Source organism: Rhizobium sp. TH2 (assembly GCF_024707525.1).
Classification (GTDB): Bacteria; Pseudomonadota; Alphaproteobacteria; order Rhizobiales; family Rhizobiaceae; genus Rhizobium_E.
Map to the genome: position 1 here is coordinate 56498 of NZ_CP062234.1, position 41765 is coordinate 98262.

The 41765-nt window shown below is 56.8% G+C and carries 47 protein-coding genes and 2 pseudogenes (1 of these 49 cut by a window edge); 26 read left to right on the forward strand and 23 right to left on the reverse strand.

Features of this window, described 5'->3' with window-relative positions:
* The 5 genes in view from IHQ71_RS31620 to IHQ71_RS31640 are tightly spaced (at most 26 nt apart) and all read left to right on the forward strand, a layout consistent with a single transcriptional unit that may run on beyond the window.
* Positions 1-41 carry the 3' portion of a 3-ketoacyl-ACP reductase gene (locus tag IHQ71_RS31620; RefSeq protein WP_258163507.1) on the forward strand. 733 nt of this gene lie to the left of the window's left edge, so the window shows 41 of its 774 coding nt (coding positions 734-774); its start codon lies off the left edge, out of view; the stop codon is at positions 39-41.
* Between the two features lie 11 nt (positions 42-52).
* Positions 53-1201: a dihydrodipicolinate synthase family protein gene (locus IHQ71_RS31625; protein WP_258163508.1), complete on the forward strand. Its 1149-nt coding sequence runs from the start codon at positions 53-55 to the stop codon at positions 1199-1201.
* Position 1202: 1 nt separating this feature from the next.
* Entirely contained in the window at positions 1203-2063 is an 861-nt protein-coding gene (locus IHQ71_RS31630) for a sugar phosphate isomerase/epimerase (RefSeq protein WP_258163509.1), read from the forward strand.
* 24 nt (positions 2064-2087) lie between these two features.
* A complete protein-coding gene (locus tag IHQ71_RS31635; RefSeq protein WP_258163510.1) occupies positions 2088-2834 on the forward strand; it encodes an electron transfer flavoprotein subunit beta/FixA family protein in 747 nt (248 codons plus the stop codon).
* A 26-nt stretch (positions 2835-2860) separates the two neighbouring features.
* Positions 2861-3790: an electron transfer flavoprotein subunit alpha/FixB family protein gene (locus IHQ71_RS31640; RefSeq protein ID WP_258163511.1), complete on the forward strand. Its 930-nt coding sequence runs from the start codon at positions 2861-2863 to the stop codon at positions 3788-3790.
* 208 nt (positions 3791-3998) lie between these two features.
* On the opposite strand, the gene IHQ71_RS31645 is transcribed toward IHQ71_RS31640, so the two are convergent.
* A complete protein-coding gene (locus IHQ71_RS31645) occupies positions 3999-4832 on the reverse strand; it encodes a phytanoyl-CoA dioxygenase family protein (protein WP_258163512.1) in 834 nt (277 codons plus the stop codon).
* A 101-nt stretch (positions 4833-4933) separates the two neighbouring features.
* Between IHQ71_RS31645 and IHQ71_RS31650 the strand changes: the two genes are divergently transcribed.
* On the forward strand, positions 4934-6013 hold the full coding sequence (locus IHQ71_RS31650; protein ID WP_258163513.1) for a LacI family DNA-binding transcriptional regulator: 1080 nt from the start codon (positions 4934-4936) through the stop codon (positions 6011-6013).
* A gap of 57 nt (positions 6014-6070) precedes the next feature.
* Here the strand turns inward: IHQ71_RS31650 and IHQ71_RS31655 are convergent.
* Positions 6071-6375, reverse strand: a pseudogene (locus IHQ71_RS31655) (DUF1206 domain-containing protein); the annotation flags it as partial.
* A gap of 150 nt (positions 6376-6525) precedes the next feature.
* Between IHQ71_RS31655 and IHQ71_RS31660 the strand changes: the two are divergent.
* The gene (locus IHQ71_RS31660; protein WP_308737994.1) at positions 6526-6738 is read left to right on the forward strand and encodes a hypothetical protein; all 213 of its coding nucleotides are present in this window, start codon (positions 6526-6528) and stop codon (positions 6736-6738) included.
* A 56-nt stretch (positions 6739-6794) separates the two neighbouring features.
* On the opposite strand, the gene IHQ71_RS31665 is transcribed toward IHQ71_RS31660, so the two are convergent.
* Together IHQ71_RS31665 and IHQ71_RS31670 are read right to left on the reverse strand one after the other, a co-directional pair.
* Positions 6795-7445 carry a ChrR family anti-sigma-E factor gene (locus IHQ71_RS31665; protein ID WP_258163514.1) on the reverse strand — a complete coding sequence of 217 codons (651 nt, stop codon included), beginning with the start codon at positions 7443-7445 and terminating at the stop codon, positions 6795-6797.
* Positions 7442-8011 carry a sigma-70 family RNA polymerase sigma factor gene (locus IHQ71_RS31670; RefSeq protein WP_258163515.1) on the reverse strand — a complete coding sequence of 190 codons (570 nt, stop codon included), beginning with the start codon at positions 8009-8011 and terminating at the stop codon, positions 7442-7444. Before IHQ71_RS31670 ends, IHQ71_RS31665 begins: the two co-directional genes overlap by 4 nt.
* 205 nt (positions 8012-8216) lie before the next feature.
* On the opposite strand from IHQ71_RS31670, the gene folE reads away from it, so the two are divergent.
* Positions 8217-8825 carry a GTP cyclohydrolase I FolE gene (gene folE, locus IHQ71_RS31675; RefSeq protein ID WP_258163516.1) on the forward strand — a complete coding sequence of 203 codons (609 nt, stop codon included), beginning with the start codon at positions 8217-8219 and terminating at the stop codon, positions 8823-8825.
* 23 nt (positions 8826-8848) lie between these two features.
* On the opposite strand, the gene IHQ71_RS31680 is transcribed toward folE, so the two are convergent.
* The 3 genes from IHQ71_RS31680 to IHQ71_RS31690 all read right to left on the reverse strand — a co-directional run bounded on the left by IHQ71_RS31680 (position 8849) and on the right by IHQ71_RS31690 (position 10739).
* Entirely contained in the window at positions 8849-9550 is a 702-nt protein-coding gene (locus IHQ71_RS31680; protein ID WP_258163694.1) for an SDR family oxidoreductase, read from the reverse strand.
* 137 nt (positions 9551-9687) lie between these two features.
* A complete protein-coding gene (locus IHQ71_RS31685; protein ID WP_258163517.1) occupies positions 9688-10155 on the reverse strand; it encodes a TspO/MBR family protein in 468 nt (155 codons plus the stop codon).
* Between the two features lie 50 nt (positions 10156-10205).
* Entirely contained in the window at positions 10206-10739 is a 534-nt protein-coding gene (locus IHQ71_RS31690) for a lipocalin family protein (RefSeq protein WP_258163518.1), read from the reverse strand.
* A 162-nt stretch (positions 10740-10901) separates the two neighbouring features.
* Here IHQ71_RS31690 and trpB point away from each other — a divergent pair.
* Positions 10902-11768, forward strand: a pseudogene (gene trpB / locus IHQ71_RS31695) (tryptophan synthase subunit beta); the annotation flags it as partial.
* Between the two features lie 125 nt (positions 11769-11893).
* Here trpB and IHQ71_RS31700 read toward each other — a convergent pair.
* The 10 genes from IHQ71_RS31700 to IHQ71_RS31745 all read right to left on the reverse strand — a co-directional run bounded on the left by IHQ71_RS31700 (position 11894) and on the right by IHQ71_RS31745 (position 20210).
* The gene (locus IHQ71_RS31700; protein WP_258163519.1) at positions 11894-12325 is read right to left on the reverse strand and encodes a hypothetical protein; all 432 of its coding nucleotides are present in this window, start codon (positions 12323-12325) and stop codon (positions 11894-11896) included.
* The gene (locus tag IHQ71_RS31705) at positions 12325-13212 is read right to left on the reverse strand and encodes a general secretion pathway protein GspK (RefSeq protein ID WP_258163520.1); all 888 of its coding nucleotides are present in this window, start codon (positions 13210-13212) and stop codon (positions 12325-12327) included. Before IHQ71_RS31705 ends, IHQ71_RS31700 begins: the two co-directional genes overlap by 1 nt.
* Positions 13209-13934, reverse strand: a complete 726-nt coding sequence (locus tag IHQ71_RS31710; protein WP_258163521.1) for a type II secretion system protein J — start codon at positions 13932-13934, stop codon at positions 13209-13211. The genes IHQ71_RS31705 and IHQ71_RS31710 overlap by 4 nt, the downstream gene beginning before the upstream one ends.
* Positions 13935-13937: 3 nt before the next feature.
* Positions 13938-14354 carry a prepilin-type N-terminal cleavage/methylation domain-containing protein gene (locus IHQ71_RS31715; protein WP_258163522.1) on the reverse strand — a complete coding sequence of 139 codons (417 nt, stop codon included), beginning with the start codon at positions 14352-14354 and terminating at the stop codon, positions 13938-13940.
* The gene (locus IHQ71_RS31720) at positions 14351-14905 is read right to left on the reverse strand and encodes a prepilin-type N-terminal cleavage/methylation domain-containing protein (RefSeq protein ID WP_308737995.1); all 555 of its coding nucleotides are present in this window, start codon (positions 14903-14905) and stop codon (positions 14351-14353) included. Before IHQ71_RS31720 ends, IHQ71_RS31715 begins: the two co-directional genes overlap by 4 nt.
* Complete coding sequence (gene gspG, locus IHQ71_RS31725; RefSeq protein ID WP_258163523.1) at positions 14793-15254, reverse strand: type II secretion system major pseudopilin GspG; 462 nt, start codon at positions 15252-15254, stop codon at positions 14793-14795. Before gspG ends, IHQ71_RS31720 begins: the two co-directional genes overlap by 113 nt.
* 22 nt (positions 15255-15276) lie before the next feature.
* Entirely contained in the window at positions 15277-16488 is a 1212-nt protein-coding gene (locus tag IHQ71_RS31730; RefSeq protein WP_258163524.1) for a type II secretion system F family protein, read from the reverse strand.
* Positions 16485-17051, reverse strand: coding sequence for an A24 family peptidase (locus IHQ71_RS31735; protein ID WP_258163525.1), 567 nt, complete (start codon positions 17049-17051; stop codon positions 16485-16487). The genes IHQ71_RS31730 and IHQ71_RS31735 overlap by 4 nt, the downstream gene beginning before the upstream one ends.
* Complete coding sequence (gene gspD, locus IHQ71_RS31740; RefSeq protein ID WP_258163526.1) at positions 17045-19204, reverse strand: type II secretion system secretin GspD; 2160 nt, start codon at positions 19202-19204, stop codon at positions 17045-17047. Before gspD ends, IHQ71_RS31735 begins: the two co-directional genes overlap by 7 nt.
* 100 nt (positions 19205-19304) lie before the next feature.
* Positions 19305-20210 (reverse strand): ferritin-like domain-containing protein, encoded by a 906-nt coding sequence (locus tag IHQ71_RS31745; protein WP_258163527.1) that lies wholly within the window; start codon positions 20208-20210, stop codon positions 19305-19307.
* 441 nt (positions 20211-20651) lie between these two features.
* On the opposite strand from IHQ71_RS31745, the gene IHQ71_RS31750 reads away from it, so the two are divergent.
* The 8 genes from IHQ71_RS31750 (at position 20652) to IHQ71_RS31785 (ending at position 27095) form a co-directional block, all read left to right on the forward strand.
* Positions 20652-22340, forward strand: coding sequence for a GspE/PulE family protein (locus IHQ71_RS31750; RefSeq protein ID WP_258163528.1), 1689 nt, complete (start codon positions 20652-20654; stop codon positions 22338-22340).
* A gap of 4 nt (positions 22341-22344) precedes the next feature.
* Complete coding sequence (locus IHQ71_RS31755) at positions 22345-23478, forward strand: PilN domain-containing protein (RefSeq protein ID WP_258163529.1); 1134 nt, start codon at positions 22345-22347, stop codon at positions 23476-23478.
* The gene (gene gspM, locus IHQ71_RS31760) at positions 23475-24032 is read left to right on the forward strand and encodes a type II secretion system protein GspM (RefSeq protein ID WP_258163530.1); all 558 of its coding nucleotides are present in this window, start codon (positions 23475-23477) and stop codon (positions 24030-24032) included. The genes IHQ71_RS31755 and gspM overlap by 4 nt, the downstream gene beginning before the upstream one ends.
* Positions 24029-24589, forward strand: a complete 561-nt coding sequence (locus IHQ71_RS31765; protein ID WP_258163531.1) for a type II secretion system protein N — start codon at positions 24029-24031, stop codon at positions 24587-24589. The genes gspM and IHQ71_RS31765 overlap by 4 nt, the downstream gene beginning before the upstream one ends.
* Before the next feature lie 302 nt (positions 24590-24891).
* Entirely contained in the window at positions 24892-25284 is a 393-nt protein-coding gene (locus IHQ71_RS31770) for a YsnF/AvaK domain-containing protein (protein WP_258163532.1), read from the forward strand.
* Complete coding sequence (locus tag IHQ71_RS31775; RefSeq protein WP_258163533.1) at positions 25281-26141, forward strand: YsnF/AvaK domain-containing protein; 861 nt, start codon at positions 25281-25283, stop codon at positions 26139-26141. Before IHQ71_RS31770 ends, IHQ71_RS31775 begins: the two co-directional genes overlap by 4 nt.
* Positions 26142-26550: 409 nt before the next feature.
* A complete protein-coding gene (locus IHQ71_RS31780; protein ID WP_258163534.1) occupies positions 26551-26784 on the forward strand; it encodes a hypothetical protein in 234 nt (77 codons plus the stop codon).
* 71 nt (positions 26785-26855) lie between these two features.
* Positions 26856-27095, forward strand: a complete 240-nt coding sequence (locus IHQ71_RS31785; protein ID WP_258163535.1) for a DUF6894 family protein — start codon at positions 26856-26858, stop codon at positions 27093-27095.
* 1203 nt (positions 27096-28298) lie between these two features.
* Here the strand turns inward: IHQ71_RS31785 and IHQ71_RS31790 are convergent.
* Positions 28299-29357 carry a VWA domain-containing protein gene (locus IHQ71_RS31790; protein ID WP_258163539.1) on the reverse strand — a complete coding sequence of 353 codons (1059 nt, stop codon included), beginning with the start codon at positions 29355-29357 and terminating at the stop codon, positions 28299-28301.
* 480 nt (positions 29358-29837) lie between these two features.
* On the opposite strand from IHQ71_RS31790, the gene IHQ71_RS31795 reads away from it, so the two are divergent.
* From IHQ71_RS31795 to IHQ71_RS31810, 4 genes are all read left to right on the forward strand, one after another.
* Positions 29838-30227 (forward strand): response regulator, encoded by a 390-nt coding sequence (locus tag IHQ71_RS31795; protein ID WP_258163541.1) that lies wholly within the window; start codon positions 29838-29840, stop codon positions 30225-30227.
* A gap of 170 nt (positions 30228-30397) precedes the next feature.
* Positions 30398-30685 (forward strand): DUF1236 domain-containing protein, encoded by a 288-nt coding sequence (locus IHQ71_RS31800; protein WP_258163543.1) that lies wholly within the window; start codon positions 30398-30400, stop codon positions 30683-30685.
* Positions 30686-30758: 73 nt separating this feature from the next.
* Positions 30759-30980, forward strand: coding sequence for a hypothetical protein (locus IHQ71_RS31805; protein ID WP_258163545.1), 222 nt, complete (start codon positions 30759-30761; stop codon positions 30978-30980).
* Positions 30981-31769: 789 nt separating this feature from the next.
* The gene (locus tag IHQ71_RS31810; protein WP_258163547.1) at positions 31770-32060 is read left to right on the forward strand and encodes a hypothetical protein; all 291 of its coding nucleotides are present in this window, start codon (positions 31770-31772) and stop codon (positions 32058-32060) included.
* A gap of 433 nt (positions 32061-32493) precedes the next feature.
* Here IHQ71_RS31810 and IHQ71_RS31815 read toward each other — a convergent pair whose 3' ends face one another.
* Together IHQ71_RS31815 and IHQ71_RS31820 are read right to left on the reverse strand one after the other, a co-directional pair.
* Entirely contained in the window at positions 32494-32769 is a 276-nt protein-coding gene (locus IHQ71_RS31815; RefSeq protein WP_258163548.1) for a glycine zipper domain-containing protein, read from the reverse strand.
* A 320-nt stretch (positions 32770-33089) separates the two neighbouring features.
* Positions 33090-33452 (reverse strand): hypothetical protein, encoded by a 363-nt coding sequence (locus IHQ71_RS31820; protein ID WP_258163550.1) that lies wholly within the window; start codon positions 33450-33452, stop codon positions 33090-33092.
* Positions 33453-33552: 100 nt separating this feature from the next.
* Between IHQ71_RS31820 and IHQ71_RS31825 the strand changes: the two genes are divergently transcribed.
* On the forward strand, positions 33553-33789 hold the full coding sequence (locus IHQ71_RS31825) for a DUF6894 family protein (RefSeq protein ID WP_258163551.1): 237 nt from the start codon (positions 33553-33555) through the stop codon (positions 33787-33789).
* A gap of 368 nt (positions 33790-34157) precedes the next feature.
* On the opposite strand, the gene IHQ71_RS31830 is transcribed toward IHQ71_RS31825, so the two are convergent.
* Positions 34158-34775: a transglutaminase-like cysteine peptidase gene (locus tag IHQ71_RS31830; RefSeq protein ID WP_374990090.1), complete on the reverse strand. Its 618-nt coding sequence runs from the start codon at positions 34773-34775 to the stop codon at positions 34158-34160.
* Between the two features lie 443 nt (positions 34776-35218).
* On the opposite strand from IHQ71_RS31830, the gene IHQ71_RS31835 reads away from it, so the two are divergent.
* Positions 35219-36472: a sodium:proton antiporter gene (locus IHQ71_RS31835; RefSeq protein WP_258163555.1), complete on the forward strand. Its 1254-nt coding sequence runs from the start codon at positions 35219-35221 to the stop codon at positions 36470-36472.
* A 315-nt stretch (positions 36473-36787) separates the two neighbouring features.
* Here IHQ71_RS31835 and IHQ71_RS31840 read toward each other — a convergent pair whose 3' ends face one another.
* A complete protein-coding gene (locus IHQ71_RS31840) occupies positions 36788-37198 on the reverse strand; it encodes a cupin domain-containing protein (RefSeq protein WP_258163560.1) in 411 nt (136 codons plus the stop codon).
* Between the two features lie 100 nt (positions 37199-37298).
* Here IHQ71_RS31840 and IHQ71_RS31845 point away from each other — a divergent pair, with 100 nt between their 5' ends.
* The 3 genes from IHQ71_RS31845 to IHQ71_RS31855 all read left to right on the forward strand — a co-directional run bounded on the left by IHQ71_RS31845 (position 37299) and on the right by IHQ71_RS31855 (position 40955).
* On the forward strand, positions 37299-38192 hold the full coding sequence (locus IHQ71_RS31845) for a LysR family transcriptional regulator (RefSeq protein ID WP_258163563.1): 894 nt from the start codon (positions 37299-37301) through the stop codon (positions 38190-38192).
* A 203-nt stretch (positions 38193-38395) separates the two neighbouring features.
* Complete coding sequence (locus IHQ71_RS31850) at positions 38396-39751, forward strand: sensor histidine kinase (RefSeq protein WP_258163568.1); 1356 nt, start codon at positions 38396-38398, stop codon at positions 39749-39751.
* A complete protein-coding gene (locus tag IHQ71_RS31855) occupies positions 39744-40955 on the forward strand; it encodes a substrate-binding domain-containing protein (RefSeq protein ID WP_258163571.1) in 1212 nt (403 codons plus the stop codon). The genes IHQ71_RS31850 and IHQ71_RS31855 overlap by 8 nt, the downstream gene beginning before the upstream one ends.
* Positions 40956-41304: 349 nt before the next feature.
* Here IHQ71_RS31855 and IHQ71_RS32145 read toward each other — a convergent pair whose 3' ends face one another.
* On the reverse strand, positions 41305-41457 hold the full coding sequence (locus IHQ71_RS32145) for a WGR domain-containing protein (RefSeq protein ID WP_374990088.1): 153 nt from the start codon (positions 41455-41457) through the stop codon (positions 41305-41307).
* Positions 41458-41765 lie beyond the last annotated feature (308 nt).

The window sequence follows — 41765 nt, forward strand, 5'->3', positions numbered from 1 at the left end:
TCATATCCGCCGATGGCGGCATGCTCATTTCGCGGTTCTGAGGATCAGTAACATGGATATCCAGCTACCCGGCCACGACGGCCGCCTTGAAGCCTATCAGCTCTCCGGCACACCAATCGAGACACGGTCGTTCTCCCGCAATTTCAATCGCGTCGTCTTCTCGGCTGCCCATGTGACGGCCGATCCCTTCACGGCGAATGATCCCTCTGGCCGCGCTGCGATCGACTGGGATACGACGATGGCCTTCCGCCGCTACCTGCACGGGTTGGGTCTTGGCATCGCCGAAGCCATGGATACCGCCCAGAGGGGCATGGGGCTTGATTGGAACGGCGCGCTCGAACTTATCCGCGAAACGAAGTCAGAGATCCCAGATGCACTGGTATTCAATGGCGCCGGAACCGATCATCTGGCGGCGAGGGATGCCCGGTCGCTCGAAGATGTAGGTCGCGCCTACGCCGAACAGATCGAAGCGATTCAATCCGTCAACGGTCGGATCATTCTGATGGCGAGCCGTGCTCTCGTGCAGGTTGCTAAAAGCCCTAATGACTACATTTCTGTCTATCGCGATGCGCTGGCGCAGTGCGATGAGCCGGTGATCCTCCACTGGCTTGGCGACATGTTCGATCCGGCGCTCGCCGGCTATTGGGGCTCGAGTGATTTCGCTGCACAACTCGAGACCTGCCTTGCCGTGATCAACCAGAATGTTGCCAAGGTCGACGGCATCAAGATCTCCCTTCTGGACAAGGACAAGGAAATCGAGATGCGCCGCCGCCTGCCTGGTGACGTCAAGATGTATACGGGTGACGATTTCAATTACCCGGAACTGATCGAGGGTGACGCACGAGGCTATTCGCACGCGCTGCTCGGCATCTTCGATCCGCTGGCGCCTGCCGCCGCCTTTGCCATGTCGCAGCTTGCGGCGGGCGATACGGCCGGCTTCCGCGCGACGCTCGATCCGACCGTGCCGCTCGCCCGGCTGATTTTTCGCGCGCCGACACAGTATTATAAAACCGGCGTCGTGTTCCTCGCCTGGCTCAACGGCTTCCAGAACCATTTCATCATGCTCAACGGCGCCCAGGCGATGCGGTCGCTGAGCTACTTCACCGAGGTCTTCACGCTCGCCGACCAATGCGGATTGTTGCGCGATGGCGATCTTGCCATTCGCCGGATGCGCCAGTTGCTGGCACTCTACGGAGCCTGACATGCGCGACTTCTCCGCCGATCATTCCGCGCTGGCGCTCAACACGGCGACACTCGGCCACAATGTCGACGGGCAAGGCGCAGGCTGGTCGCCCGAACAGGTCATCGACGCCTGTGCAGACCGAGGCTATGGTGCCATCGCTTTCTGGCGGCGCGAGATAGGTAGCCGCGCGCATAAGGTCGGCGAACGCACGCGGGCCGCTGGGCTGGAGGTCTGCGGCCTCTGCCGTGCACCATTCCTGGTCGGCCCCTTGGCGCCGAAGCCACGAAGCGCCGTGGTCGATGACTTCCACGCGTCGATCGATATGGCGGCGGAACTTGGTGCCGCATGCCTGACCATTTGCGTTGGGGGTGTCGTCGCAGGCAGCCATTCGATGCGGGAGAGCTTGAAGTTGGTCGCCGAACTTGTAGCGGAGGCGGCGCCTCGCGCTGCGGCGGGCGGTTTGACGCTGGCGCTCGAACCGCTCAATCCCGTCTATGGCGGCAATCGGTCCTGCCTCGTCACGACCCGTGATGCGGTCGACATGGTCGAGGCGATCGGCCATCCCGCGGTAACGGTGGCGGTTGATGTCTACCACGTCTGGTGGGACCTTGGCCTTTCCGAGCAGCTACGGCGCCTGGGCGGCCATCGCATCGCGGGCTACCATCTCTGCGACTGGCTGGCCGACACAACCGACGTCCTGCTCGATCGCGGCATGATGGGAGACGGCGTCGCCGATCTCAAGCATATCCGTGAAGCCGTCGAGGGCGCCGGTTATCGCGGTTATTGCGAAGTCGAGATATTCTCCTCCAACAACTGGTGGAAGTGCGATCCCAACGAAGTGCTCGACGTCTGCATCGAACGGTTCAAGTCCGTTTGTTAGTCAAATCCTGAGGGAAGGACCTCCATGAAGATTCTCGTGACCGTGAAGCGGGTCGTTGACTACAACGTCAAGATCCGCGTGAAGCCCGATGGTTCGGGCGTCGAGCTTGCCAATGTGAAGATGTCGATGAATCCGTTCGACGAAATCTCCGTTGAGGAAGCGCTGCGCTTGAAGGAAGCGGGCAAGGCCGAGGAAGTGGTGGTCGTGTCCGTCGGTCCGGCGAAAGCCGAAGAGACGTTGCGTACCGCGCTTGCCATGGGCGCCGATCGCGCGATCCTGGTCGAGACCGACGAACTGGTCGAACCGCTAGCGGTGGCCAAGATCGTCAAGGGCGTTGCCGAAGCCGAACAGCCCGGCCTCGTCATCGTCGGCAAGCAGGCGATCGACGACGATTCCAACCAGACCGGCCAGATGCTGTCCGCACTGCTCGGCTGGGCCCAGGCGACATTCGCCTCCAAGGTCGAGATCAATGGCGACAATGCCAACATCACCCGTGAAGTCGATGGCGGTCTGCAGACGATCAACATCAAGCTGCCGGCAGTTGTCACCTCGGATCTCCGCCTCAACGAGCCGCGCTACGCCTCGCTGCCCAACATCATGAAGGCGAAGAAGAAGCCGCTCGACAAGAAGACGCCTGCCGACTACGGCGTCGATGTCACGCCGCGCCTCAAGGTCGTCAAGACAGAGGAGCCCTCGGGCCGCAAGTCCGGTGTCAAGGTCAAGTCGGTCGGCGAGCTGGTTGAAAAGCTCAAGTCCGCCGGCATCATCTGAGAAGCGATAGGAAAGGAACAATAACAATGACTATTCTTCTTGTTGCCGATCACGACAACGCTCATCTCTCGGACCAGACCAACAAGGCACTGACCGCCGCCAGCCAGATCGGTGGTGACGTTCACGTGCTGGTCGCAGGCAAGGGCGTCAAGGCTGTTGCCGATCAGGCCGCCAAGCTCACCGGCGTGTCCAAGGTCCTGCTCGCCGAAAGCGACGAATACGGCCATTTCCTGGCCGAGCCGCTGGCTGCCCTGATCGTTGCCATGGCTGCGGGCTATGACACGATCATCACGGCTGCGACCACATCAGGCAAGAACGTCTTCCCGCGCGTCGCAGCCCTGCTCGACGTGCCGCAGATCTCCGAGATCACCGACGTCGTGTCCGCCGACACCTTCAAGCGTCCGATCTATGCCGGCAACGCCATCCAGACCGTACAGTCGACCGAAGCCAAGAAGGTCATCACCGTTCGGACCGCAAGCTTCGCATCCGCCGGGGAAGGTGGTTCCGCCGCTGTCCAGACGATCGCCGCCGAGGCCAATCCGGGCGTTTCGTCCCATGTTGGCGATGCGCTGTCGTCGTCGGATCGTCCGGAACTGACGTCGGCCAAGATCATCATCTCGGGCGGCCGCGCACTCGGTTCGGCCGAGAAGTTCAAGGAATTCATCCTTCCCGTCGCCGACAAGCTCGGTGCCGCCGTCGGTGCTTCTCGCGCCGCGGTCGATGCCGGCTACGCGCCGAACGACTGGCAGGTCGGCCAGACCGGCAAGGTGGTTGCTCCGGATCTCTACATCGCAGCCGGCATCTCGGGCGCCATCCAGCACCTCGCCGGCATGAAGGACTCCAAGGTCATCGTCGCGATCAACAAGGACGAGGAAGCGCCGATCTTCCAGGTCGCCGATTACGGCCTGGTGGCCGACCTCTTCGAGGCCCTGCCGGAACTCGAAAAGGCGCTTTGAGCGGCAATGGAATGACGGGGACGGAGGTTCGATTCCCATCAAGACAATGGCAAGTTCTAAATCGAGTGTGCTGTCCCAACACTCGAGTGAAGACTTGAAACATCACAGGGGTGGGCAACTCCCTTTGCAAGGCCTCGAGAGGCGCCATGGAAGTCCCGGCCGGCTTCCAACCCGAAACTACGCTTAGGGAAGGTCCACCGCGAACTGATCACAAGGGGTCAGCACCCATGACAAGCCCCTCGATGTCATGCTTCTGAGTGACCGGCACGAGCTCGTCGACCACACGGCAAATCAAATGCTTCTTGACGCTTTGCGGTAGCGCTGCATGCCAGTCCTGGGTGACCATCATGTCATGCAGCGCAGCATGGCCGGCGCCAGGGGCATCGACGCCAAGCACCATGACGGGCCTCGCAATAGGGGACAGGTGTTCAGTACCGCGATGAACTGTCAGGGCCGAACGGCAAGAAACGTCACCGCGGCTCGGATATTTCCGCGTTGCCCGCTCCTGGAACTGGCCCCAAACGGACTTGTCTGGAAACATCTCATGCTTCCAATCGCGCCCGTCATCATATTGCGTGCCGGGCGCGACTTCGAACGGGCCCATGTCCTCTGTTACATCCACTCCTGTGAGATTGAATGCCAGCGACGTGATCTTTCGATCTCGATACGTATCGACCGGGGAGGGGAAGTCGCGATGCCAGGGTTGATATTTCGCTCCCTGAAACGGCACGTCAAAACCGATTTCAACGATCTGGTAGTCTGGGCCAAGGACATTGTCACAGACGTCCACGACCCAGGGATGGGTCACGAGATCGACAAACCCTCCGAAGTTCTCGGGATGGATTTCGACATACCAGCGGCGCGGGCCGCGGCCCACAGCGCCACCCGGTCGTTGAATGGCCGACCAAAAGGCGGACATCATATCTTCCCGCATGGAATCGGCCCATTGGGGTGTAAATGCCCCCTTCAGACCGATGATGCCGTCATCGGCGAGCTGTTTGACCTGGGTAGATATATTGTAATCAATCGTGCTCGCAGTCATGGGAAATACCTCCTCAGGTGCGAGCACAATACGGTAGCTAATAAATATTAGTCAATGGAAGAATTTTATCAGTTGGCGTATGGAGTGGGTAGGAGCCCAGCATGAGCACACGCAAGCCAAGCAAACGCGTAACGATGATGGACGTGGCCAAAGCAGCAGGCTGCTCGCAGGCAACCGTCTCGGTCGTTCTGAATGGAGTGTCTGACGTTAAGATTTCCCCGGAATTGCGGACACGGGTGATAAAGGTCGCACGAGGGCTCGGCTACGGCGTCGGTAGCGTCATCCGGCATGCGGCATTGGATGAGCTCAAGGGAGGCTGCATAGGCTTTATCGTCGACCAGCTCGCCACGACGCCAGAAGCCGTTAATGCCATCGAGGGCGCGCGGCACGAATCTTGGGAAAATGATATCACGATCCTTGTGGCGCAAACCCAAGCCAGGGAAGAGCATGAGGTACGAGCAGTGGAGCGGCTGTTGCGCGCCGGCGCTCAGGGTATCGTCTACATGTCGATATTCACCCGACGTGTGTCGCTTGCACGAGTGTTCGAAGACCTTCCCGTCCCTCTTGTTTTGCTCAATTGCTACACCCGAGAAAATCGCTATCCATCTGTCGTTCCCGACGAGGTCATCGGCGGTAGAACCGCAACAAGATCTCTTATCAAATTGGGGCACCGCCGCATCGCGACCATCACCGGCGAGCTCTTTATGGAAGCAGCACAGGATCGGCTTATAGGTTATCGGAAAGCCCTTGCCGAGGCTGGTATCGCCTACAAAGACAGTCTCGTCGTTGACGGGAACTGGTCTCCCACGTCCGGATTTCAAGCAGCGCAGAGACTCCTTTCGCTCAGCGAACGACCCACGGCAATATTTTGTCAAAACGATAAGATGGCAATGGGGTGCTTCATTGCTCTCGCAGAAGCAGGCCTCGTCATTCCGCGCGACATGTCGGTTGTCGGCTTTGACGACGACGAGCTCGCACGTCATCTTAGACCCCAACTGACCACTTTGGAGCTTCCTCATCGTGCCATGGGTGCCTGGGTTGTTCAGCAACTTGGAAAACATTCGGCGACGATCGGCTCCCGCCACACCCCTTACAAAATGGTCTGTTCGCTTGTCGAACGATCGTCGCTGACCGCTCCGAAGACTGGAAAGCTCAATGGGGCCTCGTCGAGTTCAGACTAAGCGGTTATCACGCCTCGCGCCGCTTAATCTTTCTGGTAGAACCTCATCCCATTCTCTCTATTCCTGGATCATTCGAGCGCCGCGAAGACTGTCATTAACTGTTTGATCCGTCGGCAGCTCGGGCTCACGGACGACGCGGTAGCGAGCCTGGATCAAGTTATACGCGCCGAAAGACGCCAGCCCGACAGCTGCTATCAAATAGAGGACTCCTCCAAAGGGTAGGCCGCGAATCCAATTGAGCGCGTCTGAAACGCTGCCAGCCTGGTCAGGATTGACAGTGAATGCGGCATAAACAAAAAAGCAGCCGACAATGGCAAAGAGGACGCCGCGGGCGCTAAGCCGTAAATGCAGACGGCTGTGATGGCACGATTGTGCCTCGCTTCTGCGCTTTGATACTGCTCATGCGTATGGACATGGCGCTGGCCCTCGAAGACGAGGGATTTCAGGTTTGAGAAGCGTCTGATGCGGATGAGGCGATCCATATCCTCAACACACATCCCGATATCCGGTTGATGTTTACCGATATTGACATGCATAGAAGCATGGACGGTTCGAAGCTTGCCGAAGCCGTGCGGGATAGATGGCCACCGATCAAAATTGTCATTACTTCCGGGCATCGACGATTGAGTGACGAATCGCTTCCTGTCGACGGTAAGTTTTTTTCTAAGCCATATGATACGTCGGTCGTTATAGACACGATGAGGAGCATGATGGCTCATAGTTGACGACTTCACATGCGTAGAACGGTTGCGTTCGTCGCTCCTTTTCCTTGAGCTTCCTCTCAAATCCCGAATATCGGCTGCAAAATACGAAGAATTCGGCTCTTGAACCTGAGCGGCGCGTCGGTCACCGCGAGACATATACAGTCTTTCCCAGGGTGAGCGGTCGGCGTATGCATGATGCTGCCGTCGGCAAGCTCCACATCACCCCGGCGAAATGTAGAGATTTCATCAGAAAAACTGCCGTCGAGGACTAGCGTGAACTCAGTTCCGCCATGGCTGTGCTCAGGCACGGGCTGGCCTGCGGGTACTTTTAGCATCCTTACCGTCGTTGTCCGATCACTTGTCGGGATGATCATCTGCGAGGGTCCACGTCCCAAACCCCGCCACCTTAACCCACCAGCTTTCTCGATATATGAAGAGAGGGGGTATGGGAGCAAGGGATCGGTAGATCCTCGACGGATCGGTACAACGTTCGCAATCTCTCCTGCCTGGATTCTATTCTTGATCGCAGTCCAGCCATCATCAGTCGTTGGATCGGCGGCCTCACTTTCGAGCAACTGGCCACCAACGCTGTCGTACCCCGCTAATCGATTGCGACAAGCCGAACACATCGAAAGGTGGGTGGCCACGCCAATGCTCCAGCCTTCCGAAAGTGTGCCTGCCGAATAGTTCAGCAACATCTCGTCATCGAGGTGATGGGTGATTGTCATATCATGCCTCCGAGGGACACTCGCAGCTTTTCGCATGCCATTCTTATCCTTGATTTGACTGTGCCGAGCGGAATGTTCAATGCCGTCGCGATCGCGGCATGCGTCATGTCCTCGAAGTAAGACATCTTCAGCACTTGCATCTGATCGGCGTTCAATCCGTCGATTGCGTTTCGGACTTGTTCTGCTTCCTGAGCGCGTTGGTATCCAACATCCGCAGGCTCGATACCCGCCGGAGCAAGCGTCGGATCGTCCTCGTCGAAATCTGGTCGCGGTCCGCGCCGCAATGCGTCGATCCGCAAGTTGCGCGCGATGGTGAAGATCCATGTCGATGCCTGGCCACGAACAGGGTCGAATTGGCCAGCCTTCCTCCAAACCATGGCCAGCGCCTCTTGGGCGAGTTCGTCGGCCCACGCCGCGTCCTTCGTCACCTTCCGCATGTACGAGCGCACTTTCGGGGTAAAATGCCGGTAGAGAGCCTCGAACGCATCAATATCGCGATGCACCGAAACGCGCGCCATCAAGGCATTGATTGCATCGTGGTCAAGTCCAGGCTGGCCTCCTGTCACGCTGCTAGTTCCTCCGTGCGAAACGCGTGGACGCCATCTCGGATCGCGGGGTTCCGATCGCTTATCTGAGCTGTTGGAAAGGGGCATAGCACATGTCATGCCACCCTTTACGCAAACTATCGCAGTTGGATCATCGGGTCAGGAATTCTCTGATCCGTTCCTCAATTCTCCCCGTACCAGCGCGTTGGAAAAGGAGTCGGTCGATATGGATGCATATGCTGTCAGCGAGAGTGATCTGAAGCACGCGGGCCGCCCCACTAAGCTTGAAGCGGAGGAAGCGGTCCGCACGCTGCTGAAATGGGTCGGCGAAGATCCCCAACGAGAAGGACTACGTGACACGCCTGCTCGCGTGGCCAAAGCGTATGGTGAGCTCTTCGCCGGCTACGAGCAGATGCCGGAGGACATTCTGTCGCGCACGTTCGAGGAGGCCGCCGGTTACAACGATCTCGTTCTAGTGAAGGACATTCCGTTCTTCTCACATTGCGAACACCACATGGTGCCATTTTTTGGCAAGGCTCATGTGGCGTACCTGCCTTCAGGCCCCGTACTCGGTTTGTCGAAGATTGCTCGCCTCGTCGATATCTACGCAAGCCGGCTACAGACACAGGAGGCTCTGACGGCGCAAATCGCCCGTTCGCTGGACGAGATAGTCCGCCCTCGCGGTGTCGCGATCATGATCGAGGCCGAACATATGTGCATGGTGATGCGCGGTGTTCGCAAGCAGGGTACTGTCACCATCACCATCAATTTCACAGGACTTTTCGAGAGTGATGCCCCTCAACAAGCCCGGTTCATGATGCTTGCCAGGGGGTGAAGAGAGGTGCTCGCGAGGGCACCTCACCATTCGATTCGCGATCCATCGTAGGCGAAAAATCCGCCTGACTCCGTGGGCGACAAGTTGTCCAAGGTGCGAAGCATCAACGAAGCCGATTGCTCCGGGGTCATTCTATCGTGCCCCTTGGCAAAAGGCTCCGACAGAGGAGTTTGCACACTTCCCGGGTGCAGCGCGACCACAACTGCCAGCGGATGGCTACGGCCGAGCTCTATCGCCGCAGTTTTCACGACCTGGTTTTGGGCCGCCTTTGACGCCCGGTAGGACACCCAGCCGCCAAGCCTGTTGTCTCCGATTGAGCCCACTCTTGCCGACAGTGAAGCGAATATACTGTGCCTGTCCTTGGGCAAAAGAGGCGAAAAGTGCTTGAGCAGCAGCGCGGGACCGATGGCGTTGACCGCAAACTGTCTGGCCATCGCGGAGGGGTCGATCGCCCTAATGGACTTTTCGGGACCAAACGTATCGATCGTCAGTGCGCCAGTGGCGTTGAAAATGAGATCGAAATGGCCGAATTGTCGCGCCAGTTGAACTGCCGCAACGGAAATCATCTCCTCGTCCGTGATGTCCACGCCGTGCTCACCTCGGCGAGAAACGGGTATAGCGGCCACGCAATACGGATCAGATTCTAGGCAGGCAAGAATTGCCCCACCAATGCCACCGGATGCGCCGAAAATGAGCGCGCGATAACCAGGGTTCAGTGATTTCATTACTGTCATGACCATATTACGCGACTCTCAATCATTCGGATCGCTGGCGTCGCATGCCTTATCCGGGAGTTCGGACTGCCGGGGTTATGGCGTGTTGCGTCGCAATCGCCCGGTTCTACCGCGAGCAAAGTATGGAATCAGACATTGAGCCACAGCAGCGAAGCATTCAGCAGCGAGGCAAAGCCCACCCAAAGCGCATAGGGTACGAAACACAGCCGAGCGACGGTATCGCGGGTCGTGACAATGAACAGCAAGATGGCAAGAAGCAGGACAACGATGACGACCAGGCCAGCCATCATCTGATGGGCGCCAAAGAAGAGCGGGGTCCAGATCCAGTTCAGCAACATCTGGATCGTCCAGAACCGCATTGACCGGCTGGAATGCCCTTCAAGGCGCCAGGTCCGCCATCCGGCAATAGCGATGAGGACGTAAAGCGCTGTCCAGGCGGGTCCGAAAATCCAATTGGGCGGATTGAAGGACGGTTTGCGCAGGGCGGCGTACCATGTGCCTGGCTGTATCGCCAAACCGATGCCAATGCCCACGCCAATGACCACAAGCAGGAACAACACCAGTATCCTCAACTGGGCAGGGCGCGTTTCAGCCATGATCTTCAAGACCTCCTTGTCGGGCATTCTCGACCGGTGGCCCACCAGCGCTATTGCGCTGGAAACTCGAGCTTTCTCACGTCATATCCCAGGGACTTTGCCTTCTTCACCATCACGGACAGCTTGTGTTTGGACGGAACGCGACGCGAATAGATCCAGAGGTTCGTCATCTCGGGGTCGGCGCTGATGAACCAATCACGGTCAGGCGCCTCATAAAGTACCCAGTAATCGAAGGTGACGAGCAAGGGATAGCGCACCCTCAGCTTGGCGCGAGTCGTCCCGACATCCAGAAGCTCGCCCTTGCCTTTGACGGTCTTCAATTTTCCGGTCGGGGTACCCTCGCGACAGCCGTCTTCGACCATGATCTGTCCGGCGCGCGGACCGGGCCGATACGTTGTATAGCCGGCGACGCATCCATCTGTCAGCCACATCGGCCGCCTACCGATTTCCAGCCACGTCCCGCGATAATGGCTGTTGTCGACGCGAGCCACGGCTGGCTCTGCCCGCGCGAAAGCCGGGGGCACTGCAAGCGCAGCAAAAGCCAGCGCAATTGCATATCTCGAAATCTTCAAATGTATAGTCATTCTTTTCTCCCGTCATGAACCCTTGTTACGAGGGCAGGGAGACGCTGGATCAAACGATGATCGGTCGAGGTCACCCAGGCGCTAACAGACCTTGCGACAGTTTCGCCTTCCGCTCATCCAAATGATGGCCGCGACCGTAACGCTCCAAAAGGAAACCGTCACATGCTTGATCGTTCAATCCAGCCGCTTCCCGATGCTCAAGGGTTCTTTGGGAAATTCGGGGGTCGATTCGTTGCAGAAACCTTGATGCCGCTGCTTCTTGACCTGAATGACGAGTGGGGCCGCGCCAAGATGGATGAGGAATTCTGGCAAGGTTATGACGACCTGTCGCGAACCTATGTCGGTCGACCGAGCCCGCTTTATTTCGCCGAACGCATCACAAAGCGCTTGGGCGGCGCCAAGATTTACCTCAAGCGCGACGAGCTCAACCATACCGGCTCGCACAAGATCAACAATTGCATCGGACAGATTCTCATTGCCCAAAGAATGGGAAAACGCAGGATCATCGCCGAGACCGGCGCTGGCCAGCACGGTGTCGCCACAGCGACTGTCGCGGCGCGCTTTGGCCTGCAATGCGTCATCTACATGGGCGCGAAGGACATCGAACGTCAGGCTCCCAATGTTTTCCGGATGCGTCTGCTCGGGGCCGAAGTCAGACCTGTTACCTCCGGCAACGGCACACTCAAGGATGCCATGAACGAGGCCCTTCGCGATTGGGTGACCAATATCGACGATACCTATTACCTCATCGGAACGGTCGCCGGTCCGCATCCCTATCCCGAAATGGTCAGGACGCTTCAATCGGTTATCGGCAAGGAGGCCCGCGCGCAGATTCTGGAACAAGAGGGTCGCTTGCCAAACCTGCTGGTCGCAGCGGTTGGCGGAGGCTCGAATGCGATGGGCTTGTTCTACCCTTTCCTCGAAGACAAGGACGTCATGATGCTTGGTGTGGAGCCGGCGGGCAAGGGGCTCGACACGTCGGAGCATTGCGCCTCCCTCAGCAAGGGCGTAGCCCATAACAGCCATACACGAGGAGCCTGCCGACAACCTGCTAAAGGTTCCTCTTCCCAGAGGGTCGTCGATGCGTCCTCAACGCACTCGCCCATTGAGCGCCACGCACCTTCGAACATCGCCGCTCTATTCGCATCTTATGCTCACTTACCCCTATATCTCGGATGCGATCGATTGAAAAAATGGTTCGATTGCAACTCATAGCGAGCCGCGAGCACGTCACGTCGCGACCCTTTGCAAAACCGACCGGCATCGCGAGCCATCACCGCGCTCAGGTAGCGCGCCGCTTCAATGTTCTCTGGAATTTGCTCCGACCTGAGATCTATGAGAGCGACCCGCTGGAAGGCGCGTCCGCTTTTTGATTTCGAGACGACAAACAATGTCGGCTTATCTCGAAAATAGCCAATCTCGTACATTTTACGATTGCCGAGCACATTCTCTTCGATCTTCACTGTCGTCCCAGTCGCTCCATCGCGGCAGATGAAGGATACCGGCCGAAAGACCTCGTAATCCGATTGCGCCATCACTTGCTGTGAAGACAAAGCGATGAGCCAGGCAGCGGCGAACAATCTCATTATTCGACTCCAGAGCGGTACAAGACAAGAAATGGAATCTCTGGAGAGGTTCCGGCTGCGATAACCGCTTCCGTCCGCCGCGGATTGACCTCACCGTTCGACAGAAGCTCCATTCCAATCCGATAAGTGGATGCCGGCGCTGCATCGATCAGTGCAGCTTGCACGAGGAGAAGATCATCGAGCGTATCGGTCGCCGTGGCGCTCCGCGTGGATCTTGCCTGGAGAACTTCATCGACAGTCTCTGGCGCGACCTTTGGTAGCGCGGCAATCATTGACGCAGGAGCCGCGAAGACATTGAGCCGCCCACGGGGATTGTAGACCGTCACGAAACGCCGCAGGGCTTTGATATCCTCGGGAAACAAACCTATCACCCATCGAAGATCGTCAACGCTGCGAAAGCGGCCGTTACGCGGAAGGTAATCGAGCTTTACATAGTCCTGTCCCTCCGCTCCGCCAGCGCTGATGTCGTCATTCTCATCCCGCCAGTCGATCACGCGCGCGGCGAATTCTTGCGGAGACAATGTGGTGAGGCCTGCGGCCATATAGGCTGCAGCGAGCAGATCTTTGCCGGACGCGTTGAGGTCGGCTTTTGCAGTATCCGTGGAGACCGTAAATGCGATCATGCCGTCGTTGAGCCGGAACTGGCCCCCGCTCACACGTTCAGGAGGAAGCCCGAGTTGAAATAGCTCATAGGCCGCCAGCGAAAGCCCCGACTGGACCATGGCCTGCCGCTTGGTCTCGATCCCCGAGAGAGCCGCGATGTCGATCGAGTCACGTGACATGCCGAGCATGACCACGACCATGGCAGATAACAGTGTCAGAACGGTCAGGACCGCGATCAACACAAAGCCGTTCGTGTCAGCGCCGTGCTTCGACAGACGTATCATCCGCCTTCTCCCGATTTATCCGGGCGGACTACATCGGCTCTGTCACTTGGCTTTGCGCCTGGACGCAGGCTGCAACTGCCCTTTTCGGGGAAACCGCAACCCGGCTCAGCGTCCGTGTCCAGCTTCACCCTCAGCGTCGATCTGGTTTTGTCGGCGCGCCATAGAGTCAGCCTTACGGCCACCGGCAGTTGACTTGCGTTTTCCCAGGCGGTCGTCAGGACCTCTCGACCATCCGGGAGCCTGCCATAATAGGCGAATGTAACTACATATCCATCGCTCCAGATCGCCGCCGGCTGTTCAAAGGCGAGGTCGCTGAACGATATCGCCTGTGGCGGAATATCTGGCGCCCGTCGGATGAAGCCGCGATCGCCATCGATCTGAATCGCATTCAAGTTTGTCCCGCCGTCTGCGAACTTTGTCTCGCGGGCGAAGACCATGCTTCGCTCGGCGCCATTGAACACAAGTCCGGCATCCTTGCCCGCCCAGCGAATTGGTGCGGCCCGCTCGATATCGCGCGAAAGCGCGGCCAGTATCAATGTGCCGTTCTCGATGCTTTCGCTCTGCCGCTGGATGCGGCCGGACATACGCGTGGTCAGTGACGCAATCGAGAACAGCGCCGCCAGAAGCAGCGCGCTGATCGTCATTGTTGCCAACAACTCAACAAGCAGGAAGCCGCTTCGGGCCTTGCCACGGATGATGTTGCCATGGAGCCAGAGCATCATGAGCTATCCCCCGACCAGTCTGATCGTCTCAATCGTCAGATCCAAGCCACGCGGCCCCGAAACCCTGACCACCATCCGGAAGGGGGCCCAGCGTGGAGGTTTGCCATCCTGTATATTTAAATTGGCGAAGGGGAGTTCGACATTGCTGAACTTAAGCTGCCAGCGATAGCCGTTCATGGTCCCGCTGCGTGGTTGAAGGGCGACTGGTCCAGTTCCAAGTGGGGCGCCTAACAGGCTGCGTGCGACAAGTTCGGCCCCCACCCTTTCCTCGGCCTTTGCCGTTCCAGACGCCGATGAGACTATCCCCTGTTGGACAGCAAACGTTCCGATCGCGAGCACCATAAAAGCGACGAGTACCTCGATCATTGTGAAGCCGTTGCGGTCGTTGTATCGCCCGGCGCTTGACGGTTTTGCATTCATCGGTCGATCCCCACAATCCGGATCGCTGCCGTTACTCGATTAACGTCGATCGCGATTGTCGAGCTTCGCGATGCGAGGATGATGCGGGCACCGGATGAGCCTCCGTCGGCCAAAAAGCTTACGCTCCTCAATCCCTCCGGCAGAATTCGAAGTGAAACGCCATCGGGAACGCGCACGCTTTGACGCAGCCGCTCGGATCCGATCACGCCCTCCTTGGTATTGACGGATATGCTGCTGGCACCTCCAAGAAGCGCGGTAATATTGCGATCTCTTCGCAAAAGACTAGCGATCTCGAATGCCTTGGCTTTCACGACGGCGACGCTGGCGCCGGGCCGGAAATACGGCAGTGCAAGTGTCGCCAGCATGCTCATGATCAACATGGCCAATACGACTTCGAGGAGAGTGAAGCCTGACTGGCTGTCGCGCTTTGGCGCCCGGTCAGTCGGTGCTGATATCGGCATCATTTCCCGAACCTCCTGCAGTGCCATCGGCACCGAATGAGGAAATCCGATACGGGCCTTTCGCGCCTGGAACCGCGTATTGGTAGGCATTGCCCCATGGGTCGGTTGGGACTGCAGCTTGCTGCAAATACGGGCCGTTCCAGTTGTCGGCCGATCCGGGCTTCTCGACGAGCGCCTTCAGTCCTTCGGTCTTGGACGGATATCGCCCGACATCGAGGAAGAAGAGATCGAGCGATGACTTGAATGACGTGACCTGAAGAGCGGCAGCGCGCGTCCGAGAACTTGTGAGATAGTTGAGTACGCGTGGACCGACCAGACCCATGACCAGGCCGAGAATGACGAGCACGACGAGCAGTTCCACGAGCGTGAAACCACCGCTCTTGTCCCGCTTTGACTGAATAGGAGTGTAAGGATTTTGAATCTTCAGCACAGTCTTCATGACATTGGGTCCATACATTGGATCAAACCAGGAGATCGTTGATGCTCATCAGTGCGCTCATGATGGAAAGGATCAGCCAGCCGATCAAAAGGCTCACGCCCATCATCAGCGCCGGTCCCAGAATGGCGGTTAGCCGTCCAAGCTGGCTGTCGAGCTTGGTCTCGTAGAAGCCTGCGACGCGGCCCGCGCTGGCGCCGAGATCCCCCGCCTCTTCCCCGATGCGCAGCATCTGCACGACATGGGCGGGCAGGAGTGTTTCCCGGGCAAGCGCCTGTGAAAGGCGTTTGCCGCCCCGGACCTCCGCGATCACGTTGTCGATCTTGTGCATGGTGTCCGGCAGCGGGCTGATGCCGCGGATGAGGCGAAGGGAGGTTGAGATATCGACGCCGTTCTCCAGCAGAATTTGAAGCGTCCTGCAGAAGGTAAGCGTTATATGGTAGGTTACTGCTTGCCGTGTGAATGGAAGCCGTGACAACAGGCTGAGCCAAAGAGCGCGCTTTTTTCCGAATTGTTTGATGATGAGTAAGGCGACGAGAAGCCCGAGCACAATGCCGCCAATGACGTCGATGTTGGCGCGGAACGTTTCCGAGAGGCGAAAGACGAACAGGGCCGACGGACTGATCTTGTCGCGAAAGCCGGCTATCGCGCCTTCGAATTGCGGGATGATGTAAAGAAGCACGAATATGAGGACGCCGACTGCGGCAACCGCGAGAAAGCCGGGATAGGCCATCGCCGAAATGAGACGTTTGCGAAGCCTCTCGCTTCTCCGCCGTTCTTGCGCAATGCTGTTAAGCGCAGGCTCAAGCCGGCCGGACGCTTCGGCCACTTCCACCATCTTTACATATAGCGGAGGGAAGAGTTTCGGGTGCTGCAGGAGGGCCTTTGACAGGCTGTTACCGCCGGCAAGTCCGGTGTGCAGCTGTCGTATCAGGCGCACCAGCCAACGCCGGGTCTCCATTTGCGTCAGGATGACAAGTGCCTCATTCAGCGTAACACCGCCCTTGAGAAGCATCGCGAGATCAACAGTGAAACCCGTTATGTCCTCTGCGCCCGGTTCCGGTGCCAGCCATTCCCGCCAACTCCTGCCGCCACTGGCGCTCGTCTCGCGCATGGACAGTGGCGTGATACCGGCATTGTCCAGCTGGGAGAGCACGTCCGCAGGTGTCGCGGCCTCGATCGTCCCTTCAAGGACCTTTCCGCTTGCATTGAGCGCCTTATATTCGAAAATGGTCATATGACACCCGACATTTTCAGGACCCATATCGACCAGCAGGCAGGTGCAAGCAGTGCACCGAAGGGCAAGCGGTCCATGCGTTGGTCAGGTCTGATGGTCGTCAGGCCGATGGCGAAGATCAGACCCAAAGCGCTCGCTGAGAAGACGGACCAGGCAAATCCCTCGTAGCCAAGCAGGATGCCCGAGGCTGCAGCCAGCTTAACGTCGCCAAACCCCATGCCATCATGGCCACGCAGGTGGAAAAAGACCTCGCGGATGACGAGGAAGACACCCCCGCATGCAACCGCGTCCAAAAGCAGGAATGCGAGTTCAATAGGCCATGGGTCTGGCGTGCCAGCCAGACGCATCAGCGCACCTGTCATTGCTAGTGCGATTAGCGGACCATCGGGAATTATGAAGTCCCGGAAATCCCGCACGGCAATCCATATGGCCATGGCGGTGACGAACATAACCGCGACCGAAAACCACGAGTCGGAAATCCCACCGTCGACCAACATAAGCGACCCCAACAGGCCTGCCGCCATGATCGCGAGGAGTTCGACGGCATTGAGCGACCTTACCATTTGGTAGTGCTCCGGTCGTTGATGACGGACATCTGCGATCGCAGGCTCTCGGCCACATCAGCCGCATCTTGCGCATCGCGGATGATGACGGGCCGTATGAGCACGATCAACTCGTTGCGTCCCTTAGTCTTGGCAGTGTTGGCAAACATGTCGCCGACTAGCGGGAGCTTCATCAGCAAAGGCACACCGCTTTTCGACTTTTGAGAATTGGCGCTGATCAGGCCACCGAGCACCACAGTCTGCTGATCGTTCACCGAAATCTGGGTGCGAATGCTTCGCTTGGAGATTGTTGGTGTGAGAGTGTTTGCCCCGCTCGCCACGCTGGATATTTCCTGAACGATATCCATGGTCACCGCATCCGTCTGGCTGATGCGCGGCGTGACATTCAGGATGATGCCGGTTTCCCGGAACTGCACTTGGTTGACCACGGGCGCCAAGCTGTTTTCCACGCTTTGGGACTGTTGCGTGGTGATCGGCACTTCGTCGCCGACCTGTAGCGTCGCTGTCTGGTTCTCGATGACGACCAGAGATGGTGACGACAGAATTTCGACATCCGTCAGCACGTTGAGCGCTGAGATGATAACATCGGGGTTGGCGTCAGCTCCGCCGACGAAATTGAGCCCGGGCGTCTGTTTCCGAATCGAATTGCCGGCACGGTCTATCAGGCTGAGCGAGCCATTGTCCTTGCCCAGTCCCAACTGTTTGCTCTTGAGAAAATACTGAACGCCATATTTCAGATCTTCGGTCAGGCGAACCTCGGCAATCGTCACGTTGATGGCGACCTGCACCGGAGTGGAGTCCAGTTTCTTCAGGGTTGCGACGACCTGCTCTGTGTGGTCTCCGTCACCATAGATGACCACAGAGTTATTGGACGCGTCGGCGCTGATCCGCAGAGTGGAAGCCTCGCGGGCGTTCGAAGTGAGATCCACCACATTGGGCAGCCCACTATCCGTTTGCGCGTCATCGCCGAACGCCGATGCAATGCGGTCTACGGGGGCAGGCGCATTTGCTTTGTCTGCGGCATCGTCCTGACCGGCATTCTGGTCTTCGCCAGGCTGATCGAGTTGCGGCACTGGCGCTGGCTTGGCAGGCGTGTTGGTATTGGCTCCTACGCCGAAAAGTCCGGCGACGACTTTCGCCAGCTCCTCCGCCTTGCGATATTTGACTTTGTAGATCACGACGTTCTGGCCCGTTGCGGAATCCTGCTGATCCAGCCGGCGAACCCACGTGTCGGCGCGTCGTATCAGGGCCGGATTTTTCGAGATGGCCATAATGCCGCGAATGCGGCTGACCACCCTGAACTGGATGAGGCTATTGTCGCCCTTCACATTGAAAATGCGCTCAAGCTCGGGAACAACGTCCTCGGGCCGCGCCTGGACCAGCCGAAATATGGACACCCGCTGGTTCTGCATGAAGTCCGCGTCGAAGGACATGATTGCCTCGACCACCTCGGTGCGCTGGGGCCCGCTACCGCGAACTATTATGCTGTTGCCAGACGCATTAATACGCAGCCCGTCTGCTTGTCCGACAAACCCGTTGAGAAGGTCCATAACCGACGATGCCGGCAGATATCTGAGCGGGACGATTGACACGCCAAAGCCCGCACGGACCTTGCGGCCATTGTCGATGGTGCCAGCCGATGTGTCGGTGGCAGTAACCCGGTAGCCGTTGCCGGATTTTACCAGCGAGAAGCCGAAGGCGGCGAGCGAAGACTCAAGCGATTTGAGAAGCGCCTCGCGGCTGACAGGTCGCGCCGAAGATATCGTAACGGGACCAGAGACATCGCCGTTGATGGTGTAATTCACCTTGAGCGCATCGTTGAGGACGGCTCTGACGACGTCCTTCACGTCAACATTGTCGAAATTGAGCGTGTACTCGCCGGCAGTTGCCGTATCGTCAGAATCAACGGGGGTGATCCCGCTGGCATCCGGCAAATAGTTTTCACTTCTGCTCCGAGAATCGGAGCGTCGATCGGCCGTCGAAAAGACACCGGCGTCTCTCGCCTTGCGAGCTTCGCGCGCTTTGACGTCGCCAAACACGCCGTCGATGAAGGTCGAATCTTCCTTGCCGTCGATACCACTGCCTTGGCAGCCAGACATCAACAAATTCACGACCAAGAGCGTAGCAATCAGAACCCATGATTGTTTCAGCACTTTGGAGCTTGCACCTCCCATAACTACCCAATGACGTCACGAGCTTCGAACGGCCCATCGCAATGGGCCGTCCGTGATCGGGCTGAGGCCCGGATCTGAGTTAGGCGCTACCGATCGTGCCGTTGACGCCGCTCGGGAAGAAGCTGGCATTGCTCGGCTCCGCGCCGAGATAGACAACATTCAGGACCTGGTCGGGAGTGCGGCTGAAAGCGAGGCCGTTGGCGTCGGTCGGGACGATATTGACCTTGTTCTTGTTGCCGATGCCCTGATCGACTTGCGTGTCGCCGTCGAGCGAATCGCGTGCGTCGGAAATCGCCCGTGCCTGATCGAAGAAGCCCTTGGAAGCGAGCAGCGTGCGAATTTCACCGGCATGATAGGCCTCGACGGCGAGCAGACCGGCAGCGGCTTCGAGGATGTCCGGGTTGCTGATCAATCTTGCCGCACCCTTGTAAGCCGTCACGCCGACGTCTTCGAAAATGAAGGCAGCAAGCAGGAAGTTGTCTTCATTCGCAAAGGCGTTGAACTTCTGATTGTTCTTGATCAAGCCCGCGGCACGTGCGGCAGCGGTGAAGCTCGTATTGAGATTGATATCCGGTCGTGCGACGGCGGAGGACGAGAGTGCCGAACGCAGGAACTTGACGTGTGCTTCCTCGTCGTTGGCGATTTCCTGTGCGTACTCCTTGATGAGCTTGGAGTTGAAATCGACCTTCTTGCCGCCCGTCACCGCGCCGAGCGTCCCGGTGCCGGTGGTGTCACCCGCTGCAAGCCGGCGACCAAACGCAGCGATCAGATAGAATTCAGCCTCGAGGTATTCGAGGTTGAGAGCAAAGTTGAGAATGTCGGGATCGGTCACCGCGGCTTGCGCAACATTCGGCGTGCCGCCCACGAGGCCGATCGTGGCGGCGCCGGCCGCCAGAAGACCGGCAGACTTCAAGAAGGCGCGACGGCCCGCCTGCATATCGATTTTTTTCAGATCAACGGAGTTCTCAGAGAAGATGGTCGACATTGGGCTACTCCCATATTGGATGGATTGAGTGTCTTTGCATGCTAGCTCGCCTCCTCAGCCGTAAGTCGACATTCAAAAAGCATTGTCCGAATAAAAGACAATGAACCCGCTTCCTTGCTGTAGAACAACAAAGAACATCGACGCTTCAGGCAGTCCTGAGCGATATGTGAAAAGATTGCTTCTCCCTCACGCCAACAGGTACGGCGGCGTCATCGGAAAAGTTTCAACAAATCCTTAAAAACGTATCGAAATGGTCCAAGGTTTAGAACAAAGTTTCGTAACGCATTGATGTTAATAGATATTATTTTTTCGATTGCCGTTCCTGCTTCCCTCGTCTTCTCGCCCGGATTGACAGAGCCTTGCTGTTGGTGACATGAATGGCGCGATCTGCACGGTCGCGCACACGATCCAGAACCAGAAAAATATAGCTCTGACGGAAGCATGATGTTCAATCAATATGGACACATAAGCGAAGGAATTACTTTCTTAGACTATCTAAGAAGTCGCCCGTCTGCGAATAAAACTTTTGATTTTCTTGAGGGAGACGAATATTCGATCGAGCAGATCTGGCGCTCCGGAACGGCAAGTGCAGGCGAAATAGCCGATGCCATTGCCGAGTTTCATGCGATTCCTCGCACAAGTTTCGATGAGCTATCTCGCCTTGCTCCTCTCACTGACGACCTGTCCCATCGATATTTGAGAGAAGCGTTCGCTTATCCATACAATGATGCCGGTACCGTTTCGTTGGCCTTGGCCGACCCCACCCGTCTCGACGCTATCAAGGCCGTATCGTTGGCACTTGGCGTTCCGCCGGCACTGAGAGTTATTTCCTTCGAGGAAGTGGAATTGCTCTTCGAGCGCGTTGTCGATCGCGCGAACGCCACGACCGGCGTGATTATCGAAGAGCAAACCGGCACGTCGGACCCATTCTCCGAGACCGAGCAGGCTATGCAGGATCTCGCGCGTGGCGCACCGGTCGTGCGTATCATCGACGAAATCTTGGAGCGAGCCGTGAGCATCGGCGCCACCGATGTTCATTTGGAGACGGAACGCGATCAGCTCCAGGTTCGCATGCGCGTGGACGGCTATCTTCGCCGCGATCAAAGGTTGCCGCTTACTATGGCGGCCCCGGTGATATCCCGGCTCAAGATTCTCGCCGGCCTTGATATTGCCGACCGGCGGCTCCCGCAAGACGGCAGATCAAACCTCAAGATCGGAAATACCGAGGCCGATCTGCGCGTCGCCGTCATGCCTAACATGTATGGCGAGACCGCCGTGTTACGCATCCTCCTCCGTGACACCCGCCTCTTGGATCTCGATCGGATCGGCATGGATGCAAAGGATCAGCAGTCATTTCGGGCCGTATTGGCCGAACCCAACGGGATCGTCGTCGTGACGGGGCCGACCGGAAGCGGAAAGACCACCACGCTCGCGACCGCGATCTCAATGCTCAACGATCCGTCGCGCAAGATCGTGACCGTGGAAGATCCAATCGAATATCAGATCGCCGGTATTCACCAGACCCAGATCAAGCCTTCGATCGGACTGACCTTCGCCACCGCCTTGCGGTCGTTCCTACGGCATGATCCAGACGTCATCATGGTCGGTGAGATGCGCGATCGGGAGACCGCAAGCATCGGCGTACAAGCGGCCCTAACAGGTCATCTGGTGCTGACCACTCTTCATACGAACTCCGCCAGCGATGCTGTCATCCGCCTCATCGATATGGGTGTCGAGCCCTATTTGCTTGCTTCAAGCCTGCGTGGCGTGCTGGGCCAACGCCTCGTGCGCAAGCTGTGCGAGCGTTGCAGGTTGCGTGATGAAAAGGCGGCCAATACGGCAGCAGCTCTCGCAAGAAGTCGCGGCCTGCACATCGCATCAGAACTGAAATTCTCTCGGGCCGTCGGCTGTGACGCTTGCGGGCAAACCGGGTATCGCGGACGCATCGGCATATTTGAGGTCCTGCGAACGGATGAAGAAATCCAAGAAGTCCTCCGAAAGGATCCTGATCCGAAAGTCATATCGGATATGGCCCGCAAGGGTGGCATGACGTCGATGTTTGAGGATGGCTTCGAAAAGTGTGGACAAGGTCTCACGACGCTCGACGAGTTGTTGAGAGCGACGGGGTAATGCGATGGAAATGACGGTAAAGCCTGTATTGCCCGGGCCTACAAAGAAGGCCAACCTTGTTGCCGGCATAGCGAAGACGGCGCCGGCGAAAACTTCCTCTTCCTCAAACTGGCTGAAGTCTGCTCTATCGGCGTTTATTGACGTTGTGGAACCAGCCGTGGTGTGGATGTCTCCACGCCGTCGCTTGGTTGTCGTGGAATCCGAAGACAACAATCTTGCCTTCTATAAAGTCTCTGGCCGGAAAATTGCCTTGCTCGGCCGGGGGCCTGCACCTGACGAAGCGCTGATCAAGAAACTGAAAGCGGCCAAGTGCACTGATGTGGAACTGCGTCTCCAATCCGCGCATGTGACTTTCGCCAATTTCAAGATTCCCGCTGCGGGTGCCGAGCTTGCGGCTCAGATCGTGGAAAGCCGTCTTGATCGGCTCACACCTTGGCGCATGGACGCTATCGTGTATGGTTACGCCATATCGACAAAGCCTGGGCCCGATGGTCAGCTGGATATCAATGTTACAGCGACATCCAAGACGATCGCCTCCGCAAGCCTTGATCGCCTTGCCCCGTTCGGCCTCGCCCCTTCAAGGCTGGGCGCAGGCGACGACCCCCTTAATCAACGGCTTAGCATTGATCTTTATGGTGGCAAAAGTGACATCGCACGACGTGGGAGACGGCGCTCGATTGGTTCGGTCGCGACCATTGTCCTGACCGCGTCTGCCTTTGCATGTGGTGCGTCCTTCTATGCGTTATCCCAAAGCGAGCAGCGAATTTCCGAGCTGGATGCCACCTTGGCCAAAGCCCGCAATCGGCTCGTTCAGGCATCGGGCTCGAGCGTGGAACGCGAGAGAGATTTCGCTTTCATCGCCATGAAGAGTCCTGAGGAGGCTCGGTTTTTTCTGATCGATCGTCTCGCGGCAATCCTGCCTGACAATACGTTTCTTGATGGACTGGCGATCGAACCGGGGGAAATGCGCATCGCAGGGAGCTCGATCGAAGCATCCAACCTCATTAAACTGTTGGAGGATGATCCTCAATTTTTCCAAGCGAAGTTCGTGGCGCCCGTTACACGTCAGGACGACGGCAGGGATAGATTTGAGATAACCGCGTCTTACGTGACAAAAACAAAGGCGGCGGCCCCATGACCACCGCCGCACGAAGCTCTCGTTCACGATTACTTGCCTTGCTGCTATTCTTCGGAGTTCCGGCAGTGCTGCTGACGCTCAGCATTGTCAACATGTTTCAGTTGGGTGACAATGCATTGGTTGCAAGCGAGAAGGAATTCCAACTATCCGCATTGATGCGGCGCCTCACGATGCCCGCGAAAGACGGCAAACCGCTCGACCTGTCTCACGTATACGTTGCAGGAGAATCTGCAACGCTCGCAAGCGCCAACCTGCAGACCTATCTGGTGAAGTCGATCGCCGACGTGTCCGGCAAACTTATCGAGACCGTGGCGTCGGAGCCTGAAGACAATTCGGACCCGACTGTGGGGGACAACATTGGGATTAAAGCGAGCTTCAGCGTCGATAACCCTGGCCTTCTCGAGCTGCTGCACAGGCTCGAGAGCGGGCTGCCGTTGGTTTTTATCAATCATCTCTCTGTCCGGCGGCTGACGAGCGACGACAGCGTCATTGGCAAGGAGGCCCTTCGCGTCGATATGGAAGCCACTGGCCGCTGGAAGGTCGCCGGACCATGAGACCAAATCTGCGTTTCTCCATGGTCGCGTCATTTCTTTTGTCGTCTGCTGCTGTTCTGGCACAGGAGAAACTGAACGAGAGCAATGACCAGGCGCTAAACCCATTGTCGGCGACAACGGCGTCTGATCTGAAAGCCTTCGCGGAACGGCCATTATTCTCGTCTGCTCGACGGCCGACGTCAGAAAAGCGATTGACGACGGCGGTCGAGCCTGCTGAGAGCCTTGAACCTACCCTCGAGTTCAAACTGCTAGGCGTGACCTTTGGACCGGATGGCGCCGTGGCGAGTATATCAAGCGGAACAACGCGTTACTCGGTTCGAGAAGGGGAGAATGTTGAAGGCTGGACACTCAAGAAAATAGATGTGTCCCACGTCATTATCGAAAGAAATGAGGAGATCAATACGCTTCGCATCTTCGCCAAGAATGAAGTCAATCCTCCAGTTACTCAAGACGGCCAGGACGAAGTCGGCGCCGGCCCTGGAATTGTCTTTGAATCGGCTGAACCGTCCGAAGAGCGACGAGATGCCCCTCCCGTGCGTGTCATCCAATCGAATTAAAAAATAACCAATACTTCTAGCGTACGGCAGGTCTCGCTCAGCGCGCCCATTGCACGCCGTCGGCGAAATACCGGGAATTCACTCCTGCACTTGCTAATCCGTTCGCGCTCGGAGGAAGGAAAAGCCACGGGACGATAAAGAAGAGACATGCGTCTGCGTACCAAAGATATACGTCTTGTTCATTTGGGAGGCGCCGGTCCTATCAACGTCATCGAAATGAGGCCGCGTTGACCAGCGTCATGCTGCGACAACGGGAACCATAGTTCAGTCCTCTCGTTCCTTTGCGCCACGTTAGGAACCCCATGACGGACATCGACAAAATTCCTGTGATTTCTGAGACCGCGTCGATCAGCACCCGCTTGGTGTCCGACGGCAAAGTCCGAGTGACCACTCAAACCGAACTTACCCAGGAAACCGTCTATGCGGGGCTGGAAAGCGAAAAAGTCGATGTCGTGCGCGTTCCCTTTGACCGGGAAGTTACTGAAATGCCGGGCCCTCGAGTAGAGGGCGTTACGACGATTATCCCGGTTTATGAAGAACGGCTCGTTGTCGAAAAACGTGTTTTCCTTGTCGAAGAAATCCATCTTACCAAGATCCGATCCTCGCAAAAAGTCGAAATTCCCGTCCAGCTGCGTCACCAGAAAGCCGCGGTTGAGCGGACCCCCACCCCTACCGAAACGGAGAAAACCCCATGACCGCCTATAACGAACCCGTCACTTCATCCACCCTTACTTCCAATGCACCTTCGACACTGAGCGCCTTTTTTGAAGACCGCGACGACGCAGCCTCCGCTGTCCAACGCCTGGTTGAGGCTGGGGTCGATTCCGCCAACGTTCGTCTCGTCGAAGGGGGCGACGGCAATGCGCAGGTACCCCAGTCCACCAATGACAAAGGCTTCTGGGCTTCGCTCGAGGATTTCTTTTTTCCCGACGATGACCGGGCCATGTACAGTGAGGGTCTCCGCCGCGGCGGTTATCTGGTCACTGTGAGCGGCCTTGACGCCTCCCTCTACGACACCGCCCTCGATATCCTTGATGACGAAGGTACCGTTGATCTCGACGAACGGGTCGAGAGCTGGAAGGCTGAGGGCTGGAGCCCCGAGACCTATTCGGGAGCGTCTTCCACGAAGGACGCATTCAATAGCACGGGCTCGCTGACCACCGGCCGTGGCGATGAAGAAGTCATCCCCGTCGTGGAAGAAGAGCTTCGGGTCGGCAAGCGTGACGTCACCGCCGGCCGGGTCAAGGTTCGCGCCTATACCGTGGAAACACCTGTTTCGGAAAGCGTGTCGCTGCGTGACGAGAACGTCACGATCGAGCGCCGTCCGGTTGATCGCGCACTGGATGGCACTGAGACAGCGTTCCAGGACCGCACTATCGAAGCCGAAGAGCGCCACGAGGAGGCGGTTATTTCCAAGGAAGCTCGCGTGGTCGAGGAGATCGCCCTGCGCAAAACCGCAGAACAGCGCGAGCAAACGGTTTCAGACAGCGTCCGCAAGACCGAGGTCGAAATCGAAGACGAACGCGATTTGACCGACAAGCGGCCGCTGTAAGTCACCCATAAATAAGGGGTCCGCTGGTTTGGCGGGCCCTTTTTCGTAACGAGAGGCCAGTCTACAGAAAAAAAACAATATTGCAGAGGAACGGCTCGCACATGTTCTTGATCGCGTCGGCCACTCCCTTCAGATTATCCGCATTGTGATTACGACGACGTGACCATCCAGAGCAATCTCCTCGTGCGGTATTCGATGGTTCACGACCGGGTGCATGCGCGCAGGGTGAGGAAGGCTGCCCCGCTCCCATTGCTGTTACCCCCTGTCGCCGAGCCAGACCGGGCTAATGGTCGGACAAAGATTTTCTAAGTGCGATAACGTACCGAACAACCGCAATATCGGAATTTAATTTGATAACCTCGCCATAGAGTGAATATTCGAGGGATCGCAGTGATTTGGGGCTGGGGGTATGGCAAAATACACGGGAGCGTTTGTGCCTGCGGAGTTCGAAGTCGTGCAGTCCGTCTTTAAGCGGGTTGCGAAGGACGCCTGGTTTAAAGATGATATTCCGACGCTCAAGCAATTCGGGCTGATTGTGATCCACGCCTATCAGGGTGGGATTGTGGACACTGATGGGCTCTATGCGCACTGCGTTCGTGCGGCAAAAGAGCGGTTCAGCCAAGCCTCGCAAACAGAGCATTGAGGATCCGTCAGATAGCGCCCGGAACTATCTTCGCGTCTGGGTAATTCCCTCCACTCAGAGAGAGGGCAAGCATGCCGCGATTCTATTTCAATGTTCGTGATGGAATTCCAATTATCAACGATCGTACAGGAATCGAGTTGCCGGGTCTTCCGGCCGCGGTTGAGGAAGCTCACAGGGAAGCGGCGCTCGTTTCCTCGGCGATGCGGAATCAGCCAGATCTCGTGAAAGAAATGTCAGTGCAGGTTTGTGATAAAGAGGGTAAGATTTTGGCAAGAATAGATCTGCCCGACACACGGGAGTTTCGGACCTAAGACGTAGTGCCACGTGGGTGGCTATGTTCGCCGGGCTGGCGGCAGATCTTGCCCGAGAATGTCACCCGAGCAAGAAGCCAAGCAACTACTTTGGCAGTCTTAGCGAAGGCCGAAAAAGCCCAAGATCGCCACAACAATCACGATCGCACCAATAATCCAGATAATCCTGTTCATTGCACTACTCCTTGTTGGACTCGAATAGGCGGCGCCGATTGCTCGGCTCCGCTCGGGAGGTCGTCGAGAGCGGACACCGGAATGAAGTCGGGTTGTGAGGTCGATCGGGAAAAGGGCGTAGGCAGCACTCGCCCCTGCGACAATTTTAGGAGCAAGCGGCGACCGAGCGCTGCAAGGAGTCCCCCGTAATCATGAAGGCGCTCTCGGGCCAAGTCCGTCAGAAGGCTTCGGGCCTCACACATTGCAAATTCCAAGCCTAGTCGAACTGCACCTGTTCCTTTGCAACAGTCGTGTCAGCTATCACGGTGAAGTGACGTAGCGTCGTGGGGGTCTCCTGGGTTACCAACTGCGACTGCCAGAACAAATTCCATACATCGGTAACGACGAGTCATCGCAAACTGTCCGTTTCCGTACCGAAACCTTAGGAACTGGAGCGTGTTACTTTTTCGGCCATGTGGTCGAAAACCAACGGAGTATACGAATATGGCAAATCAAGGCGGTACACACGAACAGCATGTTAAAGCGGGCGAGCAAAGCCACAAGAATGCTGACGGCAAGTCAGGCTCGAGCAGTTCCGGCAGCAAGAGCTCAAGCAGCAAAAGCTCTGGGGGCGAGTCCAAGGGCGGCTCGAAGTCTTCCAGTAAAGGCCGGTAGTACAGGTAAAGCACCAGCTGGACGGTGACAACGTTCAGCTGAGTGCACGTTTCTTATGCCGAGTAAAAAACTGCATTGCTGGCCGTCACTCACCGATCCGCCGTGTCGCGCAACCCTTGAAAGACGCGTGGTAGGAATGTTCGTGATGCCCAAGGCGGCTCCGACATCCAAACCTGGAAAGCGCACCCATAAGCTGTTGAGGTATTGGCTGATGTCCTGAAGAGTCGAATCCTTCAAAATGAAGATATCTACACCTTGATGATCAACGTTACCAACGAACAAAATCTGTCTCTTCTAGCCGCCGTGCGCACTGTCGCTGAGTTCTCAATGCCGCCGTTACATGAACAGGCGGCAACCGTTAAGATGTGCTGGGCGTCAATTCGTCAGTCTCACGAGCGTTTTCGCCGCCGTAGCGCCAATCAGTTTGAACGCAGCGACGAGTTCCTTGGTGTTGTCGGCAGAGAAATAGTGTGCGGGGGATGTGGCGCAGTATTTTAGCAGTGCCTCTCCAGCAGGTGGCGCCATGAAGGCGATGGAATATACCGTCATTTTTTGTGTCTTCGCCTTATCGCAATATTTTTTCGTCTTTGCGTCTGCCCCGCTTACGTTGTTCTCACCATCAGTCATGAGAACGATGTATTTGTCAGGCTTTTTTGTGCCGTTCTTGTCTTTGTGCGCCTTGTCCTCGTCAGAGTCCTTCAGGCTCTCGTAGGCCTCTTCCATCGCCTCGCCAGAGTTCGTGGTGCCCGTCGCCGTCAGAGCCTTCACATATTGCAGGATTGCGGAGGTCCCCCAATCAAGGTTGGACGGCGTCTGCATGGCGTTGTTGTAGGAGACGCCGCCTGTTCGAACATATTTGAGGTCCGGGTCGACATCGACGAACTGAGTGAGGAGGTCGGAGGTAGCCAGTTTTAGGGCTTCGATCTTTTTATAGACCTTGGTGCAAAGATAAGGCTTGTTGCTCGCGTTCATGCATGTCGTCGTATAGGCGGTGGTCGTCGGGGAATCCATAGAACCGGATCGGTCAAGCACCAGGTACAAGGAAAAAGCAGTCTTAGTGACGATGTCCGCACCGCCAAGCACGCTCGCCTGTACTGAGACGGGCACGGTGTCCACACCGAGAATTTTAAGGAAACTCGTTGGTACGGTTGCCTGCGCCGTGGCGGTGATGTCCTGACCGCCGAAGTCAATAACGATAGTCTTGGTATCGAGTTGGTACTTGCTGCCTGACTGGGCCTCAGCCGCCAACCAGTTTTCCATATGAGTTCGAATGGACTTTTCGTCTTTGTTCTTGGCTTCGATCTGTTTGATTGCAGCCACGAGCGCGGCGTCCAGGCTACTCTGCATTTCACGGTGGGTATTCAAAGCCATGGTGTAGTCAAACGCGACGCCCATCCCCCCCAGCAAGGGTACGCTGATAATGGCGAATGCCATTGCAAAATTGCCAGCCCGGTCTTTCGTGAATCTTCCGAAAGTATTCGAGCATTTCTGCCCCAGTGACCAAAGTCGCATGCCACTCTCCTATCAAACCTCCGATCAATCGTAGGGCTCAGTTGCTAACCGAAATTGAATTTTCGCAGATGCGTGTAGTAGCAACTTAAGTGAGGGTTAACGGACTATATCCAGTAGCAGGCAACAAAGTTTTAACTGCCGAACAGTATTAAGAGGGAGGCGCTGATCCCGAAAATCGCGTTTCAAAAGAAGCGGCCGCACGCTTGATCCCGAGCGGCCGCTTCCTTGTTGTAGTCGGAGGCCAGGCTGCGTTTCTCCCAAGTTGAACACCGGAATTGATCGTTCAACCAATTAAGTACCAGGCTTTTTGAGCGATTGACGTAAATGATACGGAACATACCTTAATGAATCCGCGTTGCCTGCCCAGGTCGAATAATACGACTTTTCACGAGCGGGTGATCCATGAACGAAGCAGCCAAGCCACGAATACTCGTGGTCGAAGACGATGCATTATTGTTGATGGAAACTGAGACTATCTTAAGAGAGGCTGGCTTTGACATCTTCACGGCGAATGATGGACGATCAGCAGTTGCGGAAATCAACAACGGCGAGATGGTGGCATTGGTCACAGACATCAATTTGGGGACCGGTCCTAACGGATGGGACGTAGCACGGCTCGCTCGCGAAACCCGTCCGGAGTTGCCGGTTGTCTATGTCAGCGGTGAGCATAGTCCAGAATGGACTGCACGAGGGGTGCCGAACAGTATTATGGTCGCGAAACCGTATGCCCCTGCGCAACTGGTCACCGCGATTGCAACCTTACTCAACGCCGCAGGGCCGGCAACGAGTTGACTCATTCGATCACCATCACTGCATTCAATTTCTGACTGACGTCCCATATCTGTTCCGCAAGCCAAACGGGAAAATCATTACAAATTCAGAGCGTTGGCTTATAGTTTGGAACTTTCGTGATTGGTCACCGTTGGAGCGCCACACCACGCCACCCAACTGGAGAACCACAAATGAAAAACGTTCTTATCGCTTTCGCTGGCCTGTCACTGGCTCTATCCGCTCCGCTTGCTTTTGCCGATGATATGGTTGTCGTGCCGGACACGGTAACGACCTACGTGACCCAGCAGCAGATCGAAGACACGACGATTGATGGTGATATCACCATCGGCGCGGCTCTGCCAGACAAGGTCGTGATCAAGAATGTTCCAGACAACGATGGCTTTGGATACGCCTTCGTCAACAAGAAGCGTGTCATCGTGGAGCCCAAGACCCGCAAGGTCGTGAAAATCGTCGAGTGACGCATTAGCCGCTGGACGGTCCTGGCGTCGGCTCCGGTCGACGCCGGTATCAAAGACAGCTTGTGGAGCACCAATGTGGAAGTTTGCGGTATTCTTGACCGCGCTGATTTTGATCGTATCGCTGAAACTGGTGTTGGAGGCGCCTTTGATGGAGCCCAAGGCGACAATCGCCGAGCGGCAGTGCCTAAGTGCGATCAAGAAAGCACCCAAGGTTTGGTTTGATCGCCTGCGAGCCGGACGATGCGGAGCGTGGCGCAACCGCTCGGCAGAATCGAATTCTGGACAAACCCTTTAGGTCGTCCTGCATCGGCCCGGGGTTGGCAATAACTCGATGATCGTAAGCGCGGACGCTTTCAAAAAAAGCCCGGCCAGCATCCGCGCGACCGCGTTGCGGCATCTCCAGTCTATTCATGTGCCAGAGATGCGTAGCTGCGAAACCGGTTCATCCTGTGGCGCCGCGCCAGTTCGACAACTGCATCTGTCAACTCTTGTTCAGTCCATCCGGCTTTGGTTGCCTCCGCGGCGAGTGCTTCCAGAACGTGATCAAGGTCGACAAAGGGTGCGTGGAGATCAATGACTTGCCGAAAGAAGTCTGACTCGATTGCGAGTTCACATTCCTTCGCTCGCTGTGGGTATTGTCCAGGAAGACTTGGCGAGTTGATAGACACGGCCACGGCCTCTCATTTCCCTAAATGGTGCCATAAATCCCGTCGAGGTCAATATATTCGAAGTTGTGCTCGGTGCGCGCACTTGATCCCGACTATTAGCTCGCTGGTCATAGCCGGAATTGCGAGTCAACGAGTCGAACAAGGATTCACCAAAGCAGGATTGCTGCCGCTGGTGTTCCGTGGCTGGGGCACTTGCATCTAACGGAAGATGTTTGCGACATACTACCACAGTTACTCGGAAAATTGACTCTGTACATTGATAGCCGTCGCAAATCAGGTCATGCTAATATTGACCAGCTGGCATATTACCCCGCCGTTTCACGGCTGCCGGCTTGGTCACTTTCCTCCAATTCTTACAGATGGAACCCCCTTGATTTTTGGGGTTGTTGTGCGTTAAATCGCATTGCGGAGGCTCATTGCCTATTTTGGTCGATCTCCATTCACCGATCTTCGATGCCTCAAATCCTCAACGAACTGCACAATGCAGGCGAGAAGCGGAAGCCGTAGCACGACGGGTCGTTGTCGATATGGTTGCTGCCGGGTGGCGCGAGAGTGAAGTCGCTCTCGCACTCGCTGATGCGTTCGATGACTACTGCGTCTATCTCGCCAAGCGCCCGGTGACTACACTTTTCGCCGCGAACTCAAATCAGTTTGTCGTCGACAGCCAAGGCTTCGGTGACGAGAGACGACAGGTTGGACATGCTTGACCGAGACTCGATGGTGACCGTCAAGTTCGGGCGCGCCGAAGTGAAGATTGATATTTTCCAAACGACAAATTCAACGTGGACTGCTGTGGAACGTACATCGGCGTTGCGATAAGAACGACTGGGCGTTCAGCGGCAGCCGCCAGGGCGGGTTGGCTCCAGGCTGCACGCTACAAAAGCAAATTCAGAACCGAACAGGCCGATTAGACGCTTAGTCGATCTGATGAAAAAAGCCCGGTCTCCTAAGCGACCGGGCAAATGGAAAGTTGATGAACTGGTATAACGCGCGCCGAGCTGCTTTGTTCCTCAGAGCGAATAGACCGAGCCCATGTCGGCAATGTCTCTCAACCATTGAATGACGAGTGACAAAGCTTTCCGTCACTGTCCAGCCGAGATACTCGATCTCGGCAACGAGATTCAATCCTCGATCTGAGGGTCACTCGTCGACGATAACGGTCGAAGGCTCTTGCGGCTGCTTCTTGATGATCACGGTTTCCTTCTTCGGCTTGCTGGCATCATCGATAATCGCGCCAGTGGTCAGCCCCATGGCGCCACCAACCACGGCACCCACAGGGCCGGCGACAACTGCGCCGGTGGCAGCGCCGGCGACGACGCCGGTGGTCTTGGCGGAATCATCGTCGGCGTGCGCAAGAGTCGCAAAACCGGTAGCAGCAAGGGCGATAGCGGCAGTAACAAACAATGTCTTTTTCATCGGCCTTCTCCTTATTTCGATCATTCGATGCCGTCTAAATGTTAGTCGGCAGGGATGGTTCCGACCAAAATTCACTGTGTATTTGCCGGCCGGTTCGTCGCGGGGCCGGATATGAAGTGTTGATACCGCCTTTTGATCCGCAGAAATATTCTCAACGCTGACACAGTTTGCCAAGCGTTACCGCAAGACGCGCTTTGTAGTACTGCTGGGCGGCTCGTCCGTGGTTCCGCGCTGCTTTATGTCAACCGTATGAGTAAATCGATCCGGTTCACAGGTTTTATCATCGCTGTTGGGCTGATCTCGCTTGCCCCCTGGGCTACTTATTGTTCGGCAAAAACTGGCATAAGGCGAGCTGTTCGACTGACTTTGATATCACTATCATTCAAGCCGATGTCGCGGCCATGCTCAATCGCCGTGGTGTGCTTGTCGCGGCCGATCAAGTCATGCTCGAAGTACGCGGCATAAATCCGAAGGGTAGTTTTTTCCATTATGCGGCGGGCGGCCCTACTCGCGATGGAGTCGGCAATGGCTGCGGCGTGATAGAGTTTACGATCGAACCGTCGACGATGCTCCCGTAAATTCGGCGGCCAACCTACGCTGCCGAGATAAGTCAGCCTTTTGGTTTCAACTGCGCTCTCCGCCTTCGCTTTGAAAAAAGCCCGACCGCTCAGGCGACCGGACAATGGGAGTAACCAATCTTAGAGCGCCGGCGCGGCGGCTGCGAACCGTCTCGGCCTTGAAACGTTGAAACCGTTCGATCTTACGAGAGCGAAGGGAGGCTGCATGCCAAGGTTTTACTTTCACATAAGGGACGGCGAAAAAATCATAGCGGACATGGAGGGTATCGAAATGAAGAGCGCTAGGGCGGCCTTGGAAGAAGCGAAAGCAGCAGCTCGTGAGATATTGGCCTCGAAGGGGCTCCGCAATGAGGTCATAGATGGGCAGGAATTCGAGGTCCAGGACGTTTTGGGCACCACGCTTTTCACAGTGCCTTATAAATCCGTGTTGAAGCTTGAGTGAGCCCTTGACCGGGCCGGCAACGGCTACCGCATGCCCACCTTCAGGATGCCCGTTGCGTAAATTTTAGAATTACCGCATGGTACGTGAGACCGGGCCCGCACATGGTAGCTTTTTATATCCCCATATCGACAGTCGCCCGCAGGCTCGGTCGCCGACGGTTTCAGGGTGGATTGGGGAATGGACCCCAACCATGTTCTACGTCAGCTTGATGGTCGCAGCGAGCGCGGCGCCGTCATGGCGGCATTTCTATGGAAGGCGATGGTTTGACCTCGGGGCAAAGAGGCTCCGCATATGAGCGTCTATTGGATAATCCGCTTTGCGCTTCCGCGGATCTCCGCTGTTTGGTTAAGCCATCAGAATACGGACAATCAATTCAAGACCGCAGCGACAGGAACATCTTTTTCGACTTGCTCAATGAGGACCCACTGAGCCGAGTCTAGCGAGGACTGCCGCTTCTCAAAGCGGTAAGGAGTCTGCCACCAACGCTTCACTCGGTCATCGAGATTGTCCAGAACGAAGTCGCCTTCCGAGGTACGGACCGTCAGAATTGCGTGGCCCGCGCCGTCCGGCTTCTTGACGACCGTGACAAGAAGATCGGCTTCCTGGAAGCCGCGCGCCTCCAGTTCTTTTTTCTTCATAAGCGCGAAGTCCTCGCAGTCACCCGCTGACTTAGGATAAGTCCACAGTTCAGGCTCGCCGTAATATTCCAGGTCAGTGACCTGAGTTATCTTCCCGTTCACGTTGGCATTCACTTCTTTAATGACATGCCATGCCACTTCCGTGAGACTCGCCGTCTTGCCAACGGAAGCCGTCTGTCCACATTCGGACGGATAAGCCTTGCAGAAGTAGTAGTGACCGACAGGCTGGGGGACCCTGGCGCCTGTCGTCATCGACGCTTGGTGTTCGGTCAATGGGTCGGCACAAAATGCGGCGGTTGCGGTCGCCCAACCTACCGAGGCCGCGATGAGAATGGATTTGAGGTTCAACATTCACCCCGAGTGCTAATCAAGAGGTACTTGTTAGCTGTTGGGGTGTGACGCCGCAATCGCAAGAACTTGGGGTATGGTTTGGTCAGACATTCGCAGGGGTGGGGCTCACCCTTGGGAGCCCGCCCCTGTTATCGTCCGATTGATGGAACGCGGCATTTTCGTCTTGGTTCGTAGACGCCTCGGGATTCCGGCAATGCTGGATATGGAGGGCCTAGCTTCTATCGTCGAAGAGACCGCGGACCATGGACTACGATACGACAAGGGCGACGACTAGACACCGCAGTATCATCGCCCCAACTCGCGAATGATGGCGACAGGACTCTTGGTTGCGAGCCCACCGGCTCAGATGACTGAGGGCGGAACGCCGGAATCCTCAAAGCGTTGTTCCTAATTCGATCACCGGAGACCCCGACGCTGACAGACGATATCGCTGTGCTTAGATGCCCACTTACCTAACCCTCCTAACGCTCCTCGGCGCGACCATCCTTCTTACGGCGTGGCTGCCGATGGTGTTGCGACGGCTGCCGCTGTCTCTTCCGATAATCTGCATTGTCGTGGGCGCTGGACTGTCCGCGACCCCTCTGTCCCCGCTTTCCGCAAATCCGCTCGAAAACCAGGAATTGACACTACGCTTCTGTGAGTTCGTCGTTATCGTCGCCTTGATGGGGGCGGGGCTGAAACTAGATCGTCCCCTGGGCTGGCGGCGATGGATGGTCACTTGGCGCCTCCTCGGCATCGCAATGCCACTGACGATCGCAGGGATAGCGCTCATCGCCTATCTGCTTCTAGGGGTGCCTCTACCTTCGGCCCTTTTGCTAGGGGCGGCCTTAGCGCCGACCGATCCCGTGCTCGCGAGCGACGTGCAGGTGGGTCCGCCGCGTTCTGGCAAGGAAGACGATGTCAGGTTCTCCCTGACCTCGGAGGCAGGACTGAACGATGGCCTCAGCTTCCCCTTTATCTACCTGGCAATCGCACTCACATCCACACCTGCTTTCGGTGGAAGCGATCTCCTTGCCTGGGTGTCTTACGACGTCGGCTGGCGGCTGGCGGTGGGTATCTTGCTGGGTTGGCTGACGGGAAAAGTCTTAGGATTCCTCACCTTTCGACTGCCCAAAAACATTGAATTGGCACGGACCGGCGATGGTCTCGTTGCAATCGGGATCACATGCCTAGCCTACGGAATCACCGAGATCGTTCATGGCTACGGGTTCGTGGCGGTGTTCGTCGCCGCTTTGACATTGAGGTCTGCGGAGCGACATGATGTCTATCATGAGCACCTTCACGATTTCACCGAGCAGGTAGAACGGCTGCTCATGGCCGTCCTGATGGTGTTCTTCGGTTTGATGCTGGGCGACGGCACGCTGCTTCTGGGGATGACCTGGCCCATCGTCGCGACTGCTCTTCTGGCTTTGTTCGCGGTCCGGCCCCTCGCCGCCTGGGTCAGTCTTGTTGGGTCCCCGCAGCCCGGCGACGAAAAAGCGATCATCGGTTTCTTCGGAATTCGTGGGCTAGGGTCCTTGTATTATATGGCTTTCGCCACCACGGTAGCCCGGTTCCCGGGCGAGGAGAGGCTTTGGTCGACCGTCTTCCTTGTAATCCTCATTTCCGTCGTCATCCACGGTACGACTGTAACGCCTATAATGGGATATCTGGACCGCCGCAGGTCGAGGGACGCGACTGCCATACCGCCGTGAAGCGGCCAGGTGTCAAAGGTGCACTAATCGCGCAAAGGACACGACCCCAGTCAACGCCATAAATTGAGTCCGCCGCCCGTTCACATACGTAGCCAAAAGAGGTGCTTAACGTAGAAGATAGTGCGCACTTGCCACCCCCTACTGGCCGATCCCCGTTTTAATGGTTTTGCCACCGCAATGCTATGATGCGGTGCAATAGGGAGTCGTGCCGTCTGTCGGTCTCTCGCAAAACAAATAGTGCCCGATCGCCGCTTTGTCTTCAGACTGGCCATTTGCATTGGTTGGCATGGGCGCCGGGCGAGATCCCGTGGTCCGTCAGGCGACGGGATCGGCAAATGGCGTATCGGGGTCGCTGACATAAAACAGGACCATGGTCGCGGCTACGTCCAGGCGGCGGTTACTGCCGGTCATCCGCACGTCGGCCGGCTCGATGAACACGTCGCCGGCCGCGAGCGTGACGGGTGGATGATCGTCGAGTTCCAGGGTGAATTCGCCGCCGAGCATATATACGGTCACCGGAAATCGGTGGGAGTGATAGGGCGTACGGTCGCCCGGCTCGAGCGTTGCCTTGATGACGCGGATTTCCTGCGGCCGACCGATGGGCAGCGCGTCCGTCGATTGCCGGTGGATGACGTTGAGTTTTGCAATCCCCTGGTCGGCGGCCGAGGTGGTGATTCCGACGGTCAGGCCGGCGATCGACTGTGCGACGTCCAATGTCTGGTGCATGTGACTGCTCCTTTTTTCGATAAAGCAAGGATAAGTCGGTTCATCGCATTGCGGCAGCCGCAAGCTTGCAAAGTCGCCGCGCAAATGTGCATAATGGCCAATGTTTGATTGGAGCGACCTGAGATACTTCCTTGCCGTCGCTCGACATGGCAGCACCGTTGCCGCTGCAAAGGCGCTGGGCGTCAACCAATCGACCGTTCATCGCCGCATTGTCGAACTTGAGCGCGCCACCGGCTATTCGCTGGTGAGACGCCAACCCTCGGGCTATCAGTTGACCGAGTTCGGGCAGGCGCTGCTTCCAGCGGCCCAGGAGCTGGAGATGGCGGCGATCGCCGTTGAGCGGCAGGTACAAGCCTATGCCAGCCAACTCGAAGGCGTCATCCGCTTGACCTGTCCAGAACCACTGGTGTCGCGCATCGTGAGTTCAAGGCTGATGGAACTGTTCGGCGAGCGCTACCCTGGTCTGCGGATCGAGTTCGTGATGAGCGACGGCTATCTGGATCTCGCCAAGGGCGAAGCCGACATTGCGTTGCGGTCTGGGGAGCAGGCGGATGAAAATCTGGTTGGACGGAAGATCGGCGACTCCTTCTGGGCCGTCTATGGCAGCAAGAGCTACGTCCAACACCATGGCACCCTGCAGGGCGTAGGCGATATCGTCAATCATGCCATCATCGGCTTCGACGGCATGCTTGCCAATCATCGGGCAGCGAAATGGCTTGCGATTGTCGCTTCAGATGCAAGAGTGACGGCCACCAACAATAGCGTCTTGGGCGTGCTGCAAGCGGTAAAGTCCAGTGTGGGGATAGCGCCGCTACCAACCACGATCGGCGATGTGCACGATGACCTCGTCCGGTTAACGCCCCCAGTCGAGGAATTGCATCGCGGTTGGTATCTGCTTACCCATCCTGATATCCGCAAGACGCCGCGCATCGCCGCCTTCTTCGATTTCGTCGTCGATAATCTGGATTTAATGCGGCCGATCCTGATGGGATAGGTACGTGGGTCCACGCCGTGTCCGAAGTCAGCTGTCCAAGGGCGATGCAGCTAAATCGATGATGGTTGAGTTTCCGCTATCCGCAAAGGACAGAAGTTCAATCTTCTCGTTGGAATTGCCATCGGCAATCTCAAACATTCGCAGGCCGAAGCCATTCTCGATTCCGGTGGCGAAGTGCTCAGAAATAGGGCAGGAATGCCGCAATGTCCATTTCGAGCCAATCCCTCCTGCGATCGACGTCGGCGTTCCTTTTTATCGGGTTCGTGGCCCTGATGGCCATCGTCATCATGAATTTCTGGCTGGGCGAGCGGGCGCAATCCTACTTCGAGGACGCAAGCGCCGCACGCGATACGCGGGTCGCGGCAGTCGAATTGAGAAACGCAATGCAGACGGCCGAATCGAGCCAGCGCGGTTTCATTATCACGGGAAACGAAATCTATCTTGCGCCATACCAAGCTGCGAAGTTCCAGGCCCAGCGGCACCTGTCCGCGCTTCAGACGCTGCTTCCGTCCTACCCCGGCTCTTCCGAGACGCTGGAACGGCTCACAGCCCTTCTCGCAGCCAAGTTCGAGGAATTCGACCGAACGATAGGTCTTAAACGAGAGAAGCGCGACGCCGAGATACAGGCGATCTTTCGCACGAATAGTGGAAAGGCACTGACCGACGAGGCCAACGTCTTCTTCGCCGGAATCATCGGTAAGGCGGACAGCCGGCTTACTTCTGGCGTCGCGGAGCAGCGCGCGAATACCAGATGGCTTCGTCTTGTATCCGGCATCGGCGCACTTGTGATCGTTGCCGTTACCGGAGGCGCGGCGTATGGCGTCTCACGCCATACCAGAGAGCTACGAATGACCCGTGACGAGGTCAACGCACTCAATGCCGCACTTGAACAGCGCGTGGCGACCCGAACAGCGGACCTAGCTCACGCGCGCGATCGGGCGGAAGTGCTTCTGTCGGAGGTCAATCACAGGGTTGCCAACAGTCTTGCCTTGGTCTCATCACTGGTGAGCCTGCAATCGAGGGCCTTGACCGATCCAGCAGCAAAGGATGCCCTGGCCGAAACGCAGGATCGGATATTCGCAATCTCTCTTGTCCACAAGCGGCTCTATGGCTCCCAAAACGTGCGCGCGGTCGAGCTGAACGAGTATTTGACTGGCTTGCTTGAACACCTCCGCACATCGTTGCGAAGTGAAGGCCACGGTGTGAAGTTGTCGTTCGACATCGAGCCCATGGAAATGGAAACCGATGCCAGTATCAATCTCGGCGTTCTGATCACAGAGCTTGTCACCAATGCATTCAAGTACGCGTATCCGGACGGTCCAGGCGAAATCCGTGTATTCCTGAGAAAGCGGGACAACCAAGGTGAATTGGTGGTCGAAGATGACGGCATCGGCAGGGATGAGGGCGCGCCAGCAAAGGGTACTGGCGTCGGCACCCGCATTATCAACGCAATGAGCTTGAGTTTGAAAGCTCGCTTGGAATATAGAAGGCGGGAGCCGGGCACCGCAGCCCATCTGGTGTTCTCTTTGCATCCGAAGCGGAGCGGCATAGATGGATAAAATTCAACAAGTTGGCCTTGCCGGTTTAAGATCGAAATTGATGGGCAAAATTGTATCCAAGAGCCAGTGCACGGCTCACCCTTGGATTGCCTGTGTTATGGCGTTCGCAGTTCTCGCAAGTCTTACATCAGCACGCGCGCAAGACGGTCCTCCTGGTATCACGGAGCCGACGATTCTACCCCCCTTCGTTCCGAGCGCTCGGATCTGCGGCAAGCCTGTCGGACTAAAGAGAGAGTTGGCTTATGTCCAGGAAAACGAGCGCGAATTCCTGCAAGGCGTGAACCACGGTCTTGAGATGGCCGCCAGGGATCGCGGCTTGCAATACAGGCGCAGCGTCGTGGAAAACGACGTTGAAAAAGCTATCGCGGAAATAGAGGGCTTCAGGGCTACTAAGGTCGGCGCCCTTGTCGCCACGTCCTCGGATCCAATTGCGGTAGCCGGCAGTCTCCAGAAAGTAATATGGTCAGGAACATTTGTCGGAACAATTGTACCGCCACCCGCGACGCTGCTGCTCAATGCCCCGCAGTATGCAACAGGAAAGGCCTTGGCGGATGCCGCCATCGTCCACATCCAACAGCGTCTTGGCGGCAGGGCTAACGTAGTCCTACTCACTCAGGATACAATGCAGTTCCTCACGCCCAGGTTTGAAGCAATGCGTGACGCATTCGCAAGATTACCCGGTGTTACAATTATCGCCGATATTGCCCCGAGCCCGGTCACCAAGGAGAGCGGTTTTGCCACCATGAATACGATTCTATTGGCAAATCCGGATATCGACGTCGTCCTTGGCGGTGATGCCGTTGTGCTCGGTGCGCTGGCGGCGTTGCGCGCCGCCGGCAAGGATCGGCCTGATCAGTTTCTTGGCGGCATAGACGGCGAGCCAGAGGCCGTATCTGAAATCAAGAAGGCCGACAGCCCGTTCAAGGCAAGTATCTCTCTGTCTTCGCCCGTCTTCGGCTACGCGATGGGCCAATTTGCCGCCGACTGGCTGGACGGTAAAAGCATTCCGCAAGCTATGGACATACTGCCTATTGCACTGACCGGCGAGAATATCGCTCAGTACGAAGCCGATCTCGTTGATCCCTCGGCCGTCTACGCAGATTCGGCGCGCAAGGCCGAATACCTCAAAATGTATGGTAGCATTTGTTACGACACACGCGACCAATACATTAATTTTCCGTGGTCATCCGAGGCAAAGCATTAGGACCTTCCATTTCACAAGGAATGGCTCTATTCGCAGCTCACTGGCGGCGGAATCGTTCGCTATCTTGTTCGGGCAGGAATTTGAAATAGTGGTCGCAACGCCGAGTGCATGAAGAAGGTCAAGCTTTCGATCCGGAATCGTACTAAACAAAGGTCGAGGTTGATCGCGCCGTGCTGGCTTGTCCGGAAGCAATTTTATCCCGACTGTTAGCTAACGAGCAAGAACCTGTGGCCGGTGGCCGGCGGCCGGTTCATCGGTATCCGCGTTTGCGCTTTGCGAGTTCCAGGGAAAGCGCCGCAGCGATCGCAAGAACCTTGGATTCATATGCGATTGCCCTCCCCTGCCCTTGCTAACCTCTACGGCCCCATCGTCTTCTCAGTATGATTGAATCAAACAGGTCAAGTTCGAGCGACATAGAATAGAACCGAGCCATACTGTTGATAGGTTCGCGGCGTTCGAGATAGATAGCAACTGCGGGAATGTTCATGATTGACGCTCCCATAATTGTCTCTGTTGATCAAACGAGAGTTCCGAATCAATGCTGTCCCATCGATTCAGCAAATTGATGATTCATCGATTGACTAGCTGAGCTTCTGAAGGCCGCCTCTTTCGCTCACGGGGGTAAAGGTAGCCCGGAGCATTAATACACAAACCCTACGGGGAGGGTCCGTACGCAGTACCGATAGCCGATTGATCAACGGTTAATTTGCGTTAACTCTATTTTCCTTGCCACGACGAAGGAATCGGACGATAGTCACGCGGAAATGGCGATTTGAGCCGCGATCTCTGTGACTATGGAAAATCGACCCG

Coding starts and splice junctions, on each gene's coding strand:
- IHQ71_RS31730 (WP_258163524.1), bottom strand. CDS start 16,488: ATGACCATTTTCGAATATAAGGCGCTCAATGCAAGCGGAAAGGTCCTT.
- IHQ71_RS31665 (WP_258163514.1), bottom strand. CDS start 7,445: ATGACAATCACCCATCACCTCGATGACGAGATGTTGCTGAACTATTCG.
- IHQ71_RS31635 (WP_258163510.1), top strand. CDS start 2,088: ATGAAGATTCTCGTGACCGTGAAGCGGGTCGTTGACTACAACGTCAAG.
- IHQ71_RS31790 (WP_258163539.1), bottom strand. CDS start 29,357: ATGGCATTCGCCATTATCAGCGTACCCTTGCTGGGGGGGATGGGCGTC.
- IHQ71_RS31720 (WP_308737995.1), bottom strand. CDS start 14,905: ATGCCTACCAATACGCGGTTCCAGGCGCGAAAGGCCCGTATCGGATTT.
- IHQ71_RS31785 (WP_258163535.1), top strand. CDS start 26,856: ATGCCGCGATTCTATTTCAATGTTCGTGATGGAATTCCAATTATCAAC.
- IHQ71_RS31680 (WP_258163694.1), bottom strand. CDS start 9,550: ATGAAATCACTGAACCCTGGTTATCGCGCGCTCATTTTCGGCGCATCC.
- IHQ71_RS31840 (WP_258163560.1), bottom strand. CDS start 37,198: ATGCACCAGACATTGGACGTCGCACAGTCGATCGCCGGCCTGACCGTC.
- IHQ71_RS31690 (WP_258163518.1), bottom strand. CDS start 10,739: ATGACTATACATTTGAAGATTTCGAGATATGCAATTGCGCTGGCTTTT.
- IHQ71_RS31770 (WP_258163532.1), top strand. CDS start 24,892: ATGACGGACATCGACAAAATTCCTGTGATTTCTGAGACCGCGTCGATC.
- IHQ71_RS31710 (WP_258163521.1), bottom strand. CDS start 13,934: ATGATGCTCTGGCTCCATGGCAACATCATCCGTGGCAAGGCCCGAAGC.
- IHQ71_RS31850 (WP_258163568.1), top strand. CDS start 38,396: ATGTCCATTTCGAGCCAATCCCTCCTGCGATCGACGTCGGCGTTCCTT.
- gspM (WP_258163530.1), top strand. CDS start 23,475: ATGACCACCGCCGCACGAAGCTCTCGTTCACGATTACTTGCCTTGCTG.
- folE (WP_258163516.1), top strand. CDS start 8,217: ATGGATGCATATGCTGTCAGCGAGAGTGATCTGAAGCACGCGGGCCGC.
- IHQ71_RS31825 (WP_258163551.1), top strand. CDS start 33,553: ATGCCAAGGTTTTACTTTCACATAAGGGACGGCGAAAAAATCATAGCG.
- IHQ71_RS31835 (WP_258163555.1), top strand. CDS start 35,219: ATGCCCACTTACCTAACCCTCCTAACGCTCCTCGGCGCGACCATCCTT.
- IHQ71_RS31795 (WP_258163541.1), top strand. CDS start 29,838: ATGAACGAAGCAGCCAAGCCACGAATACTCGTGGTCGAAGACGATGCA.
- gspG (WP_258163523.1), bottom strand. CDS start 15,254: ATGAAGACTGTGCTGAAGATTCAAAATCCTTACACTCCTATTCAGTCA.
- IHQ71_RS31640 (WP_258163511.1), top strand. CDS start 2,861: ATGACTATTCTTCTTGTTGCCGATCACGACAACGCTCATCTCTCGGAC.
- IHQ71_RS31755 (WP_258163529.1), top strand. CDS start 22,345: ATGGAAATGACGGTAAAGCCTGTATTGCCCGGGCCTACAAAGAAGGCC.
- IHQ71_RS31660 (WP_308737994.1), top strand. CDS start 6,526: ATGTTTACCGATATTGACATGCATAGAAGCATGGACGGTTCGAAGCTT.
- IHQ71_RS31745 (WP_258163527.1), bottom strand. CDS start 20,210: ATGTCGACCATCTTCTCTGAGAACTCCGTTGATCTGAAAAAAATCGAT.
- IHQ71_RS31715 (WP_258163522.1), bottom strand. CDS start 14,354: ATGAATGCAAAACCGTCAAGCGCCGGGCGATACAACGACCGCAACGGC.
- IHQ71_RS31625 (WP_258163508.1), top strand. CDS start 53: ATGGATATCCAGCTACCCGGCCACGACGGCCGCCTTGAAGCCTATCAG.
- IHQ71_RS31800 (WP_258163543.1), top strand. CDS start 30,398: ATGAAAAACGTTCTTATCGCTTTCGCTGGCCTGTCACTGGCTCTATCC.
- IHQ71_RS31630 (WP_258163509.1), top strand. CDS start 1,203: ATGCGCGACTTCTCCGCCGATCATTCCGCGCTGGCGCTCAACACGGCG.
- IHQ71_RS31750 (WP_258163528.1), top strand. CDS start 20,652: ATGATGTTCAATCAATATGGACACATAAGCGAAGGAATTACTTTCTTA.
- IHQ71_RS31780 (WP_258163534.1), top strand. CDS start 26,551: ATGGCAAAATACACGGGAGCGTTTGTGCCTGCGGAGTTCGAAGTCGTG.
- IHQ71_RS31685 (WP_258163517.1), bottom strand. CDS start 10,155: ATGGCTGAAACGCGCCCTGCCCAGTTGAGGATACTGGTGTTGTTCCTG.
- IHQ71_RS31815 (WP_258163548.1), bottom strand. CDS start 32,769: ATGAAAAAGACATTGTTTGTTACTGCCGCTATCGCCCTTGCTGCTACC.
- IHQ71_RS31805 (WP_258163545.1), top strand. CDS start 30,759: ATGTGGAAGTTTGCGGTATTCTTGACCGCGCTGATTTTGATCGTATCG.
- IHQ71_RS31845 (WP_258163563.1), top strand. CDS start 37,299: ATGTTTGATTGGAGCGACCTGAGATACTTCCTTGCCGTCGCTCGACAT.
- IHQ71_RS31705 (WP_258163520.1), bottom strand. CDS start 13,212: ATGATACGTCTGTCGAAGCACGGCGCTGACACGAACGGCTTTGTGTTG.
- IHQ71_RS31855 (WP_258163571.1), top strand. CDS start 39,744: ATGGATAAAATTCAACAAGTTGGCCTTGCCGGTTTAAGATCGAAATTG.
- IHQ71_RS31650 (WP_258163513.1), top strand. CDS start 4,934: ATGAGCACACGCAAGCCAAGCAAACGCGTAACGATGATGGACGTGGCC.
- IHQ71_RS31775 (WP_258163533.1), top strand. CDS start 25,281: ATGACCGCCTATAACGAACCCGTCACTTCATCCACCCTTACTTCCAAT.
- IHQ71_RS31735 (WP_258163525.1), bottom strand. CDS start 17,051: ATGGTAAGGTCGCTCAATGCCGTCGAACTCCTCGCGATCATGGCGGCA.
- IHQ71_RS31645 (WP_258163512.1), bottom strand. CDS start 4,832: ATGACTGCGAGCACGATTGATTACAATATATCTACCCAGGTCAAACAG.
- IHQ71_RS31765 (WP_258163531.1), top strand. CDS start 24,029: ATGAGACCAAATCTGCGTTTCTCCATGGTCGCGTCATTTCTTTTGTCG.
- IHQ71_RS31700 (WP_258163519.1), bottom strand. CDS start 12,325: ATGAGATTGTTCGCCGCTGCCTGGCTCATCGCTTTGTCTTCACAGCAA.
- IHQ71_RS32145 (WP_374990088.1), bottom strand. CDS start 41,457: ATGGGAGCGTCAATCATGAACATTCCCGCAGTTGCTATCTATCTCGAA.